At 72.5% G+C, this 57,671-nt stretch carries 48 protein-coding genes and 1 pseudogene (1 of these 49 running past the window's edge); 26 read left to right on the top strand and 23 right to left on the bottom strand.

Annotation, left to right across the window (positions count from 1 at the left end; all coding sequences use genetic code 11):
- Positions 1–118 precede the first annotated feature (118 nt).
- The 7 genes from trxA to ACIG5E_RS03690 all read right to left on the bottom strand — a co-directional run bounded on the left by trxA (position 119) and on the right by ACIG5E_RS03690 (position 10,933).
- Positions 119–445 carry a thioredoxin gene (gene trxA / locus ACIG5E_RS03660; protein ID WP_030278258.1) on the bottom strand — a complete coding sequence of 109 codons (327 nt, stop codon included), beginning with the start codon at positions 443–445 and terminating at the stop codon, positions 119–121.
- 131 nt (positions 446–576) lie between these two features.
- Complete coding sequence (gene trxB / locus ACIG5E_RS03665) at positions 577–1,542, bottom strand: thioredoxin-disulfide reductase (protein WP_396531235.1); 966 nt, start codon at positions 1,540–1,542, stop codon at positions 577–579.
- Between the two features lie 194 nt (positions 1,543–1,736).
- Complete coding sequence (locus tag ACIG5E_RS03670; protein ID WP_396531237.1) at positions 1,737–2,702, bottom strand: anti-sigma factor family protein; 966 nt, start codon at positions 2,700–2,702, stop codon at positions 1,737–1,739.
- On the bottom strand, positions 2,699–3,466 hold the full coding sequence (sigM, locus tag ACIG5E_RS03675) for an RNA polymerase sigma factor SigM (protein ID WP_396531238.1): 768 nt from the start codon (positions 3,464–3,466) through the stop codon (positions 2,699–2,701). The genes ACIG5E_RS03670 and sigM overlap by 4 nt, the downstream gene beginning before the upstream one ends.
- Before the next feature lie 43 nt (positions 3,467–3,509).
- Entirely contained in the window at positions 3,510–5,570 is a 2,061-nt protein-coding gene (locus ACIG5E_RS03680) for a protein kinase family protein (RefSeq protein WP_396531239.1), read from the bottom strand.
- 304 nt (positions 5,571–5,874) lie between these two features.
- Positions 5,875–8,349: a murein biosynthesis integral membrane protein MurJ gene (gene murJ / locus ACIG5E_RS03685; RefSeq protein ID WP_396531240.1), complete on the bottom strand. Its 2,475-nt coding sequence runs from the start codon at positions 8,347–8,349 to the stop codon at positions 5,875–5,877.
- A 58-nt stretch (positions 8,350–8,407) separates the two neighbouring features.
- A complete protein-coding gene (locus ACIG5E_RS03690) occupies positions 8,408–10,933 on the bottom strand; it encodes a DUF6049 family protein (RefSeq protein WP_396531241.1) in 2,526 nt (841 codons plus the stop codon).
- Between the two features lie 362 nt (positions 10,934–11,295).
- On the opposite strand from ACIG5E_RS03690, the gene ACIG5E_RS03695 reads away from it, so the two are divergent.
- Positions 11,296–12,720 (top strand): CCA tRNA nucleotidyltransferase, encoded by a 1,425-nt coding sequence (locus tag ACIG5E_RS03695; protein WP_396531453.1) that lies wholly within the window; start codon positions 11,296–11,298, stop codon positions 12,718–12,720.
- A 63-nt stretch (positions 12,721–12,783) separates the two neighbouring features.
- Here the strand turns inward: ACIG5E_RS03695 and ACIG5E_RS03700 are convergent, their stop codons facing one another.
- From ACIG5E_RS03700 to ACIG5E_RS03720, 5 genes are all read right to left on the bottom strand, one after another.
- Positions 12,784–13,776: a hypothetical protein gene (locus ACIG5E_RS03700; protein WP_396531242.1), complete on the bottom strand. Its 993-nt coding sequence runs from the start codon at positions 13,774–13,776 to the stop codon at positions 12,784–12,786.
- A gap of 35 nt (positions 13,777–13,811) precedes the next feature.
- On the bottom strand, positions 13,812–14,450 hold the full coding sequence (locus ACIG5E_RS03705) for a hypothetical protein (RefSeq protein ID WP_396531243.1): 639 nt from the start codon (positions 14,448–14,450) through the stop codon (positions 13,812–13,814).
- Positions 14,451–14,584: 134 nt separating this feature from the next.
- The gene (locus ACIG5E_RS03710) at positions 14,585–15,919 is read right to left on the bottom strand and encodes an MFS transporter (RefSeq protein WP_396531244.1); all 1,335 of its coding nucleotides are present in this window, start codon (positions 15,917–15,919) and stop codon (positions 14,585–14,587) included.
- A gap of 116 nt (positions 15,920–16,035) precedes the next feature.
- Complete coding sequence (locus ACIG5E_RS03715; RefSeq protein ID WP_396531245.1) at positions 16,036–17,118, bottom strand: inositol-3-phosphate synthase; 1,083 nt, start codon at positions 17,116–17,118, stop codon at positions 16,036–16,038.
- Between the two features lie 127 nt (positions 17,119–17,245).
- Positions 17,246–17,962, bottom strand: a complete 717-nt coding sequence (locus tag ACIG5E_RS03720; protein ID WP_396531246.1) for a PadR family transcriptional regulator — start codon at positions 17,960–17,962, stop codon at positions 17,246–17,248.
- Between the two features lie 515 nt (positions 17,963–18,477).
- Between ACIG5E_RS03720 and ACIG5E_RS03725 the strand changes: the two genes are divergently transcribed.
- Positions 18,478–20,949, top strand: coding sequence for a transglycosylase domain-containing protein (locus ACIG5E_RS03725; protein ID WP_396531248.1), 2,472 nt, complete (start codon positions 18,478–18,480; stop codon positions 20,947–20,949).
- Positions 20,950–21,109: 160 nt separating this feature from the next.
- Positions 21,110–22,693, top strand: coding sequence for a glycosyltransferase family 87 protein (locus ACIG5E_RS03730; RefSeq protein ID WP_396531249.1), 1,584 nt, complete (start codon positions 21,110–21,112; stop codon positions 22,691–22,693).
- Between the two features lie 10 nt (positions 22,694–22,703).
- Here the strand turns inward: ACIG5E_RS03730 and ACIG5E_RS03735 are convergent, their stop codons facing one another.
- From ACIG5E_RS03735 to ACIG5E_RS03745, 3 genes are all read right to left on the bottom strand, one after another.
- The gene (locus ACIG5E_RS03735) at positions 22,704–23,738 is read right to left on the bottom strand and encodes an alanine racemase (protein ID WP_396531250.1); all 1,035 of its coding nucleotides are present in this window, start codon (positions 23,736–23,738) and stop codon (positions 22,704–22,706) included.
- Positions 23,739–23,751: 13 nt separating this feature from the next.
- Positions 23,752–24,870, bottom strand: a complete 1,119-nt coding sequence (locus ACIG5E_RS03740) for a lipid II:glycine glycyltransferase FemX (RefSeq protein WP_396531251.1) — start codon at positions 24,868–24,870, stop codon at positions 23,752–23,754.
- A gap of 169 nt (positions 24,871–25,039) precedes the next feature.
- Positions 25,040–25,339: a hypothetical protein gene (locus tag ACIG5E_RS03745; RefSeq protein WP_396531252.1), complete on the bottom strand. Its 300-nt coding sequence runs from the start codon at positions 25,337–25,339 to the stop codon at positions 25,040–25,042.
- Positions 25,340–25,658: 319 nt separating this feature from the next.
- Here ACIG5E_RS03745 and rpsF point away from each other — a divergent pair, with 319 nt between their 5' ends.
- From rpsF to rplI, 4 genes are all read left to right on the top strand, one after another.
- Positions 25,659–25,949 (top strand): 30S ribosomal protein S6, encoded by a 291-nt coding sequence (gene rpsF / locus ACIG5E_RS03750; protein WP_360502466.1) that lies wholly within the window; start codon positions 25,659–25,661, stop codon positions 25,947–25,949.
- A gap of 96 nt (positions 25,950–26,045) precedes the next feature.
- Positions 26,046–26,648, top strand: a complete 603-nt coding sequence (locus ACIG5E_RS03755; protein ID WP_396531254.1) for a single-stranded DNA-binding protein — start codon at positions 26,046–26,048, stop codon at positions 26,646–26,648.
- A gap of 78 nt (positions 26,649–26,726) precedes the next feature.
- Entirely contained in the window at positions 26,727–26,963 is a 237-nt protein-coding gene (gene rpsR, locus ACIG5E_RS03760) for a 30S ribosomal protein S18 (RefSeq protein ID WP_030059640.1), read from the top strand.
- Positions 26,964–26,980: 17 nt separating this feature from the next.
- Positions 26,981–27,427: a 50S ribosomal protein L9 gene (gene rplI, locus ACIG5E_RS03765; protein ID WP_030278278.1), complete on the top strand. Its 447-nt coding sequence runs from the start codon at positions 26,981–26,983 to the stop codon at positions 27,425–27,427.
- A gap of 77 nt (positions 27,428–27,504) precedes the next feature.
- Here rplI and ACIG5E_RS03770 read toward each other — a convergent pair whose 3' ends face one another.
- Entirely contained in the window at positions 27,505–28,839 is a 1,335-nt protein-coding gene (locus ACIG5E_RS03770; protein WP_396531255.1) for an MATE family efflux transporter, read from the bottom strand.
- Positions 28,840–29,291: 452 nt separating this feature from the next.
- Here ACIG5E_RS03770 and dnaB point away from each other — a divergent pair, with 452 nt between their 5' ends.
- Complete coding sequence (gene dnaB, locus ACIG5E_RS03775; protein ID WP_396531256.1) at positions 29,292–30,908, top strand: replicative DNA helicase; 1,617 nt, start codon at positions 29,292–29,294, stop codon at positions 30,906–30,908.
- Positions 30,909–30,956: 48 nt separating this feature from the next.
- On the opposite strand, the gene ACIG5E_RS03780 is transcribed toward dnaB, so the two are convergent.
- Entirely contained in the window at positions 30,957–32,177 is a 1,221-nt protein-coding gene (locus tag ACIG5E_RS03780; protein WP_396531257.1) for a GNAT family N-acetyltransferase, read from the bottom strand.
- A 130-nt stretch (positions 32,178–32,307) separates the two neighbouring features.
- Positions 32,308–33,510 carry a mannose-6-phosphate isomerase, class I gene (gene manA / locus ACIG5E_RS03785; protein ID WP_396531258.1) on the bottom strand — a complete coding sequence of 401 codons (1,203 nt, stop codon included), beginning with the start codon at positions 33,508–33,510 and terminating at the stop codon, positions 32,308–32,310.
- Between the two features lie 341 nt (positions 33,511–33,851).
- On the opposite strand from manA, the gene ACIG5E_RS03790 reads away from it, so the two are divergent.
- On the top strand, positions 33,852–34,619 hold the full coding sequence (locus ACIG5E_RS03790) for a polyprenol monophosphomannose synthase (protein WP_396531259.1): 768 nt from the start codon (positions 33,852–33,854) through the stop codon (positions 34,617–34,619).
- 77 nt (positions 34,620–34,696) lie between these two features.
- Here ACIG5E_RS03790 and ACIG5E_RS03795 read toward each other — a convergent pair whose 3' ends face one another.
- Positions 34,697–35,107, bottom strand: coding sequence for a winged helix-turn-helix transcriptional regulator (locus ACIG5E_RS03795; RefSeq protein ID WP_396531260.1), 411 nt, complete (start codon positions 35,105–35,107; stop codon positions 34,697–34,699).
- A gap of 107 nt (positions 35,108–35,214) precedes the next feature.
- Between ACIG5E_RS03795 and ACIG5E_RS03800 the strand changes: the two genes are divergently transcribed.
- From ACIG5E_RS03800 to ACIG5E_RS03850, 11 genes and pseudogenes are all read left to right on the top strand, one after another.
- The gene (locus ACIG5E_RS03800; RefSeq protein WP_396531262.1) at positions 35,215–35,862 is read left to right on the top strand and encodes an FMN-dependent NADH-azoreductase; all 648 of its coding nucleotides are present in this window, start codon (positions 35,215–35,217) and stop codon (positions 35,860–35,862) included.
- Positions 35,863–35,972: 110 nt separating this feature from the next.
- Positions 35,973–36,911 carry an MBL fold metallo-hydrolase gene (locus ACIG5E_RS03805; protein WP_396531263.1) on the top strand — a complete coding sequence of 313 codons (939 nt, stop codon included), beginning with the start codon at positions 35,973–35,975 and terminating at the stop codon, positions 36,909–36,911.
- 50 nt (positions 36,912–36,961) lie between these two features.
- A complete protein-coding gene (locus tag ACIG5E_RS03810) occupies positions 36,962–37,546 on the top strand; it encodes a molybdenum cofactor guanylyltransferase (protein WP_396531264.1) in 585 nt (194 codons plus the stop codon).
- A gap of 135 nt (positions 37,547–37,681) precedes the next feature.
- Positions 37,682–37,963, top strand: a pseudogene (locus ACIG5E_RS03815) (DUF6457 domain-containing protein); the annotation flags it as partial.
- Positions 37,960–39,168 (top strand): molybdopterin molybdotransferase MoeA, encoded by a 1,209-nt coding sequence (locus tag ACIG5E_RS03820; RefSeq protein WP_396531265.1) that lies wholly within the window; start codon positions 37,960–37,962, stop codon positions 39,166–39,168. The pseudogene ACIG5E_RS03815 and the gene ACIG5E_RS03820, both read left to right, overlap by 4 nt.
- Positions 39,169–39,290: 122 nt before the next feature.
- Positions 39,291–39,620: an NAD-binding protein gene (locus ACIG5E_RS03825; protein WP_396531454.1), complete on the top strand. Its 330-nt coding sequence runs from the start codon at positions 39,291–39,293 to the stop codon at positions 39,618–39,620.
- A 36-nt stretch (positions 39,621–39,656) separates the two neighbouring features.
- Complete coding sequence (locus ACIG5E_RS03830; protein WP_396531266.1) at positions 39,657–40,634, top strand: NAD(P)H-quinone oxidoreductase; 978 nt, start codon at positions 39,657–39,659, stop codon at positions 40,632–40,634.
- 118 nt (positions 40,635–40,752) lie between these two features.
- Positions 40,753–41,508, top strand: a complete 756-nt coding sequence (locus ACIG5E_RS03835) for a hypothetical protein (protein WP_396531267.1) — start codon at positions 40,753–40,755, stop codon at positions 41,506–41,508.
- Between the two features lie 266 nt (positions 41,509–41,774).
- Positions 41,775–42,389: a bacterial proteasome activator family protein gene (locus tag ACIG5E_RS03840; protein ID WP_396531268.1), complete on the top strand. Its 615-nt coding sequence runs from the start codon at positions 41,775–41,777 to the stop codon at positions 42,387–42,389.
- Between the two features lie 267 nt (positions 42,390–42,656).
- Positions 42,657–44,084: a protein kinase gene (locus ACIG5E_RS03845; protein ID WP_396531270.1), complete on the top strand. Its 1,428-nt coding sequence runs from the start codon at positions 42,657–42,659 to the stop codon at positions 44,082–44,084.
- 112 nt (positions 44,085–44,196) lie between these two features.
- Complete coding sequence (locus ACIG5E_RS03850; RefSeq protein WP_396531271.1) at positions 44,197–45,915, top strand: protein kinase; 1,719 nt, start codon at positions 44,197–44,199, stop codon at positions 45,913–45,915.
- 4 nt (positions 45,916–45,919) lie between these two features.
- Here ACIG5E_RS03850 and ACIG5E_RS03855 read toward each other — a convergent pair whose 3' ends face one another.
- Together ACIG5E_RS03855 and ACIG5E_RS03860 are read right to left on the bottom strand one after the other, a co-directional pair.
- Positions 45,920–47,020 carry a phosphotransferase gene (locus ACIG5E_RS03855; RefSeq protein WP_396531272.1) on the bottom strand — a complete coding sequence of 367 codons (1,101 nt, stop codon included), beginning with the start codon at positions 47,018–47,020 and terminating at the stop codon, positions 45,920–45,922.
- Between the two features lie 66 nt (positions 47,021–47,086).
- Positions 47,087–47,746: a response regulator gene (locus ACIG5E_RS03860; protein ID WP_396531274.1), complete on the bottom strand. Its 660-nt coding sequence runs from the start codon at positions 47,744–47,746 to the stop codon at positions 47,087–47,089.
- A gap of 425 nt (positions 47,747–48,171) precedes the next feature.
- Here ACIG5E_RS03860 and pdhA point away from each other — a divergent pair, with 425 nt between their 5' ends.
- The 6 genes from pdhA (at position 48,172) to ACIG5E_RS03890 (ending at position 55,999) form a co-directional block, all read left to right on the top strand.
- The gene (pdhA, locus tag ACIG5E_RS03865) at positions 48,172–49,326 is read left to right on the top strand and encodes a pyruvate dehydrogenase (acetyl-transferring) E1 component subunit alpha (RefSeq protein ID WP_396531275.1); all 1,155 of its coding nucleotides are present in this window, start codon (positions 48,172–48,174) and stop codon (positions 49,324–49,326) included.
- The gene (locus ACIG5E_RS03870) at positions 49,326–50,300 is read left to right on the top strand and encodes an alpha-ketoacid dehydrogenase subunit beta (RefSeq protein ID WP_396531276.1); all 975 of its coding nucleotides are present in this window, start codon (positions 49,326–49,328) and stop codon (positions 50,298–50,300) included. Before pdhA ends, ACIG5E_RS03870 begins: the two co-directional genes overlap by 1 nt.
- Before the next feature lie 15 nt (positions 50,301–50,315).
- Positions 50,316–51,755 (top strand): dihydrolipoamide acetyltransferase family protein, encoded by a 1,440-nt coding sequence (locus ACIG5E_RS03875; RefSeq protein ID WP_396531277.1) that lies wholly within the window; start codon positions 50,316–50,318, stop codon positions 51,753–51,755.
- A 175-nt stretch (positions 51,756–51,930) separates the two neighbouring features.
- Positions 51,931–53,163 carry a benzoate/H(+) symporter BenE family transporter gene (locus tag ACIG5E_RS03880; RefSeq protein ID WP_396531278.1) on the top strand — a complete coding sequence of 411 codons (1,233 nt, stop codon included), beginning with the start codon at positions 51,931–51,933 and terminating at the stop codon, positions 53,161–53,163.
- A gap of 157 nt (positions 53,164–53,320) precedes the next feature.
- A complete protein-coding gene (locus ACIG5E_RS03885) occupies positions 53,321–54,553 on the top strand; it encodes a M64 family metallopeptidase (protein ID WP_396531279.1) in 1,233 nt (410 codons plus the stop codon).
- A 60-nt stretch (positions 54,554–54,613) separates the two neighbouring features.
- Positions 54,614–55,999, top strand: a complete 1,386-nt coding sequence (locus ACIG5E_RS03890; RefSeq protein WP_396531280.1) for a nitrate/nitrite transporter — start codon at positions 54,614–54,616, stop codon at positions 55,997–55,999.
- A gap of 94 nt (positions 56,000–56,093) precedes the next feature.
- Here the strand turns inward: ACIG5E_RS03890 and ACIG5E_RS03895 are convergent, their stop codons facing one another.
- Together ACIG5E_RS03895 and ACIG5E_RS03900 are read right to left on the bottom strand one after the other, a co-directional pair.
- On the bottom strand, positions 56,094–56,936 hold the full coding sequence (locus ACIG5E_RS03895) for a Bro-N domain-containing protein (protein WP_396531281.1): 843 nt from the start codon (positions 56,934–56,936) through the stop codon (positions 56,094–56,096).
- Positions 56,937–57,096: 160 nt separating this feature from the next.
- Positions 57,097–57,671, bottom strand: partial view of a maleylpyruvate isomerase family mycothiol-dependent enzyme gene (locus ACIG5E_RS03900; RefSeq protein ID WP_396531282.1) — the 3' portion only. It continues 247 nt past the right edge of the window; the window shows 575 of its 822 coding nt (coding positions 248–822); the start codon falls outside the window, past its right edge — the gene reads right to left on this strand; its stop codon occupies positions 57,097–57,099.

Here is a 57,671-nt window from a genome sequence, read left to right on the forward strand (position 1 = left end):
CGGGGGGGGGGGGGGGGCGGGGGGGGGGGGGGGGGGGGGGGGGGGGGGGGGGGGGGGGGGGGGGGGGGCCCGCGGGGGGCGCCCCCCCCCGCCGCCGTTCGACCGGTGACCGGTGGACCTAGATCAGGCCGTCCAGCTCGCGCAGCAGCGCGGCCTTCGGACGGGCACCGGTGATCTGCTTCACCGGCTGGCCGCCCTTGTAGAGGATCAGGGTCGGGATCGAGATGACGTTGTACTCGGCGGCGGTCACCTGGTTGGCGTCCACGTCGAGCTTGGCAACGGTCAGCTTGTCGCCCTGCTCGGCCGCGATCTCCTCCAGGATCGGGGCGACCTGGCGGCACGGGCCGCACCAGGTGGCCCAGAAGTCGACCAGTACGGGCTTGTCGCTCTCCAGGACGTCGGACTTGAACGTCGCGTCGGTGACGGTGGTGGTGGCGCCGGCCACGGGAACTCCTCGGGTTAAGGACGGAGGGGGCTGCTGCCAGGTCAACAACGGGCGGGCCCGTTCTGTTTCTGCCTGGCCGGGGCGGGGGTGTTTCACGTGAAACGCCCCCGCGGGTTCGCTCGGGGCGAGGGTCAGACCGCGACGGCCGCGGCCTTGTTCTCCGCGTCGTCCAGCGCGGCCAGGTAGCGCTCGGCGTCCAGCGCGGCGGAGCAGCCGGTGCCGGAGGCGGTGATGGCCTGGCGGTAGGTGTGGTCCACGACGTCGCCGGCGCCGAAGACGCCCTCGATGTTGGTCCGGGTCGAGGGGGCGTCGACCTTCAGGTAGCCCTCGGCGTCGAGGTCCAGCTGGCCCTTGAACAGGTCGGTGCGCGGGTCGTGGCCGATCGCGATGAACAGGCCGGTGACCGCCAGCTCGCGGGTCTCGCCGGTGGTGGTGTCGCGCAGGGTGACACCGGTCAGCTTCGGGTCGCCGTGGATGGCCTCGACGGCGCTGTCCCACTCGAAGCGGATCTTCGGGTCGGCGAAGGCGCGCTCCTGCATCGCCTTGGAGGCGCGCAGGGTGTCACGGCGGTGGATGATCGTGACGCTCTTGGCGAAGCGGGAGAGGAAGGTCGCCTCCTCCAGGGCCGTGTCGCCGCCGCCGACCACCGCGATGTCCTGGTCGCGGAAGAAGAAGCCGTCGCAGGTCGCGCACCAGGAGACGCCGCGGCCGGAGAGCTTGTCCTCGTTCGGCAGGCCCAGCTTGCGGTGCTGGGAGCCGGTGGTGACGATCACGGCGCGGGCCTTGTGCACGTAGCCCTCGGAGTCGGTGACGGTCTTGATGTCACCGGTGAGGTCGACCGCGACGATGTCGTCCGGGATCAGCTCGGCGCCGAAGCGCTCGGCCTGCGCCCGCATGTTGTCCATCAGCTCGGGGCCCATGATGCCGTCCCGGAAACCCGGGAAGTTCTCGACCTCGGTGGTGTTCATCAGTGCACCACCGGCGGTGACGGCCCCCTCGAAGACCAGCGGCTTGAGGGAGGCACGGGCCGTGTAGAGCGCGGCCGTGTACCCGGCCGGGCCGGAACCGATGATGATCACGTTACGGACGTCGCTCACTGCTTCTCCTGGTTCGCATCGCGACCCGCGTTTGCTGCGGGGAGGGCGGTCCTGCTCCGCCGCCCGGGACAACGACTGACCAGTCTCTCGCATTCCCAGGCGGATCAGTACCAGGTGCCCGAACTCCGGAAGCGGCGTGGCGTCCTGGTCGTCGATCGCATGGGAACGGCCGACCGGTGGCTGGGAACGGTCGCTCAGCGGCCGGGGACGGTCCGCTGCAGGACGACCGGGCCGCAGTCGGAGGAGCGCAGGTAGACGTCCACGAAACCGGGCCGGCCGGGGGTCGGGTAGACCAGGACGTCGACCGGGGAGCCCTGGTAGCTGCCCCGGTCGGTGGCCAGCGGGGTGCCCGGGGCGGGGGCCTGGCAGGCGGCGGGGGAGGCCGGGGCGGTCGGCGAGGACGGGCCGGAGAGCTCCGGCCGGGCGCCCTCGGCGGGGGCGGCGCCGGACTTGGCCGGCCCGGTGGCGCGCAGTCCGGGCTCGGCGCCGGAACGCGCCAGCAGCTGCTGGACCTGCGCGGCGAGTCGGTCCTCCCGGTAGACGGTGCCGGGGCCCGTCAGGTGCGGGGTGCGGGCGCTCTGGTCCTCGGGCACACCGACCGAGGCGGCCGAGGCGGCTGAGGTGCCGGAGCCCTCGGAGTGGTCCAGCAGCAGGGCTCCGCCGAGCCCGAAGGCGGCCAGTGCGGCGGCCGCGCCGAGCAGCACGGCGAACCGCCGGCGGCGGGGCCGGGGCCGGCCGGGGCCGGACGAGGCGGAGGGCGAGGTGGGGCGGGACGGGGGCGCCGAGGGCGCCGGAACGGCCTGTACGGGTGTGGCCGGGGCGGCCGTCCGGCGGGCGGTGGCGGGGGCCTGCCTAGGGCTCTCCCGCGGGTGCTCCGCGGTCCCGGCCGCGGAGAGGTCGGTGCGGGCCGCCTCGGCGAGGGCGGCGTCCAGCCGGGCGGCGACGTCGGCGGGCATCGGCTCGGGCTCGACGGCGCCGAGCAGCGCCTGCACCTCGGCCAGGGCGTCGGCGGTCTCGCGGCACTCGGCGCAGCCGTCGAGGTGCCGGTGCAGCGCCCGGGCGGCCTCGGCGGGCTCGACCAGGCCCTCGGCGAGGTCGGCGAGTTCCTCGACGGAGGGGTGGGCGTCGGCGGGCTCGGGGGAGGAGAGGGGGGCGGTCATCGCGTGCTCGCATCTCCTTCCAGCATCGTGCGGCCGGTGCTCGGGCCTGTCCCTGTGACGGTGCGGGGGCCCGTCGGGTTCCCCTGGGCGTCGCGACGCGGCGGCGGGGCCGCTCCGGGCGAGCCGGACGCCCCGCGTCCCGGTGTCCCGCGCCCCGCTGTTTCACGTGAAACACCTCGTTCGCCGCGCGCCCCGTCGTCCGTCTCGCGCAGGTGCCGGACCAGCGGCAGCAGCCGGGCCCGCCCCCGCGCGCAGCGGCTCTTCACCGTGCCCACCGGGACGCCCAGCAGCTCGGCGGCCTCGGCGACGGGGTAGCCCTGCATGTCGACCAGGACCAGGGCGGTCCGCTGCTCGGCGGGCAGTTGGGCGAGGGCCGCGGTCAGCTCGCGGTGCACCTCGGCCCGGACCACCGGGGAGTCGGCCGGCTCGGCGGTGCCGACCAGGCCGTCCAGCCGCTGCGGGTCGTCGTCCAGCGGGGTGGTGCGCCGGGTGGCGCTGCGCCGGGCGCGGTCCAGGCAGGCGTTGACCACGATCCGGTGCAGCCAGGTGGTGACAGCCGAGCGGCCCTGGAAGCCGGGGGCGGCGCGGAAGGCGGAGACCAGGGCGTCCTGGAGGGCGTCCGCGGCCTCCTCGCGGTCCCCCAGGGTGCGCAGGGCGACCGCCCAGAGCCGGTCACGGTGGCGGTTCACCAGCAGGCCGAAGGCCTCCTGGTCACCGGCGACGTGCCGGGCGAGCAATGCCGCGTCGTCCTCCGCCACTGTCACCCCTTGACCCCTTGCCGTCGTGTCCGGTGCGCGGGCCGTGCGGTCAGCCGGAGACCTTGACCTCGGCGACGTGGCCGCGGTACCTGCCGTCGGAATCCTTGTTCAGAGAGGTCAGCCAGATCAAGAGGTAACGCGTGGTGACCGGGGAATCGAGGGTGTAGTCGACATTGACGCCGGACTTCCTGGCGGCGACGACGGTGAAGTTCTCCGGCCTGGCGCCGGTCGGGTTGGCGGCGGCGGCCGCGTTGGGCACCCGCACCTCCGCGGCCTGCTCGCCGTCCTTGAACAGGACGTTCACCGAGGAGACCGACTGCGGCGAGCCGAGGTCGATCATCAGCCCGGTGCCCGGCTTGAGGGCGGGCGGCTTGGGGCCGAGCTGGTCGACGTACCAGCCGGTGGTCCAGGCGGTGTTCGGATCACCGTCGATGGCGTTCTTGACGCTGTCGGTGCCCTCGGGCCCGTCGCCCAGCGGGTTGTACGACTCCGCCCCCTTGATGGTGATCACCACCGGGGTGTGCGCCGTCGGGTGGGCGCTCGGCGCGGCGGTGCTGATCGAGGGCTGCGGGTTGGCGACGACCTGACCGGTGTTGCGCAGGCTGCCGACGAACTGCCAGGAGGCGACGCCGATCGCGCCCAGCGCGACCGTCCAGGCGGTGGCCTTGACCACCCGGCGCAGCCGGCGCTTGGTGCGCCGGGCGGCGGTCGGCCGGGAGGAGGCCGGCAGCGGGGGGACCGCCGTGTCGGCGACCCGGGTGGGGTTGGGCGCGGTCGGCAGGGCGTGGGTGTTGTGCCGGGGCGGGGTCGGGAAGGCCGGCAGCTCCGGCTCGGGCTGGCGGATCCGGGGCATCTGCGCGATCGCCCGGACCAGCTCCTCCGGGGTGGTGATCGGCTCGGCGTGGTGCGGCGGGTGGTCGAACAGGGTGCGCGCCGCGAGCTCGGACAGGCCCTTGTGGACGCCTGCCCGGACCTGGTCCGGAGCGGCGTTCTGCAGGCCCTTGGGCAGCCCGTTGAGGTCGTAGCGGTCCTCGGGGTACGGCCAGCGGTGGGTGAGCGCGGCGAACAGCAGGGCGCCGATCGCCCGGGTGTCGGTGCGCTGGGCGTCCTCGGCGGAGTCCTCCGGGGGCAGCCCGCGCAGGGCGGCGTCCACCGCGATGCCGTTGATCCGGTACTGGCCGCTGTCGGTGCGCAGCACGCAGCGCGGGGTGAGCCGCAGGTGGGCCTGGCCGCGGCGGTGGGCGGCGGCGACGGCGTCGGCGACCTGGCGGACCATCTGGTACGCCTCGTGCGGCTCCATCGGGCCGTCCGCGAGCAGCTTGGCGAGGTCGGAGGCGTGCGGCAGCCACTCCCGCACGACGAAGACCAGCTCGCCCTCCTGGACGGCGTCCAGCACCTGGACGAAGCGCGGGTCGCCGAGCAGGGCGGCGGACTTGGCGGCGGCCAGCACCTTACGGGCGCGCTGGTGGCCGGCGGCCATCAGGTGGACGCCGACGGCCCGGCGCAGCTTCTCGTCGACGGCGCGCCAGCTGCTGAAGGTCTCGGTCTGGGAGATGCACTCCTCGAGCAGGTACCGGTTGCCGATCTTGTCGCCGCTGTGCCGCATCGGCGCGGGGAGGGTGCGCGGGAGGGTGGCGGTGTCGCGCGGGTCGACCGTGGGCTGGGGGTCGGTCGGGCGGCGCTTGTCGGAGGCGGCCTCCGGCGCGGCAGCGGGCGTCTTCCGCGGGGTGCCGGCCGCCAGTTCGGCGGCGATCTCGTGGACCGAGAGCGGGGCGGTGATCTCCGAGGTCTCCTCGCTGACGGAGGCCTCCCGGGCCGGCTCGGCGTCCCGGTCGTCGTCGGCCGGGGCGTCCTCGACGTCGGCCTTGGAGGCGGCTGTGGATCCGGCCGTGGATCCGGCCGTGGAGACGGCCGTGGATCCGGCTTTGGAACCCGCTGTGGAGCCGGCCGTGGGGGTGTCTGCGGAGGCGTCCGCGGAGGGGGCGTCGGCGGTGCCCGCCGGGGCGGTCTTCCCGCCCCCGAGCTCGTCGATCGCCGCAGCCAGCGCGGCCTCGTCCGCCGCCGCGTCAGCTGCTGACGTGTCGACGACCGCCTTGGTGCCATCAGCCACCGTGGTCCTGCCTCCCCTTGTGTCGCCCCGGCTGAGAGAGTCGCTGGAGCGCGCGGATAGGCCGCCCGGTGCTCCAGGACAATTGTGCCCACTCTTCTCCACCGGGTACGACCGCTGAGACGTCCGCTCGGTTGCCCACGGGTGGAGAGATGTCGTGCAGATCCGACACCGGGCCGCCACCTCGCGGCCCGGGCGTTGCCGGCAGCGGGGGCGGCCCGGAATTCGGCCGGACGGGCGGAGGCGGTGGTCGCCCCGGTTGACACCCGGTCAGGGCTTCCGCCCGTCCGGCCGGTTGACTGGTCGGTCAGCGGCCCAGACGGCCGCGGACCATGCCCAGCATGGCGTTCATCTCCTCGATCCGCAGGCGCTTCGCGATGAACACGAACACCAGCAGCTGGAGGGCGCCGGCCAGGACCACCGACAGCACGCTGCCCGCCCAGCCGGCGAGCACCTGCTGGACCGCCAGGCTGACGCCGAGGCCGACCACCGCGGCCGGGACGCAGGCGGCGGCCAGCCGGCTGTACGTCTTGCCGATCCGCTTGGTGTCCAGCCCGCCGATCTTCTTCTTCAGCTTCGGCACCGCGACCATCACTCCGACGGCGTACGCGAGGCCGTAGCCGAAGGCCATGCCGGTCACCGTCCACTGCGCGGGCAGCGCGACCCAGCAGATCAGCGAGAAGCCGGCCTGGCAGGCGGCCACCCAGACGGTGTTGGAGAACGGCGTCCTGGTGTCCTCGTAGGCGTAGAAGCCGCGCAGCATCACGTACTGGGCCGAGTACGGGATCAGCCCGAGCGCGAAGGCCGAGAGCATCAGGCCGACGTTGGTCGCGTTGTCCAGGGCGGTCCTGCCACCGCCGACCGCGTAGATCGAGCGGCCGATCGCCGGGCCGAGCGCCAGGAACAGGAAGGCCCCAGGGACGACCGCCACCGCGGTGGTGCGCAGCCCGTACGACAGGTCGTCGCGGACGGCTCCGGCGTCCCCGTCGGCCGCCGCCCGGGAGAGCCGGGGGAGCACCGCGCTCATGATCGAGACGGTGATGACGGCCTGCGGGAGCTGCCAGATCAGCAGGGCGTTGGAGAAGGCCGACAGGCCGACACCGCCGTGGCCGCCCTGTTCGGCGGCGCTGCCGGCCGCGGTGGCCAGCTGGGTGATGACCAGGTAGCCGGCCTGGTTGGCGAGCACGAAGAAGAAGGTCCACTTGGCCAGCCGGGCCGCCTTGCCCAGGCCGTGGCCGCGCCAGTCGAAGCGCGGCCGGAAGTGGAAGTCCGCGGCCCGCAGGTACGGGACCATCGCCAGCGACTGGACGACCAGGCCGAGCAGGGTGCCCAGGCCGAGCAGCCGGACGCCCTCCGGGGAGATGTTCTCCGGGGTGACCTGGGTGCCGTTGTAGCCGCCGTAGACCCAGATGTACGCGCCGAAGGTGAAGATCACCACGATGTTGTTGAGGACCGGGGTCCACATCATCGCGCCGAACCGGCCGCGGGCGTTGAGGATCTGGCCCATCACCACATGGACGCCCATGAAGAAGATGGTCGGCAGGCAGTAGCGGGCCAGTGCCACCGTGGTGTCGGCGCGGGCCGGGTTGGTCATCATCGGGTGCGCGATCAGCTGGACCAGCAGCGGCGCCCCGATGACCGCCAGGAACACCACGCCGCCGAGTCCGACCATCACCAGGGTGAGCAGCCGACTGGCGTAGGCGGTGCCGCCGTCCTCGTCGTTCTTCATGCTGCGCACCAGCTGCGGCACGAAGACCGCGTTCAGCGCGCCGCCGCCGATCAGGATGTACAGCAGGGTCGGCAGGGTGTTCGCCGCGTTGTACGAGTCACCCATCACCGCGATGCCGATCGCGCCGGCGATCACCATGGTCCGCAGGAAGCCGGTGCCGCGGGAGACCAGCGTGCCGGCCGCCATGATCGCGCTGGAGTTCAGCAGGCTGGCGACCTTGCCGCCGCCGCCCGCCGCCGGGGCGGGCGCGGCCGCGGGCTGCGCGGTCTGCTCCTCGGTGAGGTCCGCGCGCGGTTCGACCGCCGGGGGCACCGCGACGGCGGCCACCTGCATGGTGGCCTCGTCCTCGGAGAGCGGCGGGTCGAACTCGATCGGCGGCACGAAGGGGCGCCGGCCGTCCGGGTCGCCGTGCTGCGGCTGCCCCGGGTAGCCGCCCATCGGCGGGTACGGCGCGGGGGCGCCCGGCGGCACCTGGGCGGCCGGGGGCATCGGCGCGACGGGCTGGACGGGCTGGACGGGCTGGACGGGCTGGACCGGACCGGGCTGGGGCACCGGCTGCGGGCCGGCGGCCTCGCCCTGGCGGCCGCCGAACAGCGCGTCCACCCCGACGTACTCGGTGGTCTCGGTGTCCCACGCGGAGTGCGCCGGGCCCGGCTCCCACTGCGGCTGGGGCTGCTCGCCGCCGCCCCACTGGGCGGCCGCCGGACCGGCCTGCTGCGGCCAGCCGGCCTGCGCCGGGGGAGTGTCCCAGCCGGGCTGCACGGGCGGCACCGGCGGCGAGAACGGCGTCGACGGCACCGGGGTCGGGTAGCCGCCGCCCTGCGGCGGAAGCTGCGGCGGCACGTCGTACGCGGTGGCCGGCGGCGGCGCGGCGGCGGGCCGCCCGGCCTGCAGTCCGTACGGGTCCTGGCCGTCCTGCTGGGTCCCGTACGCCTCTGCCGCGTACGGGTCCTGGGCGTAGGTATCGGCCACGTACCAGTCGCCGGACGGCGACTCGGCGCCCGGCCGGCTCTCACCGCGGCCCGGCGGCCGCTCCTCGCTGCGCCCGGTCATGTCACCTCTTCGCTGTCGTGGGGGGTGGCCGGCCCGGCGTTGCGGGGGGTCGGCGGTATCAAGGACCAACCTTCTCATCACCGGCGGTCCGATCCCGGCCATCCGGGCTGCTGGCGCGCGGTGTCTGCGCGGGACCGTCGGCCGTGGAGTCGTCCTCGGCCTGGTCCGGCACCGCGGCCTCGGGCTCCTCCGGCTCGGCCTCGGCGGCGCCGTCCGGGCCGTCCGGGCCGTCCGTCGCCGGGCCGTCGCCGACCGGCTGGTCGCCGTCCTCGTGCGGCTGACCGCCGCGCCGCTTGCGCTGGCGGACGAAGCGCAGCGCGGCCAGCACCAGCAGCACGGCGGCGCCGGCGAAGACGTACAGCACCCCGTTGGTGACCGAGGTGACCTCGACGGTGAACACCTTGGGGTCGCCGTACGGCTTCGAGTCGGGGCCGGTGGTGTACAGCTGGGCGATCACGGTGACCGGGCCGTTGTTGCGGGCCTCGGCGTTGAAGCGCAGGGTGACGCTCTGCGAGGCGGGGAGGACGAGCTCCTCCGGCTTGCCGACCTGCAGTCTGTTCGGCTGGTTCGAGATGAGCCGCAGCTGCAGGTTGGTGACCGTCTGGGTGAGGTCGTTGCGCACGCTGACCTGGAGCTGGCCGGTGTTCCCGGCCAGGGTGACGATCTTCTTCTTCGGCACCTGGACGGCGTCCCTGAGCTCCGTCAGGTACGTGTCGACGCCCTGGCGGTAGTTCTCGCCGGCCGGCGTCTGGGGGCGCCACTCGGTGGACAGCGAGCGGACCATGGCGGCGCTGAACGGGCCGCGCACCCGCTGCGGGAGGGTGAGCACCCGCATCAGGGTGTCCAGGTTCCGCTGGATCTTGTCGGTGAGGCTCAGGGCGTCGGCCGGCAGTTCGGAGGCCCGGGCCTGGGTCGGGTAGTCGGCGGGCGACGGGACGGTGGTGTTGGCCTTCGGGTCCGGCGCGGACTGGGCCAGTGCGTCCAGCTTCACCGGGGTCAGCCACTTGTCGGACGCGGTCTGCAGCGCCCCGGCCAGTACCTTGGCGGTGGCGGCGGTCATCTCGCGCGGCGGCATGACCAGCAGGCCGCGCTGGTTCTGCGGCTGCTCGTGGGTGATCGTGAAGGTCTCGGCCAGGAAGCGCTGGGTCGCGTCGGTCTGGTCCTTCGGGGCGCTCAGGTCCTTCTGGAAGAGCGAGGAGACCGTGTCGTCGGCGACCACGGCGCTCTGCCCGTTGCCGATCGGGCGCACCGCGGTCGGGGTGTAGTTCACCGACTCCGGCTCCGGCATGCTCGCGCCGTTGACCAGCACCAGGCTGCTGCCCGCCTGCCGGGCGATGCCGGCGATCTGCTGGTCGAGGTAGCCCTGGTACGGCCAGGCCACGTCGGAGCGGGTGTCCACGGAGAGCCGGCCCTCGACGGTCAGCCGGCCGGCGGTGGCCGCCTTGTCCAGGGCGGTGTCCATGCCGGTCAGGTCGGCGCCGTTGTGGGCGATCGAGGCGAGGTCCGGGTCGGCGTACGGCAGCGCGATGACCTGGCTGCCCGACTTGGCGACGGCTGCGCGCAGCTTGTTCAGCCAGGCCTCGGCGGCGGGCGAGGCGTCGTGCAGGACGGTGTTGTCGTCCTTGGCGGACTTGCCCGAGGCCTCGCTGCCCGGCTTCTGCACCCGGTACTTGTTGGTCATCGCGAACGCGGCGTCCAGCAGGTCCGGGTCGATCACCCAGGTCAGCCCGGTCAGCTTGGAACCGGTGTCGACCAGTTCGTACAGCCGGCCGCCCGGCGCGAACTCGGTGGCCAGGCTGTCGTCGCGCAGCACCGGGAGGGTCTGGTCGTTGTCGGCGGCGGTCTGCGCGGCCAGTACCGGCGCGTGCACCAGCGGCCAGAGCGTGGTGACCTTCGTCGGCTGGGCCTCGGTTCCGCCCTGGGAGTAGGGCAGGAAGGTCCGGGCGATGCCCAGGGCCCGGTCGCGCGGGTTGTCGGCGGTCGAGCCCCAGGCGTCCACCGCGAGCTCGTAGACGCCGTTCTCGGACAGCCCGAGGTCGCTCACCGCGACGCTGAGGGTGTACGGCAGGCTCTGGCCCGGCTTCAGCTCCGGCAGCGCGTACTGCGGGCTGTCCAGCTCCGTGCCGTCGTCGCCCCTCGGGGTGGTGCGGGCGGCCACGCCCTGGAGCTCGCTGCGCCGCTGCAGGGGCTTGCTGGAGACCGGCTTGCGGACCGCCGCGTGGGCGTTCTTGAGCGCCGACCTGCCCGAGTTGGTGACGTGGCCGGTGATGGACACGGTGCCGTTCGGGACGGCCAGCTGCGGGGTCACCGTCTCGATGGTCAGCACCACGGGGTACTCCGCGGTGGCCGCGGCGTCGGCGGCCGGGCGGATGTCGCCGCCGGCCGGCAGCGCCATCGCGGGGGCGGCCGTGAACAGGGTCAGGGCAGCCGCGCAGGCGGCGGCGAAGCGGCGGGCGAGGCGGCCCGGGCTCCGCCCGTCAGCGGGACGCCCGGCGGGACGTCCGTCGGGGTCCGCGGCCCGTCCGGGCTGTCGGTCAGGCTGTCGGTGCGCCCCCAGGCCCGAGTGCCGTGCCGGCTCACTCACTCGTTTCGCCCTCGCCGTTCTGTTCGATCGCTCGCTGCTGATGCTGTCCGCCCGGCGCTGGTGCCAGACGTTCCCCGCTCGACGTTCCTCGCTCGACGCTGTACGCCGCCCTGCTGCCGCGGAAGGTTCCGTCGGCACGGCGGCACGCGACACCGCATCCCCGGTTCCGGTGTCCGCGATCCGTCCACCGGCATGGTAACGATCCAGCCTGGCGTGCAGTGTTGCGGGCTGTGGGATGAGACGCCCGAAACGCGCGGGCGGTTGACCTCCCGGGGCACGTACCCTTGTGAGCCGTGTCCACTGCCAATGAGTCCACCACGCGCACCGATCGTTCCAGCACCGCCGCCCAGGTCGTCCCAGGGCTGAGCGAGGCCCAGACCCTGGGGCTGCAAGAGCTGCTGCGGGTGTCGCCAGTGGCCGACGAGATCGCCCGCCGGTTCCAGGCGGCCGGTCACCGGCTGGCCCTGGTCGGCGGCTCGGTGCGGGACGCGCTGCTCGGCCGGCTCGGCAACGACCTGGACTTCACCACCGACGCCCGCCCGCAGCAGGTGCTCAAGCTGGTCAAGGGCTGGGCGGACGCGGTCTGGGACGTCGGCATCGCCTTCGGTACCGTCGGCGCCCGCAAGGACACCCCCGAGGGCTCCTTCCTGATCGAGATCACCACCTACCGCTCCGAGGCGTACGACCGCACCTCCCGCAAGCCCGAGGTGACCTACGGCGACACCATCGAGCAGGACCTGGTCCGTCGGGACTTCACGGTCAACGCGATGGCCGTCGACCTGCCCGGCCGCGGCTTCGTCGACCCGCACCGCGGCCTGGAGGACCTGGAGGCCCGGGTGCTGCGCACCCCCGCCACCCCCGAGGAGTCCTTCTCCGACGACCCGCTGCGGATGATGCGGGCCGCCCGCTTCGCCGCCCAGCTGGGCTTCGACCCGGCGCCCGAGGTGATCGCCGCGATGACCGCGATGGCCGAGCGGATCACCATCGTCTCGGCCGAGCGGGTGCAGGCCGAGCTGAACAAGCTGCTGCTGGCCGAGAACCCGGTGAAGGGCCTGCGGCTGCTGGTCGACACCGGCCTGGCCGGGCACGTGCTGCCGGAGCTGCCCGCGCTGATGCTGGAGCGCGACGAGCACCACCGGCACAAGGACGTCTACGAGCACTCGCTGACCGTCCTGGAGCAGGCCGTCGGCCTGGAGCAGGACGGCCCGGACCTCACCCTCCGGCTGGCCGCGCTGCTGCACGACATCGGCAAGCCGCGCACCCGCCGCTTCGAGTCGGACGGCCGGGTCTCCTTCCACCACCACGAGGTGGTCGGCGCCAAGATGACCCGCAAGCGGATGCGCGAGCTCAAGTACTCCAAGGAGCTCACCGAGGACGTCTCGCGCCTGGTCGAGCTGCACCTGCGCTTCCACGGCTACGGCGGCGGCGAGTGGACGGACTCCGCGGTGCGCCGCTACATCACCGACGCCGGGCCGCTGCTGGAGCGCCTGCACAAGCTGACCCGCTCCGACTGCACCACCCGCAACAAGAAGAAGGCGGCCGCGCTGTCGCGCACCTACGACGGCCTGGAGCAGCGGATCTCCGAGCTGCAGGCGCGGGAGGAACTGGACGCCATCCGTCCGGCGCTGGACGGCAACCAGATCATGGAGCTGCTCGGGCTGAAGCCGGGCCCGCAGGTCGGCAAGGCGTACAAGCACATGCTCGAACTGCGGCTGGAGCGCGGGCCGATGGAGCCCGACGAGGCGGTCGCGGCGCTGCGGGCCTGGTGGGCCGAGCAGCAGGGCTGAGACCCGGGCGACGGAACGAGGGGCGGCCCCGGTGCGGGTGCCGCCCCTCGCCCGTGCGCGGGATCACTTGAGGTGCTTGAGGCAGAGCACGTAGTCCAGCGCCGGCCAGTTCGAGTAGGTGCGGGTGTACGAGCTGTCCGACTTGGGCTGCTTCTGGCAGACCTTCTCGTCCGAGGTGTCGAGGTACTTGTAGACCACCTTGTACTGGGCCTTGGAGTCGGTGCAGGGCAGCACGGAGATCTTCGGGTGGTCGGCGCTGGTCCCGTCGTTGCGCAGGCAGTCGCCGGCCTTGGCATCGTCCACCGCGTCGCTCGGGTCGGTCGGGGTGGCGATCGGCGGCAGGGTGATGCTCGGCATGGTGAAGGACGGCATCGGCGGCGGCGGGGTGTAGCTGAAGGTGGGCTGCGGCGACGGCGAGAAGGTGACCGTGTTGATCGGCGTCGGCGAGGCGATCGAGTTGCCGGGGTCGTTCTTCGGGCCGATCACACCGGTGGCGACCAGGATTCCGGTGGTCAGCAGGGAGACCGGCACCAGCAGCATGGCCAGGTGCGGGCGGCTGGTCAGCGGGGCGCCGGGGTCGAGCTGCGGCCCGTGGGTGCCCGGCATCGGCGGCGGCAGCCGCTTGATCCGGTTGTGGGCGCCGAGGTTCATCAGCAGGGTGATCAGGGTCAGCAGCGGCGACACCCAGCTCCACCAGCCCTGGACGAGCGTCCGGGCGGACATGTCGCGCACGGTGGCCGTTCCGCAGGTGCGGCAGAACGGTCCGTGCATCCGCAGCATCCGGAACGCGACTAGCAGGCCCTGGTGGCCGCGGACGGTCGCGCGCACGGCGGGGAAGCCGCCGCAGAAGCGGCAGTGCTCCCCGTCCGCCGGGGCCGGCGGAGGGTAGCCGTAGCCGTAGCCGGCCGGCTGGGCGCCGTAGGGCTGATCCGGCGGCGGGGCGCTCGGGTAGCCGTACCCCGGCGGGGGCGGTGCGCCGTACTGGCCGCCGGCGTACGGGCTCCCGTCACCGGGTGGCGGGCCGTAGGGCGTCTGGGGCGGAGGCGGAACGGACAAGAGGTCCCCCGGGGACAGGATGGTGGCGGAAGATGTCAGGACTTCTTGACCGGCGGGTAGCCGCCGGTGGTGGGGGTCAGCGGGCCGAGGCAGAGCACGTACCGCTTCTTGTTCCAGCGGCGTCCGCTCTTGCCCGAGACGGCACTGGTGGTCTGCGGCGTCTGCCGGCAGCGGCTCACGTCGGTGGTGCCGGTGAACTTCGACAGCACCTTGTAATTGGCTTTGGAATCAGTGCAGTTGACGATCTCGACGTCGCGCGAGCCGCTCACTCGGACGCAGTCGCCGGGCTTGGCGCTGCTCACGCTCGGGCCGCTCAGGAAGTAGCCGCCCGCGAGCACGGCGCAGCTGCCGATCAGCCCGGCGATCCGCAGCTTGGACCGCGCACCGCGCTTGGCGGGGGGCGTCGCGGCCACCGGGGCGGGCTGCGGGTAGCCGTACGGCCCGGCGGGCTGCTGCTGGCCGTACGGCGCCTGCTGCCCGTACGGCGGCTGCGGCTGCGGCTGGGGCTGCGGCGCCTGGGCGTACGGGTTCTGGGCGTACGGGTTCTGCGGGTACGGCTGCGGGGCGGCCGGCTGCCGCCCGTACGGCGGCTGGGCGCCGTAGGCGGGCGGGGGCGGACCGTACCCGGGCGCGGCGGGTGGCGGCGGCCCGTACGGGCCGGTCGGTGTGCTCATCAGTTCGTCCCCCGAGACCGAGTGCTGTCGCTCCGACAGGTTTACGTACCTTAGCGACTGGGTCGGACGCAATCGGTCCCGAGTCCGCAAGGGATATCGGGACGCGGTGGTTTCGATTCCGGTACCGGACGGTTTCAGTGGACGTCGCCGGGGAGCGGTCCGGACCGGCGGGCGGCTCGCAGGTAGAGCACCGCGGTCAGCGCGTACACCACGGACACCCCGACGACCACCGTGACCGAGCGGCCGGACAGCGGCAGTACCAGCGCGGTGACCAGGGCGGCGGCCACGAAGGCGACGTTGAACAGCACGTCGTAGATGGCGAAGACCCGGCCGCGGAACTCGTCCTCGACCGACTCCTGCACCACGGTGTCGGCGCAGATCTTGGTGCCCTGGGTGACCACCCCGAGCAGCAGGGCGGCGGCCAGGCAGGGGATCGGGGCGAAGAACAGGCCCAGCGCGGGGACGAAGACCACCGGGGCGAGCAGGCAGACCGTCATCCAGCCAGCCAGGCCGAGCCGGCGGGTGCACCAGGGGCTGACCACCGCGGCGATGAAGAACCCGGCGGCCGACAGGCCGACCGCCTGGCCGAGGGTGGCCAGCCCGGCCGCGCTGTCGGTCGGGTCGTTGAAGGTGTACCGGGCGAGCATCACCACGACCACGATCAGCACGCCGTAGCAGAACCGGGCCGCGGTGACGGCGGCCAGCGCGTGCACGGCGGGGCGGCAGTCCCGCACCAGGTGGCGGACGGCGGCGCCGAGTTCGACGGCGGCCCGCTTCAGCGCCTGGCCGAGCGCGGGGTGGTCGCCGTGCCGCTCCGGGCCGAGCAGGTCGCGGTCCATCCGGCGGGCGGCCAGCGCGGCCGAGAGGTAGAGCAGCGAGGCGACGGTGACCAGCGCGGCGTCCGCCTTCGGCCCGGGCGCCATCACCTGGTGCAGCAGGAAGCCGATGCCCCCGCCCGAGGCGGCGGCGACCGTCCCGAGGGTGGGGGAGAGGGCGTTGGCGGTGACCAGGGTGTCCTGCTCGACCACCCGCGGCAGGGCGGCGGACAGGCCGGCCAGGATGAACCGGTTGAGCGCGGTGACCAGCAGCGCCGAGGCGAAGAACAGCCAGGTCGGCGCCTCGACCAGGAGCAGTGCCCCGGTGCCCAGCCCCAGCCCGAAGCGGGCCAGGTTGCCGAAGTAGAGCACCTGGCGGCGGCGCCAGCGGTCCAGCAGCACCCCGGCGAACGGGCCGATCACCGAGAACGGCAGCAGCATCACGGCCAGCACCGAGGCGATGTCGGCGGGGGAGGACTGCTTCTCGGGGGAGAAGACCACGTAGGCGGCGAGCGAGACCTGGAAGACGCCGTCCGAGAGCTGGGAGAGCACCCGGGCGGTGAGCAGTCGACGGAAGTCCCGGCCACGGAGCAGACCGAGGAGCGTGGCGCGTTGCGCGGACTGGTGGGTGCTGCCGTTCTCGGTGATCGCCACCCGCTCAGAGTGCCATGGAACCGGTCGCCGTTTCACGTGAAACATTCGCTGCGGAAACGTGAAGGGCTCACGATCGGATGATCGTGAGCCCTTCGGTCGCGTTATGAGCGGTCAGCTCAGCGCTCGACCTCGCCGCGGATGAACTTCTCGACGTTCTCCTTGGCCTCGTCGTCGAAGTACTGCACCGGCGGGGACTTCATGAAGTACGAGGAGGCCGACAGGATCGGGCCGCCGATGCCGCGGTCCTTGGCGATCTTCGCGGCGCGCACGGCGTCGATGATGACACCCGCGGAGTTCGGGGAGTCCCAGACCTCGAGCTTGTACTCCAGGTTCAGCGGGACGTCGCCGAACGCGCGACCCTCAAGACGGACGTAGGCCCACTTGCGGTCGTCCAGCCAGGCCACGTAGTCCGAGGGACCGATGTGGACGTTCTTGGCGCCCAGCTCGCGGTCGCGGATCTGCGAGGTGACGGCCTGGGTCTTGGAGATCTTCTTGGACTCCAGGCGCTCGCGCTCGAGCATGTTCTTGAAGTCCATGTTGCCGCCGACGTTCAGCTGCATGGTGCGCTCGAGGATGACACCGCGGTCCTCGAACAGCTTGGCCATCACGCGGTGCGTGATGGTGGCGCCGACCTGGGACTTGATGTCGTCACCGACGATCGGCACGCCGGCCTCGGTGAACTTGTCCGCCCACTCCTTGGTGCCCGCGATGAACACCGGCAGGGCGTTCACGAAGGCGACCTTGGCGTCGATGGCGCACTGGGCGTAGAACTTGGCCGCGGCCTCGGAGCCGACGGGCAGGTAGCAGACCAGGACGTCGACCTGCTTGTCCTTGAGGACCTGGACGACGTCGACCGGGGCCTCGTCCGACTCCTCGATGGTCTCCCGGTAGTACTTACCCAGGCCGTCGAGGGTGTGGCCACGCTGGACGGTCACGCCGGTCGGCGGGACGTCGCAGATCTTGATGGTGTTGTTCTCGCTGTTGCCGATGGCGTCGGCCAGGTCGAAGCCGACCTTCTTGGCGTCGACGTCGAAGGCCGCGACGAACTCCACGTCACGGACGTGGTAGTCACCGAACTGGACGTGCATCAGCCCGGGGACCTTGCCGGCCGGGTCGGCGTCCTTGTAGTACTCGACACCCTGCACCAGCGACGCGGCGCAGTTGCCCACGCCCACGATGGCTACGCGAACCGAACCCATTCCGGTTGCTCCCTGTGATCTCATGAGGGCCGTCGAGGTCGACGGCACTCGTCCTGCTTCTTCGAATGACTGCTTGTACGGGCGCGAGGCGCCCACTCCTGCCGCGTGGCACAGGGCTGACGCGGTGTCAGCGCTCCTGGGCGGAGCGCCCCGGGCGGTCGTACGGTGGCCCGGACGGGTCGGGGGACCCGGTCTCCTGGCCACGGCCGTCCGAAGTCGTGTGGGGTACGGCGGTGGTGCTGGGGTTCCCGGTGGGCGCGCCGGTGGCGGGCCCGGTCCGGCCGGTGCGGTTGGCCCGTTCGGTCTCGATCAGCTCGTTGAGCCACCGGACCTCGCGTTCCACCGACTCCAGGCCGTGCCGCTGGAGTTCGACGGTGTAGTCGTCGAACCGTTCGCGGGCGCGGGCCAGCGAGCTGCGCATCCGCTCCAGGCGCTCCTCCAGCCGGCTGCGGCGTCCCTCCAGGACGCGCATCCGGACGGCCCGGTCGGTCTGACCGAAGAAGGCGAAGTGGACGCCGAAGCGCTCGTCCTCCCACGCGTCCGGACCGGAGTCGGCGAGCAGCTCCTCGAAGCGCTGCTTGCCCTCGGGGGAGAGCCGGTAGACGATCTTCGACCGCTTGCCGTTGAGCGCGGTGGCCGGGACGTACTCGACGTCCGGGTTGTCCTCGACCAGGAAACCCTGGGCGACCAGGCTCTTCAGACACGGGTAGAGCGTTCCGTAGGAGAGCGCCCGCAGCGCTCCGAGCAGGATGTTGAGCCGCTTGCGCAGCTCGTAACCGTGCATCGGGGCGTCATGGAGCAGGCCGAGAACGGCGAACTCCAGCACTCCTGAGCGTCTGCCCACTGCCGTCGTCCTCCTCCCTCTCGACCTTCGCTCCGGCCGCTGCACCGGCGGTATACCGCTTCGATGTATCGGCTCGATATATCGAGAACAGTAAACCCGACCCCCGGAACGGGCAAGGGGGGCACGCGTGAATGTGATCACAAGCCGACGCGCGGGTGGGGTTGGCAACGGGCATGTAATGATCTGTCGCCGTTTTGCGGTTATTGGCGGCTGATGCCCGATTAGTTGTGATTCAGCGCTGCGTACGCTGTCGCGTGTGCACGAGGACCAACCTCCGGGGTTAGGGCGGTCCGGGCATCGGACAGGAACCCTGCCTTCAGGTCGTCATGGCCTGGCGAGGAGTGGCTGAGAACATGAGCGAGCGACGGCGAAGGACGCCCAACCCGGGCGGTGACGGGCAGCAGCCCCCGGGAGGCGGAGGTCGTCGGGGTGGTCCCGGACCCGACGAGCTGGCTTCGGACGGGCTCGGCCGCCGACGCCAGCCGGGCGTCCGGGAGACCGCCCAGCAACCCCGGATGACCCGCGCCGAGATGCGCAAGGCCGCGCAGAAGAAGGGCAAGGGGGGCGGCGGCCGGCGCGGAGCCGCCGCCGCTTCCGCCGCGGCCGCCGCCGGCCCGGGCAAGAAGCGCTTCATCGACTACCCGCGGTTCGGCAAGACCGGCGTCCGGCGCTGGCTGCCGTCCTGGAAGCAGTGGCTGAGCACCTTCCTGCTGTTCTTCGCCACCGGCGTGGGCGTCGTGTTCTACCTCTACCAGACCACCACGGTCCCGCAGCTCAAGGACCTGGTGAAGGAGCAGAACACCATCTACTACTGGGCCGACGGCACGGAGATGACGCGCAAGGGCGACACCAACCGCCAGATCGTCGAACTGAGCGACATCAGCCCCAACCTGCAGAACGCCGTCATCTCGGCCGAGAACGAGACCTTCCGCACCGACAGCGGCATCGACCCCAAGGGCATGCTGCGCGCCGTCTACAACATGGCGAAGGGCGGCGAGACCCAGGGCGCCTCGACGATCACCCAGCAGTACGTCAAGAACGCCTACCTCAGCCAGGAACAGACCATCAGCCGCAAGCTGAGGGAGTTCTTCATCACGCTGAAGATCAATCAGACGACGAGCAAGGACGACATCCTCAAGGGCTACCTCAACACCAGCTGGTTCGGCCGCAACGCCAACGGCGCCCAGGCCGCCGCCCAGGCATACTACGGTGTCAACGCAAAGGACCTGAACCTCTGCCAGAGCGCCATGCTGGCCGGTCTGCTGAAGGGTGCGAACTACTACGACCCCTCCAAGCCGGCCAACCACGACCGCGCCGTGGGGCGTTGGAACTGGATCCTGGACCGGATGGTGATCACCCACAACGCCACTCCGGAGGACCGGGCGAAGTGCACCACCTTCCCCGAGCCGATCCCGGTGAAGGCCAGCTCCAACATGAACGGTGAGATCAGCTACCTGGTCGACACCGTCAACCAGTACGTGATGACCACCGACAAGTCGATCACCCAGCAGATGATCGACAAGGGCGGCCTGAAGATCTACACCACCTTCGAGAAGGACAAGGTCGACGCCCTGAAGAAGGCCGTCGACGACGTCAAGGCCGAGAACCTCGACCCGCAGAAGCGCCCCAACAACGACACCTTCGTCCAGTTCGGCGCCGCCAGCATCCGCCCCGGCGACGGCGCGATGGTCGCCATCTACGGCGGCGACGGCGTGGAGAACGGCCACTTCGACAACAACGCCAATGCCACCGGTGTCCAGGTCGGCTCGACCTTCAAGCCCTTCGTGCTGGCCACCGCGATGCAGGTGGGCGTGCAGACCGCGAAGGACAGCGACGGCAAGCCGAAGCGGATCAACGCCGACAGCCGCTACCTCGCCGACGACATGTCCGAGATCCGCAAGCCGGACGGCTCGCTGGTGATCGGCGACGACGGCAAGCCCTACCGGCAGAAGAACGAGGACTCCGGCAAGCGCGGCTACGTCTCGCTGCGGCAGGCCATGCAGTGGTCGTACAACGTGCCCTTCGTCCAGCTCAACCAGGACGTCGGCGGCCCCGCCGTGGCCGACATGGCCGTGCAGATGGGCATCAAGCGGGACAGCCTGGCCGACCCGAAGACCGCGACCTTCCCGCTCGGCACCTCCACCATCAGCCCGATCCGGATGGCCACCGGCTACGGCACCCTGGCGGCCAGCGGCAAGGAGGCCGAGCCCTACTCGGTCACCAAGGTCGAGGTGGACGGCAAGGAGCGCCCGGGCTTCGGCAAGAAGGACGTCAAGGTGGCGCTGGAGCCGGCCGTCGCCGACAACGTCACCGACGTGCTGGTGAACGTGGCCAAGAACGGTACCGGTGTGAAGACCAACTCGCTGGGCCGCCCGGTGGCCGGCAAGACCGGTACCACCGACGAGAACAAGTCGGCCTGGTGGGTCGGCTACACCCCGCAGCTGGTCACCAGCGTCGCGATGTGGCGCGAGGACCCGAGCAAGCACGACCGGGAGTCGCTCAACGGCACCGGCGGCCAGAAGTCCATCCACGGTGGTGACATCCCCACCGACATCTTCACCCGGTACATGAAGGCCGCGCTGGCCAACGAGAAGAAGATGGACTTCCCGACCCCGCAGCCGGTCGGCACCGAGGTGGACTCCTCGGGCGCGCCGTCCACGGCCACGGCGACGCCCACCCAGACCGTGACGGAGACGCCGTCGGCCCCGGCCCAGACCCAGGCGCCGGTCCAGCAGCCGACCCAGCAGCCGACCCAGCCCGGCCAGGGCGGGAACTGCGTGCCGGGCGTGGACTGCCAGCCGACCCAGCAGCCGACCCACGGCGGGCACACCCCGAAGCCCACGGACACCAGCTGCACCCTCATCTTCGGCTGTCCGTCGACGCCGACGCCCACGGACACCACCAGCAGCAAACCGGGTGGCGGCGGCAAGCCGACCCCGACCAGCACCAGCGGCGGCATGCAGGGTGGCGGAGCGGCCGGGCAGTAGCCCGGTCCGGCCGGTGACACGGTGAAACGGCGGTGGCGGTCCTCCTGGGAGGGCCGCCACCGCCGTTTCGTCACGATTCGCCGCCCGCGCCCCACCCGCACCGCCGGAGCACGCGGGGTCCTCCTCGTCCCGGTGCATCCGGTGCGGCAGGATGTCCGGCATGACGTCGAGCGATCGTGACGAAACCGCCGGCCCGCACGGGCCCGGCGCCGCCGCAGGGCCCACCCCGGCAGCCGTCGCCACGGCCGCGCCACCGGCCAACACCGTGGTCGTCCCGGCCGACGAGGACCGGGTGGCGGCGGCCGGCAGCGAGGTGTTCGGCGGCCCGCCCGGCCGGCGGGCGCTGCTCGGCGTCTCCTGGTGGATCCCGGTGCGCGTCCTGGCGCTGGTGGTGATCGTGGTCTCGGCGCTCGGCATGGTGCACGACCTGCCCTGCTACGACCAGGCCTGGTTCCAGCCGGGGTCGCCGCAGTACATCCACGCCTGCTACAGCGACATCCCGCACCTGTTCTCCGGCCGCGGCTTCTCCGCCGGACTGCACCCGTACGTGGACCGCATCCCCGGCACCACGGGGGACCTGCAGTACCTCGAGTACCCGGTGCTGACCGGCCTGTTCATGCAGGTCGCGGCCTGGCTGACGCCCGGCGGCGGCACCGAGCAGGCCCAGGAGCAGTGGTTCTGGGCGATCAACGCCGGGCTGCTGATGGCCTGCGCGGTGGTCGCCGCGGTCGCGCTCTCGCGCACCCACCGCCGCCGCCCCTGGGACGCGACGCTGTTCGCGCTCTCGCCGGTCCTGCTGCTCAACGGCACCGTCAACTGGGATCTGCTCGCGGTCGCCCTGGCCGCCGTGGCGATGGCCTGGTGGGCCCACTCCCGGCCGGGCTGGGCCGGCGTCTTCATCGGCCTGGCCACCGCGGCCAAGCTCTACCCGCTGCTGCTGCTCGGCCCGCTGCTGGTGCTCTGCTGGCGGGCCGGGAAGTGGCGCGAGTTCCGGGTGGTGCTCGGCGGCGCGGTGGGAGCCTGGCTGGTGGTCAACCTGCCGATCATGCTGGCCAACTGGCAGGGCTGGTCGACCTTCTACGTCTTCAGCAAGCACCGCGGCGAGGACTACGGATCGTTCTGGCTGATCCTGATGCAGAACCGCGGGGTGGGGCTGGCCGACCTCGACCTCTACATCGGCGTGCTGATGGTGCTGGGCTGCGCGGCCATAGCGTGGCTCGGCCTCTCGGCGCCCCGCCGGCCGCGGTTCGCGCAGCTGGCCTTCCTGGTGGTCGCGCTGTTCGTGCTGGTCAACAAGGTGTACTCGCCGCAGTACGCGCTCTGGCTGCTGCCGCTCGCGGCGCTGGCCCGGCCGCGCTGGCGCGACATCCTGATCTGGCAGGCCTGCGAGGTGCTGTACACCCTGGGCATCTGGTCCCACCTGGGCTTCGTCACCGGGCCCAAGCAGCACGGGATCGGCGAGCCCTGGTACCACTTCGCGATCGTGCTGCACCTGCTGGGCACGCTCTACCTGGTCGTGCTGGTGGTCCGCGACGCCCTCCACCCGGACCGCGACCCGGTCCGCTGGGACGGCAGCGACGACCCCTCCGGCGGGGTGCTCGACCACGCCCCGGACGCGTTCACGCTCGGCACCGCCCGGCACCTGCACGAGGACGAGAGCTACGCCGGATACGCGCCGGCCGGCTCCTTCGAGCAGTGGCTGGAGGAACCACGGCTGTCGGAGCCGGCCGAGAAGCAGCCCTAGCTCAAGGGCTCTAGCGGTCCACCACGCGGTCGAAGTGCGTGGTGGTGTGCCGGACCTGGAGGCCCAGCTCCTCGCCGATCGCGGGGGGCGCGGTCTCCCCGTCCAGGAACAGCAGCGAGACCTGCATGTGCGGCGGCTCGGCGAACCAGAGCTGCTTGCCCGCCCAGTGGAACGGCGACTTGGTCTTGTTGACGGTCGCCAGGCCGGCCCGGGCGATGCCCTTGGCCCGGGCGCCCATGCTCGCCACGTACTTGGGCGCCTCCAGGCCGATGCCGTGCGCGGTGCCGCCGGCGACCACCAGGATGTGGCCGTCGGCGGGCGCCGGGTGCTGGCGGTAGCCGTAGCGGTCGCCCTTCTTCACCGGGGTGACGTCCAGCACCGTGGCCCGGACCTCCAGGGCGCCGTGGTCGCCCAGCCAGAGCCGGGTGCCGATCCGGGCCCGGAAGACGGTGTCCGGGTAGCGCTGGGCCAGCTGGTCCATGCCGGCCGCGCCCAGGTGGCTGACGAAGACGGTGTGCACCGGGATGCCGGCCGCCTTCGCGGTGTCCACCCAGTAGACGACCTCCTCGACCGGGCTGGAGCCGTCCGGCCGGTCCATCGGCAGGTGCAGCGCGAGGCCCTCGAAGGAGACGCCGTCCAGCTCGGCGGCGACGGTGCGCAGGTCGGCCGCGCTCACGCCGTGCCGGCGCATGGTGGTCATGCATTCCAGCACCACCCGGGCGCCGTGCAGCGCGCGCAGCGCGTCCACGCTGGCCACCGTCCGGATCACCCGGGCGTGCGGCAGCGGGAGAACCTCCTCGCCGACCCGGTAGGGGGTGAGCACCAGCAGCTCGCCGCCGTACCACTCGGCGGCGTCGGCCGCCTCGTAGGCGGTGCCGACGGCCAGCACCCCGGTGCCGAGCAGCGTCGCCTCCTCGGCCAGCCGGTGGTTGCCCAGGCCGTAGCCGTTCCCCTTGGCGACCGGCACCAGTCCGGGGAACTCGGCGAGGACGGAGCGTTGGTGGGTCCGCCAGCGTTCGGTCTCGAGGTAGAGCGACAGCGTCATCGGGGCAGCCTCCTCAGCGGCGGGACATGTAGAGGTCGAGGGCCTTGTGCAGCAGCTTGTTCAGCGGGAAGTCCCACTCGCCGAGGTACTCGGCCGCCTGGCCGCCGGTGCCGACCTTGAACTGGATCAGACCGAACAGGTGGTCGTTCTCGTCCAGGGTGTCACTGATGCCGCGCAGGTCGTACACGCCGCCGCCGAGGGCGTAGGCGTCGCGCATCATCCGCCACTGGATCGCGTTGGAGGGCTTGACCTCGCGCTTGTGGTTGGCCGAGGCGCCGTAGGAGTACCAGACGTGCTCGCCGACCACCAGCATCGTGGTCGAGGCCAGCGGCTCGCCCTCGTGGTAGGCGATGTAGAGCCGCATCCGGTTCGGGTCCTCGGCGTTGAGGGCGTTCCACATGCGCTGGAAGTAGGCCAGCGGGCGCGGGGTGAACTTGTCGCGCTCGGCGGTGACCAGGTACAGCTGGTGGAAGATCGGCAGCTCGTCGTAGCCGCCCTGGACGACCTCGACGCCGCTCTTCTCGGCCTTCTTGATGTTGCGGCGCCAGAGCTGGTTGAAGCCCTTCTGGATGTCGTCCAGCGAGCGGTTGGCCAGCGGCACCTGGTACACGTAGCGCGGCTGGACGTCGCCGAAGCCGGCCCCGCCGTCCTCGCCCTGCAGCCAGCCGGCCTTGCGCAGCCGGTCGGCCACCTCGAAGGCGCGCGCCTCGTACCAGTCGGCCTCGATGTCGCGCAGGCGCTTGGCCTGCTTCGCGGCGATCGCCTCCTTGATGGTGGGGGCGTTCCAGCGGCGGATGACGACCGGCGGGCCCATCTTCACCGAGAAGGCGCCCTGCGACTTCAGGTGCGCCAGCATCGGGGAGAGCCAGCGGTCGAGGTCGCGGTCGAACCAGTCGATCACCGGGCCCTCGGGCAGGTAGGCGAGGTAGCGCTTGACCTTCGGCAGCTGGCGGTAGAGGACCAGACCGGCGCCGACCAGCTGGTTGTGCTCGTCGAACCAGCCGATCGACTCGGAGCGCCACTCGGCCTTGACGTCACCCCAGGCCGGCACCTGCATGTGGCTGGCCGAGGCGCGGCTCCTGATGAAGGCGAGGTGCTCCTCGCGGGTGATCGTCCTCAGGCGAAGGCTCATTGCTCGGTGCTCCTCGTCGGTCGGGCTGCGGTGGCCCCAGGTTCTCGGGCTGACCTTATCGTCCGGGGCCCGGGCGCCCGCCGCTGCGGGCACGACGGCGCCCCCGTCGGGTACCTGTCCCTACTGCAGATACGCGACGGGGGCGCCGAGGGTTCCTGGGGCGGTGCGGTCAGCCCCAGAGTCCGCCGCGGGCGATGCCGAGGTAGAAGCCGATCGCGGCGGCGCCGAGCGTGATCATCAGGACGAAGCGTTCGGCGGTGGTGACCGAGACGAACACGCCCCACAGGCCGGTGACGATCCCGGCCAGGCCGGTCCACGAGGTCAGCAGGTGCAGGTTGTGGAAGAACGACGTGGTGAAGGCGATCACGCCCAGCACGGCGGTCAGTGCCACCAGGGTGTTCTCGCGGGGGTGCGGGTGGCCGTCGGTGTTCAGCGTGAGCGCGGGCATGCGGTGGACGGACTGGGCCATGTGTCCCACCTCCAGGCGTGGAGACGAACGGGCAGGAATCCCGTTCCGTCCAGATTGCGGCGGTTGGGTCCGTCTCACAACCCCTATGCGTTTTGTTCGGCCGTCCGGGTGCGGGTAGGCTGTGCCGTCTGCACTGGTGTAGTTGTGCCCCCTTGCGCCCTCTTCCGGGTGACACCCTCTTTCGGGTGGGCGGGGCCCGACTGTCCGACCCGGCCGCTACGGTGGGCCGGAGTCGTCACCGCACCGGTGCCGACGCTACGCACAACCCTCCTGCCACGGAGAGACCGTGGCCGCTGAGTCCAAAGGAGGTGGGTTACTCATGCGTCACTACGAGCTGATGGTCATCCTCGACCCCTCGGTTGAGGAGCGCGCTGTCGCCCCCCTGATCGAGAACTTCCTCACCGTCGTCCGCAACGGCGGCGGCAAGGTCGAGAAGGTCGACACCTGGGGTCGCCGCCGTCTGGCTTACGAGATCAACAAGCAGTCCGAGGGCATCTACTCGGTCATCGACCTCAAGGCCACGCCTGAGGTCGTCAAGGAGCTCGACCGCCAGATGGGCCTGAGCGAGTCGGTTCTGCGGACCAAGGTCCTGCGCCCGGACACCCACTGAGCCACCTCTGAGGCCTTCGGGTCTCGGGTAGCTCGCGTCCGCTGTTTCACGTGAAACAGCGGTGAACGGACATCTTCCCGAGAGGTCATCACCACCATGGCAGGCGAGACCGTCATCACCCTCGTCGGCAATCTCGTCGACGACCCCGAGCTGCGCTTCACCCCGTCGGGTGCGGCGGTCGCGAAGTTCCGCATCGCGTCCACCCCCCGCACCTTCGACCGTCAGACGAACGAGTGGAAGGACGGCGAGAGCCTCTTCCTCACGTGCAACGTCTGGCGTCAGCCGGCGGAGAACGTGGCCGAATCGCTGCAGCGAGGCATGCGCGTCATCGTGCAGGGCCGACTGCGCCAGCGGTCTTACGAGACCAAGGAAGGCGAGAAGCGGACGGTCTTCGAGGTCGAGGTCGACGAGGTCGGCCCGAGCCTGCGGTCGGCGACCGCGAAGGTCACCCGGGCCAACCGGTCCGGCGGCCCCGGTGGCGGCTTCGGCGGCCAGCAGGGCGGCGGCCAGGGCGGTTGGAGCGGCGGTGGCGGCCAGCAGGGCGGCGGCGGCTGGGGTGGAAACTCCGGCGGCGGCCAGTCCGGCCCCTCCGACGACCCGTGGGCGTCCAGCGCCCCGTCCGGTGGTGGCAACCAGGGTGGCGGCGGCTGGGGCGGTGCCCCGTCCGGCGGCGGCTACTCGGAAGAGCCCCCGTTCTAGAGCTGACAGATTTCGTGCGGCCCGGCCGCAGGCGTCCCCGGACGCCGGTCGGGCCGTGAACCCCAAATGGAGCACACCATGGCGAAGCCGCCTGCTCGCAAGCCGAAGAAGAAGGTTTGCGTCTTCTGCAAGGACAAGGTCAACTACGTTGACTACAAGGACACGAACCTGCTGCGGAAGTACATCTCCGACCGCGGAAAGATCCGTGCCCGCCGGGTCACCGGCAACTGCACCCAGCACCAGCGTGACGTCGCCACGGCCGTGAAGAACAGCCGTGAGATGGCGCTGCTGCCCTACACCAGCACCGCGCGCTAAGAGAGGGTGACCGAGTAATGAAGATCATCCTCACGCACGAGGTGCCGGGTCTCGGCTCCGCCGGCGAGGTCGTCGAGGTCAAGGACGGCTACGCCCGCAACTACCTGGTCCCGCGTGGCTACGCCATCCGCTGGACCAAGGGTGGCCAGAAGGACGTCGACGCCATCCGTCGCGCCCGCAAGATCCACGAGATCCAGACCCTCGACGCCGCCAACGACGTCAAGGGCAAGCTCGAGGGCGTCCAGGTCAAGCTGGCCGTTCGCTCGGGTGACGCCGGCCGCCTGTTCGGTTCGGTGACCCAGGCCGACGTCGTCGAGGCCATCAAGGCCGCCGGCGGCCCGGCTGTGGACAAGCGCGCCGTCGCGATCGCCTCGCCGATCAAGACCGTGGGCACCCACAAGGTCTCGGTCAAGCTGCACTCGGACGTCGTGGCCAACCTCGACGTCGCCGTCGTGGCTGCCTGAGTTCCGTAGCAGTGGCCTGAGGGCCGGACTCCGCGAGGAGTCCGGCCCTCGGTCGTTCCCGGGGCAGGGACGCGCGGTCAGCCGCGGACGGCGCCGGTGACCAGCCAGCAGCCGCCGCGGGCGCGGGCGACCAGGAAGACCGCACGGACCAGCATGAACAGGTTCATCGCCCACCACAGCCCGGCCAGCCCGGTGCCGGTGGCCGGCACCGCGAGGGCCGCCGGGGTGAACACCGCCAGGGTCGCGAGCGCCGCCAGGGCGAGGTACGGGCCGTCCCCGGCGCCCATCAGCACGCCGTCCAGCACGAAGACCAGCCCGGCCACCGGCTGGCTGAGCGCGAGCAGCAGCAGGGCGGTGTGCAGCTGCCCCTGGACCACCGGATCCGGCGTGAACAGCGGGACGTACAGCGGCCGGGCGAGCACCACCAGCAGGCCGAGCACCACCCCGGAGCCGAGGCCCCACTCGACCATCCGCCGGGTGGCCGCCCGGGCGCCCGGGGCGTCCGAGGCACCCAGGTAGCGGCCGATGATGGCCTGCCCGGCGATCGCGATGGCGTCCAGCGCGAAGGCCAGGAAGCTGAACAGCGTCATGGTGATCTGGTGCGCGGCCACCTGGTCGTCGCCGAGCCGGGCGGCCACCGCGGTGGCGATCATCAGCACCGCGCGCAGGCTGACCGTCCGGACCAGCAGCGGGCCGCCGGCCCTGGCACCGGCCCGGATGCCGGCCGGGTCCGGCCGCAGCGAGGCCTGCTCCCGGCGGGCGCCGCGGACCACCACGACCAGGTAGACGGCGGCCATCCCGGTCTGCGCCAGCACGGTGCCCCAGGCCGAGCCCGCCACCCCGAGCCCGGCGCCGTACACCAGGCCGGCGTTCAGGCCGATGTTGGCGGTGAAGCCCGCGACGGCCACCACCAGCGGCGTGCGGGTGTCCTGGAGGCCGCGCAGCACGCCGGTGGCGGCCAGCACCAGGAGCATCGCCGGGATGCCCAGCGAGCTGATCCGCAGGTACGTCACGGCGTACGGCGCCGCGGTCGGCGAGGCGCCCAGCACCCCGGCGGCCCAGGGCGCCAGCAGCAGGGTGAGCAGGACCACCGGCACGGCGAGGGCGAGGGCGAGCCAGAGGCCGTCGACGCCCTGCTGGACGGCGCCCCGGCGGTCCCCGGCGCCGATCCGGCGGGCCACCGCGGCGGTGGTGGCGTAGGCCAGGAAGACGAACACCCCGGTCGCGGTGGTGAGGGCGGCGGAGGCGACGCCGACCCCGGCGAGCTGGGGGGTGCCGAGGTGGCCGACGATCGCGGAGTCGGCCATCAGGAACAGCGGCTCGGCGACCAGTGCGCCGAAGGCGGGCACCGCCAGGGCGAGGATCTCGCGGTCGTGGCTGCGTCTGGAGGGCTCGGAGGGGGCGGCGCGCATGCGCTCCAGGGTACTCATCCACAGGTAACAGGCCAAAGGCCCAGTCGATCATTACTCGAAAGAACGGGCGACCCACTCCGCCCGGTCCGTGCCCACAGCCGTCCGGCTGTGTGTGAAGAATTTCTCATGCACAGGCCCTGTAAGAGGTAATCGCAGGTCAACAGGTTGACGGCGGATCGATCGTCCGGTTATCCACAGGAGCTTCCACAGGGGTGTCCACAGCTTTGCGGCAGTTCTCCACAGCCCGGGGCCACTCGTCCACACCCCCTGTGGATAACCACCTTGGCGCGAGGGCGTCCGGCGCCTTAGCGTGGGCCATCCACCCGACATTCCCACCGGCCCCGGCGTCCGATTTGTCGGGGCCGTGGCGTACAAAAGGAGCGGCTCCGCTCCACCCAGCCACCGGCAAGGCCTGCTCCAACTTCGCACCACTCGCTGATCGGGGAACACGCGTGACCGGCCCCCAGTACGACGACCACGACGCCCCGCCGCCGGAGGAGGACTGGCAGACCGCCGAGGACCCCTTCCCGGCCGGCGCCTTCGACGACGCCCCCTTCCCGGACGGGCCCGGCGACCGGCTCCCGGTCTCCCGCAACCGCGGCAACGGCCAGGGCGGCGGCCAGGGGGGCGGTCGGGGCGAGGGCTTCCGCAAGGGCGGCGCCGGGTTCGTCAACGGCGGCAAGAAGGGTGACCGCCGGGACGACCGCGATCGCAGGGACGACGAGGGCCAGGGCGGCGTCGACGGCTTCGAGCGCGTCCCCCCGCAGGACCTCGCCGCCGAGCAGTCCGTCCTGGGCGGCATGCTGCTGTCCAAGGACGCCATCGCCGACGTGGTCGAGGTGCTCAAGCCGGCCGACTACTACCGGCCCGCGCACGAGATGGTCCACGGCGCGATCCTCGACCTGTACGCCCGCGGCGAGCCGGCCGACCCGATCACCGTGGCCGGCGAGCTCACCAAGCGCGGCGAGCTGCAGCGCGTCGGTGGCGCCTCCTACCTGCACACCCTGGTCAACTCCGTCCCGACCGCGGCCAACGCGGAGTACTACGCCCAGATCGTCCACGAGCGCGCCGTGCTGCGCCGCCTGGTCGAGGCCGGCACCCGGATCGCCGGCATGGGCTACGCGGCCGAGGGCGACGTGGACGAGATCGTCAACGCCGCCCAGGCGGAGATCTACGCCGTCACCGAGCAGCGCACCAACGAGGACTACGCGCCGCTGGCCGACATCATGGAGGGCGCCCTCGACGAGATCGAGGCGATCGGCTCCCGCAACGGCCAGATGTCCGGCGTGCCGACCGGCTTCGCCGACTTCGACCAGCTCACCAACGGCCTGCACCCCGGTCAGATGATCGTCATCGCGGCCCGTCCCGCCATGGGTAAGTCCACCCTCGCGCTGGACTTCGCCCGGGCCTGCTCGATCCACCACAAGCTGCCCAGCGTGATCTTCTCGCTCGAAATGGGCCGCAACGAGATCGCCATGCGCCTGCTCTCCGCCGAGGCCCGGGTCGCGCTGCACCACATGCGCTCCGGCAACATGACGGACGACGACTGGACCAGGGTCGCCCGCCGGATGCCCGACGTCAGCGAGGCTCCGCTGTTCATCGACGACTCGCCGAACCTGTCGATGATGGAGATCCGCGCCAAGTGCCGCCGGCTCAAGCAGCGCAACGACATCAAGCTGATCGTCATCGACTACCTCCAGCTGATGCAGTCCGGCGGTTCCCGCCGGGCCGAGAACCGTCAGCAGGAGGTCTCGGACATGTCCCGAAACCTGAAGCTGCTGGCCAAGGAGCTGGAAGTCCCGGTCATCGCGCTGTCCCAGCTGAACCGTGGTCCCGAACAGCGCACCGACAAGCGGCCGATGGTCTCCGACCTGCGAGAGTCCGGCTCGATCGAGCAGGACGCCGACATGGTCATCCTGCTGCACCGCGAGGACGCCTACGAGAAGGAGTCCCCGCGCGCGGGCGAGGCCGACCTGATCGTCGCCAAGCACCGTAACGGTCCGACCGCCACCATCACGGTGGCCTTCCAGGGCCACTACTCGCGCTTCGTCGACATGACCAGGGACTGACCCACCGCCGTGGTCACCCGAACCGGTGACCACGGCGGTTCGGGCGGGTCAGAACCAGTGCAGGCAGTGCGGGGGGCGCTCGGCGCGGAACAGGGCGTCGGCCAGGGCGGCCGCCTCCGGGCGGTGGGCCCGGATGTGCCCGGCCCGCACCAGGGTGCTCGGGGCGGTGCCGCCGAGGTAGATCGAGCCGAGGTCCCGCACGTCCAGCGAGAGGTCGGGCTCCCGGTCGGTCGGGACGCACTCGGCCTTGCCGTCCCGGACGGTCAGCAGGTGGCGGGCGCGCTCGCCGAGGAACGGGTCGTCGACGTCGAGGACGAGCTCGCCGTCCACGAACCAGCCGCGTGCGGTCAGGGCACCCGGGACGTCCAGCAGCCGCACCCAGAGCCAGTCGGTGTCGTAGTTCGGCTCGGCGGCGCGGAAGTCCGCGAGCTGCCAGCGCAGCGGGTGCCCGGGCGGGAAGTGCTTGAAGAGCACCTGGGTGACCAGGTCGTGGCCGAGCAGGAACCGGACCAGGGCCGTGGTGACGGCGTCGTCGGCGGCGATGGTCTCGTCGACCTTCAGGGTCTCGCCGTCGAGGGTGTAGGTGGCGTACCCGTCCGGGAGGCCGTCGGCGTCCCGGTGGACGGCGACGTAGCGCGGCGCCCGGGCGACCGGCGGCTGCCCGGCGCCCAGGGCCCACCAGCGGTGCGGCCGGGAGAGCGCGCCGGGCTGGGCGCGGCGGTAGCGGTCGTAGACCTCCTCCAGGAGGTCCCCGCACTCGGCGCGCCGCAGCACCTCGACCGTTCCGGGGGCCGGCGCGTCGGCGGCGCCGCGCGCCCGGGGGAGGTCGAAGCCGGCGCCGTGGCGCGCGACCTTCAGGTTCCCGGTGTAGGTCGCCGGGCCGTAGCCGAACCGGCCGTAGATCGGGGCCTCGGAGGCCAGCAGCACGGAGAGGAACTCCCCGCGGGCGCGCAGCTCGGCGAGCTGGTGCCGCTGCAGCGCGGTGAGCACGCCCCGGCGCCGGTGGGTGGGCAGGACGCCGACGTGGCTCACGCCGGAGACCGGGGTGACCGTCCCGCCGGGCAGGGTGAGTTCGAAGGAGTACGCGCCGGCGGTGCCGACCGGCCGCCCGTCCTCCGCCACCGCGAGCAGGCTGCGGTCCGGTTCGACCGCCGCCCACCAGACGCCGCTGCCGTCCTCGGCCGGGGTCTCCGGGAAGCGGCCGAACGCGGTGTGGAGCGTGTCGACGAAGACGTCGAGGTCCTGATCGGTCGTGGAACGGATGTCCATTGCTGCCGCTGCCTCCCCTGGGTAAGGCCCCACGGTGCGTGGCGCCCGGGACAGTCCAACCTCGACCGGCGTCCCGATCAACCGAATTTCGGGCCGCTCCCTCGGCGCCGTACCGGCCGGGCGGCGGCCGTCAGACCGTGACGGTGGCGCGGAAGAGGGTGCTGCCGGTGCCGGAGAGGCGGGTCGCGGTGCCGGTGGCCGGGAGGAAGGCGGACTGGCCGCGGGCGAGGTCGAGCACGGCGCCGTCGGCGGCGGTGAGGCGTACGGCGCCCTCGGTGCAGAGCAGGATCTGCGGGGTGCGGCCGTCGATCTCGCGCTCGACGCCGTCCAACTCGAAGCGGGAGAGCCGGAATTCGTCGATCGGGACGGGGTAGAGCTGCTCGCCGGGAGTCGCCTCGACCCGGACGGGGTGCACCACCTCGGGGGCGCCGGGCTCGAAGAGCACGACCTTGAGCAGCTCCGGCACGTCGATGTGCTTGGGGGTCAGCCCGGCCCGCAGCACGTTGTCCGAGTTGGCCTGCAGCTCCACGCAGACGCCGGACAGGTAGGCGTGCGGCACCCCGGCGCCCAGGTAGAGCGCCTCACCGGCCCGCAGCCGGACGTGGTTGAGCAGCATGCCGACGATCACGCCGCGGTCGTCCGGGAAGTCCTCGGCGATCTTGGCGTACGGGGCGTGCTCGCCGTCCGGGGCCGCCACGGCGAGCGCCGCGACGGTCTCCCGGACGGTCCGCTCGGCGGTCGCGTCGTCCATGGTGAGCACGGCGGACAGGGCGCCGCGCAGCGCCTCGGCCGCGGCGTCCCCGGTGTCCTCGACCGACAACAGCTTGATCAGCGGCTCCAGCCCGGGCACCGCGAGGGCGGCCATCAGCGCGGCCGCCTCGGCGGGCCGGCGGAAGCCGCACAGGCCCTCGAACTCGCCCAGCGCGCACACCATTTCGGGCTTGTGGTTGGCGTCGCGGTAGCTGCGCTCGGGGGCGTCCAGCGGGAGGCCGAGGGCGTTCTCGGCGGCGAAGCCGGCCCGGGCCTGGTCCAGCGTGGGGTGGGCCTGGATGGACAGCGGGAGGCCCGCGGCGAGCACCTTGAACAGGAACGGCAGGCTCGGGCCGAAGCGGGCCGTGCTCGCCGCGCCGAGTTCGCCCTCGGGGTCGGCCGCGATCAGCTCGTCCAGCCGTCGCGGGCCCTCGCCGCGGTCGGCGCGGGACGGGTCGCCGGGGTGGGCGCCCATCCACAGCTCGGCCTGCGGTTCACCGGTCGGTTCCTGCCCCAGCAGCTCGGGCAGGGCCGTGAGCGACCCCCAGGCGTACGGGCGGACGGTGTTGACGAGCCTGTCCATGCGCGCGGTCCTACTCCTTCGCTGACGGGGGCGGCCCCGGACGTTCCGAGTCCGGATCGCCGGGGCGGCCCGGCGATCCGGGCGGGTCCGGGCACGAGCAAGGGCATCGACCCTAGCCGACGGTGGTCGCCCGCGGGGAAACGGTGGGCACCAGGTGGGAGTGTGGTGGTCCGACCAGCGGTTCCCGGGCGCGGTAGTAGGATGCCAGGACGCAGTAGTCTCCGCCCTCCGCAGCATTCTCCACCGTGGTCATCCCGTCGGCGGGCTGTCGGCGGGGCCGCGTTCCAGAGTGCGGGCGACGGTGTTCTGACACTCCCCGCCATCGGCCGAGAGGTTTGTACGTGACCGTGAACCAGCAGAGTTTTGCTGATCTCGGCAGGGTCCTGGTGATCATCCCGACCTACAACGAGGCGGAGAACGTCGAGCGGATCGTCGGCCGGGTCCGCGCCTCGGTGCCCGAGGCGCACGTGCTGGTCGCCGATGACAACAGCCCCGACGGCACCGGCGAGCTGGCCGACAAGCTGGCCACCGAGGACGAGAACGTCCACGTCATGCACCGCAAGGGCAAGGAGGGCCTGGGCGCCGCCTACCTCGCGGGCTTCCGCTGGGGCATCGACAACGGCTACGACGTCCTGGTCGAGATGGACGCGGACGGCTCGCACCAGCCCGAGGAACTGGACCGGCTGCTGAACGCGCTGCGCGGCGCCGACCTGGTGCTCGGCTCGCGCTGGGTGCCGGGCGGCCGGGTGGTGAACTGGCCGAAGTCGCGGCTGCTGCTCTCCCGCGCCGGCTCCACGTACTCGCGGCTGATGCTGGGCGTGCCGATCCGGGACGTCACCGGCGGCTACCGGGCCTTCCGCAAGGAGACCCTGCTGGGCCTGGGCATGGACGAGGTGGCCTCGGCCGGGTACTGCTTCCAGGTCGACCTGGCCTGGCGCACGGTGAAGGCGGGCTTCAAGGTCGCCGAGGTGCCGATCACCTTCGTCGAGCGCGAGCTCGGCGCGTCCAAGATGAGCCGCAACATCGTGGTCGAGGCGCTCTGGCGGGTGACCTCCTGGGGCATCGCCGACCGGGTGGCCCGCGTGCGCCGTGGCGCCGCCAAGCACTGAGTCGTCGTGCCGAAGGGCCCGTCCGCCGTTCAACGGCGGACGGGCCCTTCGGCGTGTCCGGGGGCGGTCGGGGCCGGTCAGCAGCCGCCCCTGAGGGCGCTCTCCGGCAGGTAGCGGTCGGCCCAGACGGCCAGTTCGGTGAGGGCCGGCTTCAGCGCGACGCCGCCCTCGGTGAGCCGGTAGCTGACCCGCAGCGGGGGGCCGGGGTCGACCTCGCGGACGACCAGTCCGGCCTCGGTCAGTTCGGTCAGCCGGTCGGAGAGCATGCGCTCGCTGATGCCCGGGACGGCGCGGCGCAGCTCGGAGAAGTAGGCCGGGCCGCCGTTGTTGAGCACGCCCAGCAGCATGCCGGTCCAGCGCTTGCCGAGCAGGGTGAACACCCGGTTGAGGGCCAGGTCGACCTTGCCGCAGGCGTTGGGGCCCGCGGGGGCGGCGCACGGGTCGACGGCGGTCGGGACTGCGTCGGTGACTACCTCGTGCTCGGCCATGGATCCAGCGTACTCGATAAGTCACTAGTGACTGTAGAAAAGTAAGCTGCTACCGTACTTGCAGCTGCAGCGGAAACAGCAGCTGCTTATTCTCTGGAGGTCCCGCCATGCCCACGCTCCTGCACATCGACTCCTCGGCGCTCACCGACGGCTCCGTCTCCCGCGAGGTCACGGCCGCCTTCCGGGCCGCCTGGGAGGCCGAGCACCCCGGCGGCACGGTGATCCACCGCGACCTCGCCGCCGACCCGATACCGCACCTGGAGGCCGCCGGCATCACCGCCGGGTACCTCCCGGCCGAGGCGCGCAACGCCGAACAGGCCGCCGCCTTCGCGCTGCGCGAGCAGCTGATGGTCGAGCTGGAGTCCGCCGACGCGGTGCTGATCGGCAGCCCGATGTACAACTTCACGATCCCGTCGACCCTCAAGGCCTGGCTGGACCAGGTGATCCTGATGGGCCGCACCGCCGGCGAGGCGCCCTCCGCCAAGGGCACCCCGGTCACCGTGGTCGCCTCTCGCGGCGGCTCGTACGCGCCGGGCGCCCCGCGCGAGCCGTTCGAGTTCGTCACCACCTACCTGGAGAAGGTGCTGGGCGGCGGGCTCGGGCTGGAGGTCGACTTCATCGTCCCGGAGTTCACCCTCGCGGCGTCCGTCCCGGCGCTGGCCGACTTCGTCCCGGCGGCCGCCGAGTCCAAGGCGCAGGCGCTGGAGCTGGCCGCCCGCCGGGCCAAGGAACTGGCCGCCCGCGCCGCAGTGTGACCTGCGCCCGAAGGCGCGCCCGGACGGGCGCGCCTCCCGTGCGATCGGCCGCCGGTACTCCCATGCTGTAGGGCGCAGGAAGTCCGACCGCCGACCAGAGGGAGCAGCCCGTGACGTCGTCCCCGCCCGACGAGAGCGCCGGCGCGGAACGGGCGGATGCCGAGCCCGTCGCGGCTGCCGCCGATGACGCCGGGCACCCGGCCCGGCCGCTCGACGTCGCCGTCTTCACCGGGCCCGAATCGGCCTTCTTCACCACCTCCACGCTGATCCTCGGCGAGCGGACCGCGATCCTGGTGGACGCCCAGCTCACCCGCAGCGCCGGGCGCGAACTGGCCGAGTGGGTCGCGGGCAAGGGCCGCCGGCTGCTCGCCATCGTGGTCACCCACCAGCACCCCGACCACTACTTCGGCGCCGAGGAGGTGCTGAAGCTCTTCCCGGACGCCCAACTGCTGGCCGCACCGGCGGTGGTCGAAGGCATCCAGCGCACCGTCGCGGCGAAGGTCGCCCAGTGGAAGCCGGTCTACGGCGACGACATCCCGGACCACCCGCTGATCCCCGCCCCACTGCTGCCCCAGCCGCTGATGCTCGACCGCCAGGTGATCCCAGTGCTGCTGCTCGGCCAGGCCGACTGCGGGGAGTGCACGGTCGTCCACGTGCCGAGCATCCGGACCGTGATCGCCGGGGACTTCGCCTGCAACGGCACCCACGTGTGGACCGCCGACACCACCCCGGCCCAGCGCACCACCTGGGGCCACAACCTCGACCGGATCGCCGACCTCGGCGTCGACCGGGTCATCGCCGGGCACCGCGCCCCCGAGCAGGGCGACGACGCCGCCCGGGTGCTCGCCTTCACCGGCGAGTACCTGCGGGACTTCGACCGGCTGCTGGCCGAGCACCCGGACGACCCGGAGGCGCTGATCACCGCGATGAACGAGCGGTACGGCGAACTGACCCTGCCGTCCTTCCTGCAGCTGGGCGCGGCCGCGAACACCGCCCGGGCCGCCTCCCCGGAGGCCGAGCCGGACGGGGAGCACGGGGAGGGCGAGTAGGGCGGGAAGGACGGGGACGGGGAGGGCGAGTAGGGCGGGATACTGGCCGCATGACGACGCCGTACGACGTGATCGTTCCGGCGGGCGGCGCGGCCCGGAGGCTCGGCGGGGCCGACAAACCCGGCCTCACCGTGGGGGAGACCACGCTGCTGGACCGGGTGCTCGCCGCCTGCGCGGGCGCCCGGACCACCGTCGTGGTCGGCCCGGCCCGGCCGACCACGCACCAGGGCGTCCACTGGACCAGGGAACAGCCGCCCGGCGGCGGGCCGGTCGCCGCCGTCGCGGCCGGACTCGGCCTGGTCACCGCGGACACCGTGCTGCTGCTCGCTGCCGACCTTCCCTTCCTCGACCGGCGGACGGTGGAACGGCTGGCGTCCGCCCTCGACGAGGCCGGTCCGCACGCGGACGCCGCCGTCCTGGTCGACGCGGGCGGACGCGACCAGCCCCTCACCGCCGCCTACCGCACCGCGCCGCTGCGCGCCGCGCTGGCCGCCCTCGGCGACCCGGCCGGGCAGCCGCTGCGCCGCCTCGTCGGCGGGCTGAACCGGCTGCGGGTGGCCGACACGGACAACGTCGCGTACGACTGCGACACCTGGGAGGACCTGGAACAGGCGAGGGAGCGGGAACGGTCCTGAGCGCCCCGGGGCGCGCGGGCGGGGGAGGGCGGCGGTGACCACGCACCGGGGCGGGAATCTCACCGGGGCCGCCCCCGGGCCGTGAGGGAAACGACGCGCGCCGCACACGGGGCGAACACCTCGGGGAAACCGCCGATCAGGCAGCATGGGCGCATGGAGCGCACGCTGGAAGACTGGATCGCCGAGGTCAAGGCCGACCTGGGCATCGACCTGGACGTGGACGTCCGGGGACTGCTCGACGTGGCCAGGGTGGTCGCGCACGGAGTGGCCCGGCCGGCCGCGCCGCTGACCGCCTTTCTGATCGGCTACGCGGCCGCGCAGCAGGGCGGCGGGTCGGAGGCCGTCGCCGGGGCGGCCCGGCGGACCACGGCGCTCGCCGAGCGGTGGAAGCCCGCCGACGGCTCGGAGGAGCCGTGAGCGCGGTCGGACAGACCACCGTGGCCGCTCCGTCCACCCGCCCCGGCGTGCTGAGCTGGCCGCGCGCCCGGGAGACCGCGCGCCGGGCCGCGCTGCGCCCGCTGCCGGTGGTCGGGCTGCCGCTGGCCGGGGCGCTCGGGCACGTCCTCGCCGAACCGCTCGGGGCGCTGACCGACCTGCCCGCCTTCGACACCTCCGCGATGGACGGCTGGGCGGTCGCCGGGCCCGGGCCCTGGCGGGTCGCCGGGCGGGTGCTGGCCGGTCGTACCGAGGTGGCACCGCTGGCCGACGGCAACGCGGTCGAGATCGCCACCGGCGCCCAACTGCCGCCCGGCGCCACCGCCGTACTGCGCCGCGAGCACGGCAAGGTGGAGGGCACACTGCTGCGCGACCGCGGCCCGCAGCAGCTGACCACCGGTCAGGATGTCCGCCCGCGCGGTCAGGAGTGCCGCCGGGGTGAGGAGTTGCTGCCCGCCGGGACGGTGATCGGGCCGGCCGTGCTCGGCCTGGCCGCCGCCTGCGGTCACGACCGGCTCGCCGTGCGCCGCCGTGCGGTGGTCCAACTGCTCGTGCTGGGCGACGAGTTGCTCGACGTCGGGATCCCCGGTCCGGGGCTGGTCCGGGACGCGCTGGGCCCGCTGCTGCCGCCCTGGCTGCGGGCGGCCGGTGCCGAGGTGGCCGAAGTCCGGTGTGTACGGGACGACTTCGGGCTGCTGCGGGACGCCCTGCGGTACTCCACCGCCGACGTGGTGGTCACCACCGGCGGGACGGCCGCCGGACCGGTGGACTTCCTGCACCGGGCGCTCGCCGAGGTCGGCGCCCGGCTGCTGGTGGACGGCGTGGCCGTCCGGCCCGGGCACCCCATGCTGCTGGCCGAACTCCCCGGCGGGCGCCACCTGGTGGGCCTGCCCGGCAATCCGCTGGCCGCCGTCGCCGGGATGGTCACGCTCGCCCTGCCGCTGCTGCACGCGCGCGGCGGACGGGCCGCCGCCGGCCCGGCGCTCGCCCCCGCGGCCGTCCTGCTGCCCGGGCACCCGGTGGACACCCGGCTGCAGCCGGTGCGGCGCACCGCCGAGGGGGTCGTACCGCTCGCCTTCGACGGGCCCGCGATGCTGCGCGGCCTCGCCCGGGCCGAGGCGCTGGCCGTGATCCCGCCCGGCGGGGCGGCGGCGGGGGAGGTCGTCGAACTGGTGGAGGCACCGTGAGCGGGCGGTGGCGGCACCTCCGGCCGCAGGCCGGGGAGGCGCGAACCATCGAGACGCGCGTGTGGGCGAGCGCCCCTGCCGAGCGCGGCGGGGCGGGCGCATGAGCCGACTCCGACGCATCTCTGCGCCGGGGACGGAGCCGTGGGCGGACGCCGGGATCGTGCTGCCCGCCCGGCGTACGGTGCCCGCGGTGCGGCAGGTCGGCTCGCGGCTGCTGCTGGCGCCGGACGAAGGGGCGCAGCGCCGTCGACACCCTGCTCGGGCAGGGGGTGAAGAAGGAGGAGATCGTCGTCGTCGACCCGCAGCGCAAGGTGATCGAGCACGCCTCGCAGCACGGCCTGGTCGGGGTGGTCGGCGACGCGACCCGGACCGACACCCTGGTGCGGGCCGCCGTGCTGCAGCTCACCGACCGGGTGATCGTCATCAGGTCGACGGCGCAGGGCGGGGCCTGAGACCCGAACCGCCGTGTGGCGCAGTAGGTTCGGGGCATGCATGCGATGACGATTCCCGTACCCGGCGGCCCCGAGGCACTGGTGTGGGCCGAGGTGCCCGACCCGGTGCCCGGCGAGGGCGAGGTCCTGGTCGAGGTGGCGGCCACCGCCGTCAACCGTGCCGATCTGCTCCAGCGGCAGGGCTTCTACAACCCGCCGCCCGGCGCCTCGCCCTACCCGGGGCTGGAGTGCGCCGGGCGGATCGTCGCGCTCGGGCCGGGCGTGGCCGGCTGGGCGGTCGGCGACGAGGTGTGCGCGCTGCTGGCCGGCGGCGGCTACGCGCAGCGGGTCGCGGTGCCGAGCGGGCAGCTGCTGCCGCTGCCGAAGGGGCTGAGCCCGGAGCAGGCCGCGGCCCTGCCGGAGGTGGCCTGCACGGTGTGGTCCAACGTCTTCCTCACGGCCCACCTGCGGCCGGGCGAGACGGTGCTGGTGCACGGCGGCGCGAGCGGGATCGGCACGATGGCGATCCAGCTGGCCAAGGCGGTGGGCGCGCGGGTCGCGGTGACGGCGGGCAGTGCGGAGAAGCTGGCCCGGTGCACCGAACTGGGCGCGGACATCGCGATCGACTACCGCGAGCAGGACTTCGTCGAGGCGCTCCGGGAGGCCACCGACGGGGCCGGGGCGGACGTGATCCTGGACATCATGGGCGCCAAGTACCTGCAGCGGAACGTGGACGCGCTGGCGGTCAACGGGCGGCTGGTGATCATCGGGCTGCAGGGCGGGGTGAAGGGCGAGCTCGACCTCAACACGCTGCTGCGCAAGCGGGCGGCCGTGATCGCCACCAACCTGCGCGGGCGGCCGCTGACGGAGAAGGCGGCGATCGTGGCGGCGGTGCGGGAGCACGTGTGGCCGCTGGTCGAGTCCGGGGTGGTGAAGCCGGTGGTGGACCGGGTGCTGCCGCTGACCGACGCCGCCGACGGGCACCGGGTGCTGGAGGCGGGGGAGCAGGTCGGGAAGGTAGTGCTGACGGCCTGAGCGGTGCCGCGCAGGGGCCCGAAATGCCGCGATTGTCGGATTGTGTGAGGCTGGTCCGGAGCTGTCCCGCCGCCGACCCCGCCCCCGGGCGCGGTCGGCCGTCGGAAGGACTCCGACCGTGGCCGCAACTCCGCACGACGTCCTCGGGCCGCTGCCCACCGCGCCGTACCACCGTCGTACCCGCCGGACCCGCCGTTCCCGGCGGCTGCTCGCGGCGGCCGTGCTGGCACTGACGCTCCCGCTGGCCGCCGTGACCACGGCGGTGGCGGAGCCGTCGCCGAGCGCCTCGGCCCCGGCGGCGGACTCCTCCGCTCCGGACCTCTCGGCCTCGGACTCCTCGGCGCCGTGCGCCGAGGAGCAGGTCGATCCGTCCGAGGGCTCCGGGCCGTCACCCAACGCGGCGCCGCCGCAGCACGCGGTGTCCAACCGGTGGCGCCCGAACTTCGCCGAACTGCGGGCACACCACCACCGACTGGCCTCGGTCGTGCACCAGGTGCCGGACCAGGCACCCGTCCAAGCGCCTGGCCAGGCACCCGTCCAGGCGCCGGACCAGGCTCAGGACCAGGCCGTCGAGCAGCCGCCCGAGCAGCCGCCCGAGCAGCCGCCCGAGCAGCCGCCCGAGCAGGCCCAGGACCCCACGGCCGACCAGTCGGGCTCGGACTCGAACGCGGATGCCCCGGACACCCCGGCTCCCGCCGCCGACCAGGGCGCCGACGCGGCGCCCTCCGGCCAGCCCGTGGCGGTCGCGACCGTCCCGACGGTCCTCCCCGCCCGCTGGCAGGACCCCTCCACCCTCCAGCTGCCGCTGGGCGTGGGGCTGGGGATGATCGGCTGCGGCCTGGGGCTGATCGGCCTGCGGCTGCGGAAGGGCTGAGCCCCGTCGAACCGGCGCGCAGCCGGCGGGCGGAGTGGAGATTCGGTGCGAGTTCCGGGGCGGGGCGACCCGGCGCCGGCGTGGGTTCTGCGACGCCGTGGCGGGTGGCCCCGCGCCGGGCAGGCGGTCCGGGCGGCCCGGGAACTGAGTATCCGTACGGATTCCCGGGCCGGCCGCGGAGGCGTACCGTCGTCACGGGCGGCGCAGGACGGCGGGACGAACGGGGGCTTCCGCCCGACCAACCCCAGTGAGAGAGAATGTTGTTCATGACGAATCCGATGAACGAGCGCTCGTCGCAGGAGCCCTTCCGGGCCGGCGGCGGGCAGTCGCAGGACGGCCAGAAGGTGCTGATCGTCGGACCGGACGGGCTGCCCGTGGGCCAGGGGTTCGCCGGGGCAGCGATGGACGGGGACGACGAGGCGGACATGCCCCGCGAACTCCCGGTGACCGAGATGGTCGAGCAGCCCGCCAAGGTCATGCGCATCGGCAGCATGATCAAGCAGCTGCTGGAGGAGGTCCGGGCGGCGCCTCTCGACGAGGCCAGCCGGGCCCGGCTGAAGGACATCCACGCCAGCTCGATCAAGGAGCTGGAGCTCGGGCTGGCCCCGGAGCTGGTCGCCGAGCTGGAGCGGCTCTCGCTGCCGTTCACCGAGGACAGCATCCCGACCGAGGCCGAGCTGCGGATCGCCCAGGCCCAGCTGGTGGGCTGGCTGGAGGGCCTCTTCCACGGCATCCAGACCGCCCTGTTCGCCCAGCAGATGGCCGCGCGGGCGCAGCTGGAGCAGATGCGGCGCGCGCTGCCGCCCGGTTTGCACGGCGGCGACCTGGACGAGGAGGACCCGGGCCAGGGTCGCGGGATCCGTTCCGGCCCGTACCTGTAGGCCCTGCCGGGCCCGTCGCCGGGCCGGACGTACCACGACGATCCGCCCCGGACCGCACCGCCGCGGGACGGCACCGACGGTCCGGGGCCAGGATCGGCCCTGGACCGATCACCGTCGGCGGAAGCCGATACCCTGACCCCTGTCGCTGGCCGGTCGAGCCGCCGCGGCAGGGGATTGCCGGGCCAGCGGGCCGGGCCCACCACGTACGGACGAGACCGAACGTCACGGTTGCGGCAGCACCACCGCGCCGAGGGGGAGCAGAGGACCATGAGCGAGCACGGCAACGCGGTCGAGGGCTTCTCCCTGGGCAACGGCCGTTATGTGCTGCAGCGGCTGCTGGGCGAGGGCGGCATGGCCTCCGTGCACCTCGCGTACGACAGCGTGCTGGACCGGCAGGTCGCGCTGAAGAGCATGCACAGCGAGCTGGGCCGGGACGACTCGTTCAAGGAGCGGTTCCGCCGCGAGGCCCAGGCCGTGGCCCGGCTGGAGCACCCCAACATCGTCACGGTGTACGACAGCGGCGAGGACATCGCCCCGGACGGCTCCAGCACGCCGTACATCGTCATGCAGCTGATCGACGGCAAGGGCCTGCGCGAGACGATCAACGAGGCGGTCGCCCAGTACGGCGCGGTGCCGACCGAGGATGCCCTGAAGGTCACCATCGGCGTGCTGAACGCGCTGGAGGCCTCGCACGACATGGGCCTGGTGCACCGCGACATCAAGCCCGGCAACGTCATGTTCGACCGCAAGGGCAATGTCAAGGTCATGGACTTCGGCATCGCCCGGGCGCTGGAATCCGGCGTCACCTCGATGACCCAGACCGGCATGGTGGTCGGCACCCCGCAGTACCTGTCGCCCGAGCAGGCCCTCGGCAAGCCGGTGGACGCCCGCTCCGACCTGTACTCGGTCGGCGTGATGCTCTTCGAGATGCTCACCGGCCAGCTGGTCTTCGACGGCGACTCGGCCTTCTCGATCGCCTACAAGCACGTCCAGGAGGAGCCGCCGGCGCCCTCCAGCCTCAATCGTTCGATCACGCCGGTGGTCGACGCCTACGTCGCCCAGGCGCTGCGCAAGGACCCGGCGCACCGCTTCCAGAGCGCGGCCGCGATGCGGGACGAGGCGGAGCGGCTGATCGCGGAGCTGAAGGGCGGCGGCAACGGGCACCAGCTGCAGGCCAGCACTCCGCTGGTGATCGCCGAGGGCCCGCGCTCGGTGCACGCCGCTCCGCAGACCCCGCACCCGTTCCCGCCGCAGCCGCAGCCGCAGCCCCAGTACCAGACCCCGCCGCCCGCGTACCAGACGCCGCACCCGCAGGCGCCGCGGACGCCGCACCCGTTCCCGCAGCAGCCGCAGCCGCAGTACCAGACCCCGCCGCCCGCCTACCAGGCGCCGCGGCCGCAGGCCCCGCACACGCCGCAGCCGCAGTTCCTCCAGCAAGGGGGGCAGCGGCCGCCGATGCACACCCCGGGCCCGCAGACGATGCCGCCGTACCAGCAGCCGAAGCCCAGCAGTGGCGGCTGCTCCACGGCCTTCGTGGTGATCGCGATCATCGTCGGCGTGCTGGTGCTGGCCGGCATCATCATCGCGATCGTGGTCAACAAGGCGGAGAAGACCACCAACGGCAAGTTCCACTCCGAGCGGCCGGCCGCGGTCGTGGTGGTGGGCCCGCAGGCCGACCGGAACGGTCTGCTCTGACGGTTTCCCGCCGCTTCGCGCGTGTCACGGGTGCGCGCCGGAAGCGGTAGCGTTCGGGGATACGTAAGCGACAGGGCACCGCGATCCGAGCGAACGCCCGGGGCGAGGAGCGATGGCACAGACGCAGCAGCCGGACGACGAGGCGGGTGCCCGAGCGGTCGGACGGACCGGCGGCACGCCGAGGATCCCCGAGTCGGGCGGCGAAGCCGCGACCTCCGCGCTGCCGCCGTTCCGCGGCGCCGGCGGACCGCAGACGCCGGGCCGCGGAGTGCCGCTGGGCACCGTCGGTGACGGCCGCTACCGGCTGACCCACCGGCTCGGCCGCGGTGGCATGGCCGAGGTGTTCGCCGCCGAGGACGTGCGGCTGGGCCGCACCGTCGCGATCAAGCTGCTGCGCGGCGAGCTGGCGCAGGACGACGTCGCCCGGCTGCGCTTCACCCGCGAGGCACACGCCGTCGCGGCGCTGAACCACCACGCGATCGTCTCGGTCTACGACACCGGCGAGGAGTACGTCGGGGACGAGTCCACGCCGTACATCGTGATGGAGCTGGTCGAGGGCCGGACCGTCCGCGAGCTGCTGGTGGACGAGGAAGCGCCGCCGGTCGACCAGGCGCTGATCATCATCGCCGGGGTGCTGGAGGCGCTGGCCTACAGCCACCGCAACGGCATCGTGCACCGCGACATCAAGCCCGCCAACGTGAGCATCACCACCACCGGCGCGGTCAAGGTGATGGACTTCGGCATCGCCCGGGCGCTGACCGGCGGGGCCACCACGATGACCCAGACCGGCATGGTCATGGGCACCCCCCAGTACCTGTCGCCCGAGCAGGCGCTCGGCAAGCCGGTCGACCACCGCTCCGACCTCTACGCGGCCGGCTGCATGCTCTACGAGCTGCTCACGCTGCGCCCGCCGTTCACCGGCGACACCCCGCTCTCGGTGGTCTACCAGCACGTCCAGGACCCGCCGGTGCCGCCCTCGCAGGTCAACAGCCGGGTCCCGGCCGGCCTGGACCCGCTGGTGCTGCGCTCGCTCGCCAAGAACCCGGACGACCGCTTCCAGGACGCCGACGAGTTCCGTGCCCACCTGCAGCACGCGCTGCGCGAGATGCACGGCGCGGCCGGGGCCGGCTGGGTCGGCGCCCCGACCGGGATGCCCGGCGACACCGGGGCCACCCAGGTGCTCCGGCCGGACCAGGCGGCGGCCACCCAGGCCTTCGGCGCGGTCGGTGCGGGCGACCAGACCTCGGTCCTGCGGTACTCGGCCGACGGCCGGCACAGCCCCTCGCCCTACCAGGGGCCCGGCGGCCCGTACGGCGGTGGCGGCGAGGTCGACCACGCCGGGGACGGCGGCCGGCGGCGCGGGCCGTGGGGCTGGGTGGCCGGCGGGATCGCCGTGCTGGTCGCGGCCGGGGCCGGGATCGCCTTCGCGCTCAGCGGTGGTGGCGGTGGTGGCAACAGCCACCAGACGACACCCCCGACGCCCGCCCCGGTGGTCAGCACCGCCGAGACGACCACGCCGACCCAGAACGGCCAGCCGACCCCGCCGCCGTCGACCTCCGGCAGCAAGCGGACGCAGCAGCCGACCGAGCCCGGCACGTACGGCGGAAGCGGCGGGAGCGGCAACAACTACACATCGCCGTCGCCGAGTTCGAGCAAGCACACGCCGAACCCGAGCCCGACGCCGACCAGCACCCACAGCGCGACGGCCAGCCCGTCGGCGACCAGCGAGTCCAGCCCGGCGCCGACCTCGGGCGGCAGCACTCCCACCAATCCGGTGCCGCCCCCTACGAAGCCGACGGGCGGTGGGGCCACGCTGCCCGCCACCAACTGACGGATCAGTTGGCGAAGGCGTCCAGGACCTGCTCGTACTCCTGGCACCACCACGCCAACTGGCCCGCCGAGGCGGGGTAGAGCGGGTCGGCCCGGTGGTCGGCCCGCTGGTAGCGCCACTGCAGCATCCAGAAGTCGTTCAGCCGCTCCCACCAGACCCGGTGGACGGCGGCGGCCAGGTGCTCGGCGGTGGCGGCGCCGGAGGCCCGGTAGGCCTGTGAGTAGCGGCGGACCCGGACCAGGTCGAGGGTGCCGGTGGTCCGGTCGTTGAAGAGCAGGGTGGCGGCGCGGACGGCCTCCTCGGCGCGCGGCTGCGGGCCGAGCTTGTCCCAGTCGAGCACGGCGGTGACCTGCTCGCCGTCCGGGCCCTCGTCGTGCAGCAGGTTGAGGCCGTGGAAGTCGCCGTGGGTCCAGCCGGTGGGCGGGGCGTCGCGGGGGTCGGGGCGGCGGTGGGCGTGTTCGGCGAGCAGTTCCAGCCGTTCGTCGAGCCGTTGTTCGACCAGGGCGTCCAGGTCGTCGTACGGTCGGTGCTCGCGGGCGTGGCGCCGCAGGTCGCGGGCGAGTTCGGCGCTGTCGAGGGGGTCGGCGCTGCGGTAGCCGGCGGGCTGGTCGAGGGGGGCGCAGACGTCGTCGAGCGCGCCGTGCAGCCGGCCGAGCAGCGCGCCGAGGGCGTCGCACCGCGATGGTTCGAGCTCCGTACCGTGTCGGTGTCGGCCATCCACCCAGGGGAACAGCGCGAACAGCCGGCCGTTCAGGCCGGCCACCGTCCCGCCGCGTTCGGCGCAGCTCAGCGGGGGTGCCACGGGCAGTCCCAGGGCGTGCAGGTCGGTCATGGCGCGGTGGTGGGCGAGGATCTTCGGGCGGTTGGCGGTGGCGGCGTCGACGTAGCACTTCAGGAAGTACGCGCCGGCCTCGGTGGTGATCCGGTAGCCCCGGTTGAGCAGGCCTTCGGCGACCGGTTCGGCGGTCAGTAGCCGTCCCACCGGGAAGCGGGCCAGGACCTCGGCGAGTGCGCTGCGCGGGACGGGTGGACTGAGGGTCCCTATCGGCGGGGCGGAGAGGTCGGGGCGGGCCGGGGCGCAGGCGAGGGTCTGGCTGAAAGTCACGTGCAGAGGTTATGGCCCCTTGGTGGGGGCCCTTGACAAACCGTCAGGGCTGTGGCAGTGCTCCGGTCAGTACTGGTGGTCGGCCTGGTGCCGCGCCACGTACGCCGCCGCCTGGGTGCGTCGCTCCATGCCCATCTTGGCGAGCAGACTGGAGACGTAGTTCTTCACCGTCTTCTCGGCGAGGTGCAGCTCGTTGCCGATCTGACGATTGGTCATCCCCTCGCCGATCAGATCGAGGATCCGCCGCTCCTGCCTGGTGAGCTGGGCCAGCCGTTCGTCCTCCTTCTCGCCGCCGTCGCGCAGCCGGGCGAGCACCCGGCTGGTGGCGACCGGGTCGAGCAGCGATCGGCCGGCCGCGACGTCCCGGACGGCGGTGATCAGGTCGGTGCCGCGGATCGCCTTCAGGACGTAGCCGGAGGCGCCCGCCATGATCGAGTCGAACAGCGCCTCGTCGTCCGAGAAGGAGGTCAGCATCAGGCACTTGATCTCCGGCAGCCGGGAGCGGATCTCCCGGCAGACCTCGACCCCGTTGCCGTCCGGCAGCCGGACGTCGAGCACCGCGACGTCGGGGTGGACCGCGGGGATCCGGGTGAGCGCCTCGGCGGCCGTGCCGGCCTCGCCGACGATCTCGATGTCGTCCTCGACCGAGAGCAGATCGTGCACCCCCCGGCGGACGACCTCGTGGTCATCGAGCAGGAACACCCGGATTTGTCCGTTATCAGTCACGCCCAAAGCCTCCCATATCACCGTACATAAGGCCTATCGTTCGCAGCGGCGTAATGGCGTGATCCGGCCACAGTCGCCGAAACCGATACCGAGAACCCCCTTACGTACGGGCTTCCGCCCGGATAACGTGCGCTGGTGTCCTGAAGGCGCTCGAATTGAGAGCTGCGTCACGCCGACCGTCACCCCCACCCTTCCGACGGCGAGCCGGACGCGGCACCCTCGGGGTTGTAGGCCCTGAACAAGTAGGACGTCCTAGCGCAAGCGCGCCAAGGGCGGACGCTGGGTAACGTTCTCGTGAGGGACGCCGTCGGAACAGGATCACCACCTGCCACGCAGTAGGTGCGCACACCCACGCGCGCCCCGCGAGGCGGTGACCGGACCGGTCACCGGCGACCCCGGGCGGCCGGACAGACCGAGGAGTGAACGTGACCGTCAAAAGCACGGCGAGGGCTCGCAAGAAGGCGGCCCCCGCTGTCCCTGACACCCTCCGCGCCACGGGGACGGACGTCCAGCCGGAGCTCGTACAGCTGCTCACGCCGGAAGGCGAGCGGGTCGAGCACCCGGACTACCCCCTCACCACCACTCCGGAGGAGCTGCGCTCGCTCTACCGCGACCTGGTGCTGGTGCGCCGGTTCGACGGCGAGGCGACCGCCCTCCAGCGCCAGGGCGAGCTGGGCCTGTGGGCCTCGCTGCTCGGCCAGGAGGCCGCCCAGGTCGGCTCCGGCCGCGCCATGCGCACCGGCGACTACGCCTTCCCGACCTACCGCGAGCACGGCGTGGCCTGGTGCCGCGACGTCGACCCGCTGAACCTGCTCGGCATGTTCCGCGGCGTGAACCACGGTGGCTGGGACCCGAACGAGAAGAACTTCCACCTCTACACCATCGTGATCGGCGCGCAGACCCTGCACGCCACCGGCTACGCGATGGGCATCACCAAGGACGGCGCCGACGACGCGGTGATCGCGTACTTCGGCGACGGCGCCTCCAGCCAGGGCGACGTCAACGAGGCCTTCACCTTCGCCTCGGTCTACAACGCCCCGGTGGTGTTCTTCTGCCAGAACAACCAGTGGGCGATCTCCGAGCCCACCACCACCCAGACCAAGATCCCGCTGTACCGCCGCGCCTCCGGCTTCGGCTTCCCGGGCGTCCGGGTCGACGGCAACGACGTGCTGGCCTGCCTCGCGGTCACCCGCTGGGCGCTCGACCACGCCCGCAGCGGCAACGGCCCGGTGCTGATCGAGGCCTTCACCTACCGGATGGGCGCGCACACCACCTCCGACGACCCGACCCGCTACCGGCTCGCCGAGGAGACCGAGGCCTGGAAGGCCAAGGACCCGATCCTGCGGCTGCGCACCCTCCTGGAGAAGGAGGGCCTGGCGGACGAGGAGTTCTTCGCCGCCGTCGACGCCGAGAGCGAGCAGCTGGGGCTGCGGGTGCGCGAGGGCGTGCGCAGCATGCCGGACCCGGACCCGACGCTGATCTTCGACCACGTGTACAGCGAGCCGCACGCGCTGGTCGATGAGGAACGGGCCGAGTACGTCGAGTACGCGGCCTCCTTCGAGGCGGGGGAGAACCACTGATGGCCGGTCAGCTGAGCATCGCCAAGGCGCTCAACGAGGCGCTGCGCAAGTCGCTGGAGAACGACCCGAAGACCGTCCTGATGGGCGAGGACATCGGCAAGCTCGGCGGCGTCTTCCGGATCACCGACGGCCTGCAGAAGGACTTCGGCGAGGACCGGGTCATCGACAGCCCGCTGGCCGAGTCCGGCATCATGGGCACCGCGATCGGCCTCGCGCTGCGCGGCTACCGCCCGGTGGTGGAGATCCAGTTCGACGGTTTCGTCTACCCCGCCTTCGACCAGATCGTCTCCCAGCTGGCCAAGATGCACGCCCGTGCGCTGGGCCACGTCAAGATGCCGGTCACCGTGCGCATCCCCTACGCGGGTGGTATCGGCGCGGTCGAGCACCACAGCGAGTCGCACGAGGCGTACTTCGCGCACACCGCCGGTCTGCGGGTGGTCACCCCGTCCAGCGCGCACGACGCGCACTGGATGCTGCGCCAGGCCATCGAGTCCGACGACCCGGTCATCTTCCTGGAGCCCAAGCGGCGTTACTGGGACAAGGGCGAGGTCGGCGCCGCCGCCGACCTGGCACTGCACGACGCCCGGATCGTCCGCCCCGGCACCGACGCGACGCTGATCGCGTACGGCCCGATGGTCAAGGTCTGCCTGGAGGCCGCCGCGGCCGCCGAGGAGGACGGCCGCCGGCTGGAGGTCGTCGACCTGCGCTCGCTCTCCCCGGTGGACTTCACCACCCTGGAGGAGTCGGTCAAGCGCACCGGTCGGGCCGTCGTGGTGCACGAGGCGCCGGTCTTCCTGGGCATGGGCGCCGAGCTGGCCGCCCGGCTCACGGAGCGGTGCTTCTACCACCTGGAGGCACCGGTCCTGCGGGTCGGCGGCTACTACGCGCCGTACCCGCCGTCCCGGGTCGAGGAGGCCTTCCTCCCCGACCTGGACCGCGTGCTCGACGCCGTCGACCGCGCGCTCGCGTACTGATCCCGGGGAGCGTAGATGACCACCGAAGTTCGCTCGCTCCGCGAGTTCAAGATGCCCGACGTGGGCGAGGGCCTCACCGAGGCCGAGATCCTCAGCTGGTACGTCAAGCCCGGTGACACCGTCACCGACGGGCAGGTCGTGTGCGAGGTGGAGACCGCCAAGGCGGCGGTGGAGCTGCCGATCCCGTTCAACGGGGTCGTCGAGCAGCTCTTCTTCCCCGAGGGCGCGACGGTCGACGTCGGCACCGTGATCATCTCGGTGGCGGTGGCCGGGGAGGCGGGGGCCGCTCCGGCCGCCGCGCCCGCGCCCGCCGCTGCCGCCGCGACGCCGGACGCCGAGGCCGAGCCGGAGCGCCGGGAGGTGCTGGTCGGCTACGGCCCGCGCACCGGCACCGCGCAGCGCCGGGCCCGGCGGACGACCACCACCACGACGAAGGCCGCCGCGCCGCAGCCGGCTCCGGCTCCGGCCCCGGTCGCGCCCGCGGCTCCGGCCCCGGCTCCGGTCGCCCTGGTGGCCGAAGTGCCGGTCGGTGAGCGGCCGTTGGCCAAGCCGCCGGTGCGCAAGCTGGCCAAGGACCTCGGCATCGACCTGCGGTCCGTCACCCCGACCGGCCGGGACGGCGTGATCACCCGCGAGGACCTGCACGCCTACGCCGCGGCCCAGGCCGCTCCGGCGGCCCCGGCCCCGGCCGTCGAGCCGGTCGTGGTCGAGGCGGCCGAGGCCGTCGTGGCCCCGGTGCCGGTGTCCGGCGCGGGCGACGTCCGGGTGCCGATCAAGGGCGTCCGCAAGGCGACCGCGCAGGCGATGGTGGCCTCGGCCTTCACCGCCCCGCACGTCACCGAGTTCGTCCAGGTCGACGTGACCCGCACGATGAAGTTCGTTCGCAAGCTCAAGGAGAGCGGCGAGCTGGGCCGGGACGTCCGGGTCAGCCCGCTGCTGCTGGTCGCCAAGGCGCTGCTGGTCGCGATCAAGCGGCACCCGGAGATCAACGCCCAGTGGGACGAGGCGGCCCAGGAGATCGTGGTCAAGGGCCAGGTGAACCTCGGCATCGCCGCGGCCACCCCGCGCGGCCTGATCGTCCCGAACATCAAGGACGCCGGGTCCAAGACCCTTGCGGGCCTGGCCACTTCGCTCGGCGAGCTGGTCGAGACCGCGCGCCAGGGCAAGACCTCGCCGGCCGACATGCAGGGCGGCACGGTCACCATCACCAACGTCGGCGTCTTCGGCGTCGACACCGGCACCCCGATCCTCAACCCGGGCGAGGCGGCCATCCTGGCCTTCGGCGCGGTCCGGGAGCTGCCGTGGGTGCACAAGGGCAAGGTGGTTCCGCGCCAGGTGACCACGCTCGCGCTCTCCTTCGACCACCGGCTGGTGGACGGGGAGTTGGGCTCCAAGGTGCTGGCCGACATCGCCGGCCTGCTGGAGTTCCCGAAGCGCCTGATCACCTGGGGCTGACGGCTCACCGGAGTCGACGAAAGGGGCCCTGCTCCGCACCGCCGTGCGAAGCAGGGCCCCTTTCGTCGTGCCCGCCCGTCGACTACCGACGCGGCCGGAGAAGGCGCGGTCGTTCTTCGCGAAACGGTTGAATTTTTTTCGGGAGTCTTCGGCCGGGCTTCGGGATACTGCCGGAATGACGGATGAGCTGACGGTCCGACCGGAGAAGCCGGCGGTCGAGGGTGGGGAACATCGGTCGCTGCGGCGGGACGTGTCGGCGCCGGCACTGCTGGCCGGGCTGGTCTGCGTCGCGGTGTCGTTCTCCGGGCCGCTGGTGGTGGTGCTGGCGGCGGCCGCCGCCGGGCGGCTGGACCCGGCGCACACCGCGTCCTGGATCTGGGGGGTGGCGATCGGCAGCGGGGTGAGCGGCTTCGCGCTCAGCTGGTGGACCCGGACGCCGGTGATCACCGCCTGGTCCACCCCGGGCGCGGCGCTGCTGGTGACCAGCCTGGGCGACTACCCGTATCGGGAGGCGGTCGGGGCGTTCCTGGTGAGCGCGGCGGTGGTGACGCTGTTCGGGGTGACCGGCTGGTTCGGCCGGCTGATCGCCGCGGTGCCGGTGGGGATCGTGAACGCGATGCTGGCGGGCATCCTGTTCTCCTTCGGCGCCGGGATCTTCGGGGCGGTGCACAGCGCGCCGGTGCTGGTGGTGGGCAGCTTCGCCGCCTTCCTGCTGGCCAAGCGGTTCGCGCCCCGGTACGCCGTCCCGGTCGCGCTGCTGGTCGGCGGGGTGCTGGCTGCGCTCACCGTCGGACTGCCGCTGCACCTGGGCGCGGGCGGGCCGACCGTGCCGGTGCTGACGGTGCCGGCCTTCTCCTGGTCCGCGGTGGTGGGGCTGGGGTTGCCGCTCACCATCGTCGTGCTGGCCTCGCAGAACGCGCCGGGCCTCGGGGTCATGCGGGCCTTCGGCTACCGGGCCGACGACCGGCTGCTGATTGGCTCCACCGGCCTGATGTCGCTGCTGATGGCGCCGTTCGGCTCGCCGGGGGTGAACCTGGCGGCGATCACCGCGGCGATCTGCTCGGGCCCTGAGGCCCACCCGGACCCGCGCCGCCGGTACGTCGCGGGGATGTCCTCGGGCGCGCTGTACGTGCTGGTGGGCAGCTTCGGCGGGGTGCTGGTGAGCCTGTTCACCGGGCTGCCGAAGGAACTGATCGCGGTGATCGCCGGGGTCGCGCTGCTGGCCTCGCTGCAGGGCAGCCTGGCGGCGGCGGTCGCCGAGGAGCGCGGGCGGGACGCGGCGGTGGTGACCTTCCTGGCGAGCGCCTCGGGGATGAGCCTGTTCGGCATCGGCTCGGCCTTCTGGGGGCTGCTCTTCGGGCTCGGCACCCACCTCCTGCTGGACCTGGGGAAGCGCTCCCCACACTGATCGGCGGGATTGATTGGTATGACCAGGACGATGCTGATCATTCGGCCAGGTCGGTGACATTTTCGTCCGCCGGTAGGGGCGACACGCCGGTCCGGGTACGTCTTCGCTCCACCACCCGGGCGACACCGGGTGACCGGAGCCCCGAGGACGCACCCGTATGCCTGCTGGCAACCCTGGCCGTCTCGTCCGGAGTCTGGCCGCCCTCGTACTGGTGTCCACCGCCGTGCTCCCGGCCGCCCTGGAGCTGGTCGGCCCCTCGCCGTTCGGCGTGATCGGGCCTGGCGCCCCCCTCGACCGGGCGGTGCCCCCGCACACCGCGCTCCGCGCCGACCAACGGATACCCGCGGCCGCCCCGACCTTCGACATACGCCGGACCGGGGCCCCGTCCAACCGGATCACCCTGGTCCTGCTCGGCGACGGCTACACCGCGGACGAACAGGAGCTGTTCCGGCAACAGGCCGACAAGACCTGGCACGCCCTGATGGACATCGAACCGTTCCGCACCTACCAGGGGTTCTTCAACATACGGCGGGTCGAGGTGATCTCCCCGGTCTCCGGGATAGTCGAGACGGAGAGCCGCGGCCACAACCCCGCCACCCCGCTGGGCATGCACTTCTGGTGCGAGGGGACCGCCCGGCTGCTCTGCGCCGACGAGGACGCCACCGCCCGCTACGCGGGGGAGGGCGGCGGGCCGCAGTACCTGATCGCGCTGGCCAACTCGACCGAGTACGGCGGCGCCGGGGGCACCGGGGTGACCACCCTGGCCGGGGGCAGTCCGGACGCCGGGCGGATCATCCAGCACGAGATCGGGCACACCGTGGGGGACCTCGGCGACGAGTACGACAGCGCCCCCGACGACGCCGACTACCCGAACCTCTCCACCCTCAACGCCGACGACATGCGGAAGAAGCAGACCAAGTGGTGGCGCTGGCTGGGCGCGGTGTCCCCGGACGGCGCCGGCACCGTCGGTGCGTACCGCAGCGCCAACGGCCTCTACCGGCCCACCCCCGACTCGGTGATGCGCACCCTGGGCAGCGGCTACAACCTGCCCTCCCGCGAGGCGATCATCGAGGAGCTGTACCGCAGGATCCGGCCGACCGACGACCCCTCGCCGCCGCCCGGCGAGGTCACCGGGCGGCCCCGGCTGGACGTCCGGCCGCTGCCGCTGACCGGCTCCCGGCAGCTGAAGGTGGACTGGAAGGTGGACGGCGTCCCGGTGACCCCGCAGGCCGCGGACGCTCGCTCGCTGGACACGGCGCAGCTGAACCTGGCCCCGGGCCGGACCGCGACCGTCACCGCGACCGTCCGGGACACCACGGACTGGGTGCGGGACGAGGCCTTCCGGGACCGCTACATGACCAGGTCGGTGTCCTGGACGGTCACCGGCTGACGGGCCTGTCCTCACCCCAGGCTGGGCGTCCCATCATGGGATGACTAACCTGGACGAACTATGACCGTGGAGCCCGCCCGCTCAGCCCCGCCCCTGTCCCCGTCCGTACCCGCTCCCCGAGCCGCCGCCGAGCCCGCGGTCGCCGTCGAGCCCCCGGCCGCAGCCGTCCTCGTCACCCACCCCGCGCCGCCCGGCGGGCGTGCGGCCTGGCTGGCCTGGTCCATCGGCGTCAGCGTCTACGTCCTGGCCGTCATCCACCGCACCAGCCTCGGGGTGGCCGGACTGGACGCCGCCGAGCGCTTCGGCATCGGCGCCTCCGCGCTGTCCACCTTCTCGATCCTCCAGGTGCTGGTCTACGCGGCCATGCAGGTCCCGGTCGGCCTGCTGGTCGACCGGTTCGGACCGCGCCGGGCCCTGCTGCTCGGCGTACTGCTGCTGAGCACCGGCCAGCTGGCCTTCGCCTTCAGCTCCTCCTTCGCCCCGGCCCTGGCCTCCCGGGCGGTGCTGGGCTGCGGCGACGCGATGACCTTCATCAGCGTGCTGCGGATAGCCGCCCGGTGGTTCCCGGCGGCGAAGAACCCGTTCGTCGCCCAGCTGACCGGCCTGGCCGGGATGGGCGGCAACCTGGTCACCACCGTGGTGCTCGCCCAGGCGCTGCACAGCGAGGGCTGGACGCCCACCTTCACCGCGATCGCGCTGCTCGGCGTCGCGGTGTTCGCACTGGTCGCGCTGTTCCTCAGGGACGCACCGGCGGTCGTACGACCGGCCAAGCCGCCGGTCGACCCGCAGGCCGCCCGCCCGAAGGTCCGGCGGCAGGTCCTGGACTGCTGGCGGGAGCCGGGCACCCGGCTGGGCCTGTGGATCCACTTCACCACCCAGTTCCCCGGCAACGCCTTCGGCCTGCTCTGGGGCATGCCCTACCTGGTCGAGGCCCAGGGCATGTCCCGGGGCGAGGCCGGCGGGCTGCTGACCCTGCTGGTGCTCTCCAACATGAGCTTCGGCTTCCTCTTCGGCCGGCTGCTCTCCGCCTCCGCCCGGGCCCGGATGCCGATCGTGCTCACCGTCATCACCACCACCGGACTCGGCTGGGCCCTGGTCCTGTCCTGGCCCGGCGGACACCCCCCGATGTGGCTGCTGATCGGAATCATCCTGGTCATGGGCAGCAACGGCCCGGCCTCGCTGGTCGGCCTGGACTACGCCCGCACCCGCAACCCGGCCGAGCGGCTGGGCACGGCCTCAGGGATCGTCAACATGGGCGGCTTCATCGGCACGATGATCACCCTGTTCGGCATCGGGGTGCTGCTGGACGCCCTCTCCCCGGGCGGCGCCGAGACGTACTCGGCCACCGCCTTCCGCTGGGCGTTCTGCTGGCAGTACGTGCCGCTGGCGGTGGGAACGCTGATGATCCTCCGGCTGCGGCGGAGGGTTAATGCGGCCGGCGCGTAGGGTTTCCGACCTGTGGAAACGCGCTAACCCTCACTTCTAGTGAGGGTTAGCGGGGGATTAACCTAACCAAAAGTCAGGCATACGGGCGTTCGATTCAACATCGGTACTCCCGCATGAACGCGGCCATCTGCGAGGCCGTCCCGTAGATGCGGTCGATCTGGCGGGCGTTCACTTCCGCGTACATGAGTCCGCGATCGGGCGCGGGCGGGTGGCTCGGCTTCGGCTGCGCTTCCTTCCGCAGGCGGATCAGGTCCACCAGCTTCAGCTTCGGGCAGCCAGGGACGACCCGGCTGCCCCGGATCCCGACCCGCTCCCCGCCCGGGCAGGCGAAGTACGCGCCGAACGGCGGTCCGCTGTCTTCCTCCCGGCTCGGCAGGTGGAGGACCATCTCCCCGTGCCGGCAATGGACCGTCCCGTCCGAGTGGACGGTCAGGCCGGGCCAGTCCTCGTGGTCGATCTCCGCGACGATCCGCACCTGCTGTCCGATCGCCTCGGCCAGGGTCTCCGCCATCCGCCGCTGCTGGGTCGGGATGTCGGTGTCCCCTCGGCGGACGGAGGGGAGGAGGTCACGGGTGACCCACTCCTGGAAGGGTTGGGCATTGGGTTTCGTTGACCTCATGATCAGCGTGTAGAGACCGCTCTCGTTCAGAACCCCGAGAACCGGGTTCCCTCGCATGTAGGGTTTCTGGCCTGCGGAAACGCCGTTACCCTCAGAATTTCTGAGGGTAATCGAGCGCAGGTTGACCGTTCGCGTGTCCACCGGATTCACGATCTTGAGGGCTTCGCTCGGGTTTCCTCGCCCCAGGATCCGACACACGTCCGCCGTGACGAACCACGGCTCCCCGTCGATCATCACGACGCGGATCGGCTGCCCCGTGACCGGGAAGCTCGACCGCACCAGCACCATCTCTTCCTGCTGTTCCTGTCCGTCGTCCATGGGGAACACTCCTCCTTCTTCCGGGTGACGGCATGACTGCCCGGAGTAACGAGGCCAAACAGGTGAGGTGGCGGGTGCTGGGTTGACGCATGGATGCACGAGTGGTGCCCACCCGGCGCACGGTCGTGCGTGTACGCCGGGTGGTGCGCGCCGATGAACCTCAGATGGTGACGGAGAAGTTGGCCAGCACCCGCTCGGCCAGCTCCTTGTCCCCCTCGACGCTCACCGGGCCGGGCCGGCCGCGGCCGCAGGCGAGCCGGACGTACGTCTCCCAGTCCATGGTGAGCTGGACGTCGGGGGCCAGGCTGATCGACTCGTCCACGCTGCCGCGGCCGGCGGGGTCGACCCGCACGGTGCGCAGGAACTCCACCGGGCCGGTCACGTCGACCACCAGGGTCGTCCCGGCCGGTGCGCCGGCGGTGTGGGCGACGGCCTTGGGCAGCCGCTCCAGCAGGAAGTCCCGCGCGACCAGTGCGCCCGGGGCGTCCAGGTTGCCGGGGGTGTCCAGGGCCCGGCGCAGGTCCTGCTCGTGCACCCAGACGTCGAAGGCCCGCATCCGCAGCAGCTCGTGGTACGGGACGTCCCCGGCCAGCGGCCCGGCCGGCCAGCGGACCAGCTCGCCGGGCGTCTGCTTGGCGTTCCGCAGCGCGCGGGAGCGGCGGATGATCGTGTACTCCAGCTCGCTGGTCATCTCCAGCGCGGTGTGGCAGCGGCGCTTGTCCACCGGCAGTTCGA

The organism is Kitasatospora sp. NPDC053057 (genome assembly GCF_044546945.1).
Taxonomy (GTDB): Bacteria; Actinomycetota; Actinomycetes; order Streptomycetales; family Streptomycetaceae; genus Kitasatospora.

What these genes read in the sequence shown, in the direction of transcription:
- ACIG5E_RS03670 (WP_396531237.1), bottom strand. Translation starts at nt 2,702, where the DNA reads ATGACCGCCCCCCTCTCCTCCCCCGAGCCCGCCGACGCCCACCCCTCC.
- murJ (WP_396531240.1), bottom strand. Translation starts at nt 8,349, where the DNA reads ATGACCGGGCGCAGCGAGGAGCGGCCGCCGGGCCGCGGTGAGAGCCGG.
- ACIG5E_RS03705 (WP_396531243.1), bottom strand. Translation starts at nt 14,450, where the DNA reads ATGAGCACACCGACCGGCCCGTACGGGCCGCCGCCACCCGCCGCGCCC.
- ACIG5E_RS03715 (WP_396531245.1), bottom strand. Translation starts at nt 17,118, where the DNA reads ATGGGTTCGGTTCGCGTAGCCATCGTGGGCGTGGGCAACTGCGCCGCG.
- ACIG5E_RS03725 (WP_396531248.1), top strand. Translation starts at nt 18,478, where the DNA reads ATGACCCGCGCCGAGATGCGCAAGGCCGCGCAGAAGAAGGGCAAGGGG.
- ACIG5E_RS03730 (WP_396531249.1), top strand. Translation starts at nt 21,110, where the DNA reads ATGACGTCGAGCGATCGTGACGAAACCGCCGGCCCGCACGGGCCCGGC.
- ACIG5E_RS03735 (WP_396531250.1), bottom strand. Translation starts at nt 23,738, where the DNA reads ATGACGCTGTCGCTCTACCTCGAGACCGAACGCTGGCGGACCCACCAA.
- ACIG5E_RS03740 (WP_396531251.1), bottom strand. Translation starts at nt 24,870, where the DNA reads ATGAGCCTTCGCCTGAGGACGATCACCCGCGAGGAGCACCTCGCCTTC.
- ACIG5E_RS03745 (WP_396531252.1), bottom strand. Translation starts at nt 25,339, where the DNA reads ATGGCCCAGTCCGTCCACCGCATGCCCGCGCTCACGCTGAACACCGAC.
- rpsF (WP_360502466.1), top strand. Translation starts at nt 25,659, where the DNA reads ATGCGTCACTACGAGCTGATGGTCATCCTCGACCCCTCGGTTGAGGAG.
- ACIG5E_RS03755 (WP_396531254.1), top strand. Translation starts at nt 26,046, where the DNA reads ATGGCAGGCGAGACCGTCATCACCCTCGTCGGCAATCTCGTCGACGAC.
- rpsR (WP_030059640.1), top strand. Translation starts at nt 26,727, where the DNA reads ATGGCGAAGCCGCCTGCTCGCAAGCCGAAGAAGAAGGTTTGCGTCTTC.
- rplI (WP_030278278.1), top strand. Translation starts at nt 26,981, where the DNA reads ATGAAGATCATCCTCACGCACGAGGTGCCGGGTCTCGGCTCCGCCGGC.
- ACIG5E_RS03770 (WP_396531255.1), bottom strand. Translation starts at nt 28,839, where the DNA reads ATGCGCGCCGCCCCCTCCGAGCCCTCCAGACGCAGCCACGACCGCGAG.
- ACIG5E_RS03780 (WP_396531257.1), bottom strand. Translation starts at nt 32,177, where the DNA reads ATGGACATCCGTTCCACGACCGATCAGGACCTCGACGTCTTCGTCGAC.
- manA (WP_396531258.1), bottom strand. Translation starts at nt 33,510, where the DNA reads ATGGACAGGCTCGTCAACACCGTCCGCCCGTACGCCTGGGGGTCGCTC.
- ACIG5E_RS03795 (WP_396531260.1), bottom strand. Translation starts at nt 35,107, where the DNA reads ATGGCCGAGCACGAGGTAGTCACCGACGCAGTCCCGACCGCCGTCGAC.
- ACIG5E_RS03800 (WP_396531262.1), top strand. Translation starts at nt 35,215, where the DNA reads ATGCCCACGCTCCTGCACATCGACTCCTCGGCGCTCACCGACGGCTCC.
- ACIG5E_RS03810 (WP_396531264.1), top strand. Translation starts at nt 36,962, where the DNA reads ATGACGACGCCGTACGACGTGATCGTTCCGGCGGGCGGCGCGGCCCGG.
- ACIG5E_RS03830 (WP_396531266.1), top strand. Translation starts at nt 39,657, where the DNA reads ATGCATGCGATGACGATTCCCGTACCCGGCGGCCCCGAGGCACTGGTG.
- ACIG5E_RS03840 (WP_396531268.1), top strand. Translation starts at nt 41,775, where the DNA reads ATGACGAATCCGATGAACGAGCGCTCGTCGCAGGAGCCCTTCCGGGCC.
- ACIG5E_RS03845 (WP_396531270.1), top strand. Translation starts at nt 42,657, where the DNA reads ATGAGCGAGCACGGCAACGCGGTCGAGGGCTTCTCCCTGGGCAACGGC.
- ACIG5E_RS03850 (WP_396531271.1), top strand. Translation starts at nt 44,197, where the DNA reads ATGGCACAGACGCAGCAGCCGGACGACGAGGCGGGTGCCCGAGCGGTC.
- ACIG5E_RS03870 (WP_396531276.1), top strand. Translation starts at nt 49,326, where the DNA reads ATGGCCGGTCAGCTGAGCATCGCCAAGGCGCTCAACGAGGCGCTGCGC.
- ACIG5E_RS03875 (WP_396531277.1), top strand. Translation starts at nt 50,316, where the DNA reads ATGACCACCGAAGTTCGCTCGCTCCGCGAGTTCAAGATGCCCGACGTG.
- ACIG5E_RS03880 (WP_396531278.1), top strand. Translation starts at nt 51,931, where the DNA reads ATGACGGATGAGCTGACGGTCCGACCGGAGAAGCCGGCGGTCGAGGGT.
- ACIG5E_RS03885 (WP_396531279.1), top strand. Translation starts at nt 53,321, where the DNA reads ATGCCTGCTGGCAACCCTGGCCGTCTCGTCCGGAGTCTGGCCGCCCTC.
- ACIG5E_RS03890 (WP_396531280.1), top strand. Translation starts at nt 54,614, where the DNA reads ATGACCGTGGAGCCCGCCCGCTCAGCCCCGCCCCTGTCCCCGTCCGTA.
- ACIG5E_RS03895 (WP_396531281.1), bottom strand. Translation starts at nt 56,936, where the DNA reads ATGGACGACGGACAGGAACAGCAGGAAGAGATGGTGCTGGTGCGGTCG.